57 protein-coding genes and 2 pseudogenes (1 of these 59 cut by a window edge) are annotated in these 57,208 nt (G+C 63.5%); 26 read left to right on the top strand and 33 right to left on the bottom strand.

Annotated features, from left to right (window positions below):
• Together K414_RS28760 and K414_RS0100310 are read left to right on the top strand one after the other, a co-directional pair.
• Positions 1–673: the 3' end of a Swt1 family HEPN domain-containing protein gene (locus K414_RS28760; RefSeq protein WP_152530321.1), read on the top strand. It extends 713 nt beyond the left edge of the window; only the last 673 of its 1,386 coding nucleotides appear in the window; its start codon lies beyond the left edge, outside the window; it ends in the stop codon at positions 671–673.
• 1,102 nt (positions 674–1,775) lie between these two features.
• Positions 1,776–4,061 carry a putative dsRNA-binding protein gene (locus tag K414_RS0100310; protein ID WP_161631767.1) on the top strand — a complete coding sequence of 762 codons (2,286 nt, stop codon included), beginning with the start codon at positions 1,776–1,778 and terminating at the stop codon, positions 4,059–4,061.
• 121 nt (positions 4,062–4,182) lie between these two features.
• Here K414_RS0100310 and K414_RS0100305 read toward each other — a convergent pair whose 3' ends face one another.
• Positions 4,183–4,386 (bottom strand): hypothetical protein, encoded by a 204-nt coding sequence (locus K414_RS0100305; RefSeq protein ID WP_027494156.1) that lies wholly within the window; start codon positions 4,384–4,386, stop codon positions 4,183–4,185.
• Positions 4,387–4,502: 116 nt separating this feature from the next.
• Positions 4,503–5,237: a hypothetical protein gene (locus K414_RS28755; RefSeq protein WP_152530319.1), complete on the bottom strand. Its 735-nt coding sequence runs from the start codon at positions 5,235–5,237 to the stop codon at positions 4,503–4,505.
• 323 nt (positions 5,238–5,560) lie between these two features.
• On the opposite strand from K414_RS28755, the gene K414_RS0100290 reads away from it, so the two are divergent.
• The 9 genes from K414_RS0100290 to K414_RS0100250 all read left to right on the top strand — a co-directional run bounded on the left by K414_RS0100290 (position 5,561) and on the right by K414_RS0100250 (position 13,418).
• A complete protein-coding gene (locus K414_RS0100290; protein WP_027494153.1) occupies positions 5,561–5,854 on the top strand; it encodes a hypothetical protein in 294 nt (97 codons plus the stop codon).
• Between the two features lie 1,006 nt (positions 5,855–6,860).
• Positions 6,861–8,927 (top strand): MMPL family transporter, encoded by a 2,067-nt coding sequence (locus K414_RS0100285; protein ID WP_027494152.1) that lies wholly within the window; start codon positions 6,861–6,863, stop codon positions 8,925–8,927.
• A 28-nt stretch (positions 8,928–8,955) separates the two neighbouring features.
• Entirely contained in the window at positions 8,956–9,207 is a 252-nt protein-coding gene (locus tag K414_RS0100280; protein WP_027494151.1) for a YgaP-like transmembrane domain, read from the top strand.
• A gap of 42 nt (positions 9,208–9,249) precedes the next feature.
• Entirely contained in the window at positions 9,250–9,669 is a 420-nt protein-coding gene (locus K414_RS0100275; protein WP_027494150.1) for a DUF302 domain-containing protein, read from the top strand.
• Entirely contained in the window at positions 9,669–10,442 is a 774-nt protein-coding gene (locus K414_RS0100270) for a sulfite exporter TauE/SafE family protein (protein ID WP_027494149.1), read from the top strand. Before K414_RS0100275 ends, K414_RS0100270 begins: the two co-directional genes overlap by 1 nt.
• A 79-nt stretch (positions 10,443–10,521) precedes the next feature.
• Positions 10,522–10,791 (top strand): metal-sensitive transcriptional regulator, encoded by a 270-nt coding sequence (locus K414_RS0100265; RefSeq protein WP_027494148.1) that lies wholly within the window; start codon positions 10,522–10,524, stop codon positions 10,789–10,791.
• Positions 10,792–10,848: 57 nt separating this feature from the next.
• Positions 10,849–12,210 carry an MBL fold metallo-hydrolase gene (locus K414_RS0100260; RefSeq protein WP_027494147.1) on the top strand — a complete coding sequence of 454 codons (1,362 nt, stop codon included), beginning with the start codon at positions 10,849–10,851 and terminating at the stop codon, positions 12,208–12,210.
• A gap of 73 nt (positions 12,211–12,283) precedes the next feature.
• Positions 12,284–12,706, top strand: coding sequence for a DUF6153 family protein (locus K414_RS0100255; protein WP_027494146.1), 423 nt, complete (start codon positions 12,284–12,286; stop codon positions 12,704–12,706).
• Between the two features lie 85 nt (positions 12,707–12,791).
• Complete coding sequence (locus K414_RS0100250) at positions 12,792–13,418, top strand: DUF305 domain-containing protein (protein WP_027494145.1); 627 nt, start codon at positions 12,792–12,794, stop codon at positions 13,416–13,418.
• A gap of 104 nt (positions 13,419–13,522) precedes the next feature.
• Here K414_RS0100250 and K414_RS0100245 read toward each other — a convergent pair whose 3' ends face one another.
• The 5 genes from K414_RS0100245 to K414_RS0100225 form a co-directional block, all read right to left on the bottom strand.
• Positions 13,523–15,706, bottom strand: coding sequence for a heavy metal translocating P-type ATPase (locus K414_RS0100245; RefSeq protein WP_027494144.1), 2,184 nt, complete (start codon positions 15,704–15,706; stop codon positions 13,523–13,525).
• A 34-nt stretch (positions 15,707–15,740) separates the two neighbouring features.
• On the bottom strand, positions 15,741–15,971 hold the full coding sequence (locus K414_RS0100240) for a heavy-metal-associated domain-containing protein (protein ID WP_027494143.1): 231 nt from the start codon (positions 15,969–15,971) through the stop codon (positions 15,741–15,743).
• 156 nt (positions 15,972–16,127) lie between these two features.
• The gene (locus tag K414_RS25540) at positions 16,128–16,988 is read right to left on the bottom strand and encodes a site-specific integrase (protein ID WP_152530318.1); all 861 of its coding nucleotides are present in this window, start codon (positions 16,986–16,988) and stop codon (positions 16,128–16,130) included.
• A 71-nt stretch (positions 16,989–17,059) separates the two neighbouring features.
• Positions 17,060–17,392 carry a helix-turn-helix transcriptional regulator gene (locus tag K414_RS0100230; RefSeq protein ID WP_027494142.1) on the bottom strand — a complete coding sequence of 111 codons (333 nt, stop codon included), beginning with the start codon at positions 17,390–17,392 and terminating at the stop codon, positions 17,060–17,062.
• A gap of 3 nt (positions 17,393–17,395) precedes the next feature.
• Positions 17,396–18,553 carry a site-specific integrase gene (locus K414_RS0100225; protein WP_202595033.1) on the bottom strand — a complete coding sequence of 386 codons (1,158 nt, stop codon included), beginning with the start codon at positions 18,551–18,553 and terminating at the stop codon, positions 17,396–17,398.
• Between the two features lie 100 nt (positions 18,554–18,653).
• Here K414_RS0100225 and ligD point away from each other — a divergent pair, with 100 nt between their 5' ends.
• The 3 genes from ligD to K414_RS25535 all read left to right on the top strand — a co-directional run bounded on the left by ligD (position 18,654) and on the right by K414_RS25535 (position 20,452).
• A complete protein-coding gene (gene ligD / locus K414_RS0100220) occupies positions 18,654–19,580 on the top strand; it encodes a non-homologous end-joining DNA ligase (protein WP_155290487.1) in 927 nt (308 codons plus the stop codon).
• A gap of 90 nt (positions 19,581–19,670) precedes the next feature.
• Positions 19,671–20,039: an Lsr2 family protein gene (locus K414_RS0100215; protein WP_027494139.1), complete on the top strand. Its 369-nt coding sequence runs from the start codon at positions 19,671–19,673 to the stop codon at positions 20,037–20,039.
• A gap of 41 nt (positions 20,040–20,080) precedes the next feature.
• Positions 20,081–20,452 (top strand): hypothetical protein, encoded by a 372-nt coding sequence (locus tag K414_RS25535; RefSeq protein WP_032407509.1) that lies wholly within the window; start codon positions 20,081–20,083, stop codon positions 20,450–20,452.
• Between the two features lie 78 nt (positions 20,453–20,530).
• Here K414_RS25535 and K414_RS28015 read toward each other — a convergent pair whose 3' ends face one another.
• The 19 genes from K414_RS28015 to K414_RS0100115 form a co-directional block, all read right to left on the bottom strand.
• Positions 20,531–21,007 (bottom strand): hypothetical protein, encoded by a 477-nt coding sequence (locus tag K414_RS28015; RefSeq protein ID WP_139278503.1) that lies wholly within the window; start codon positions 21,005–21,007, stop codon positions 20,531–20,533.
• A 49-nt stretch (positions 21,008–21,056) separates the two neighbouring features.
• A complete protein-coding gene (locus tag K414_RS0100200) occupies positions 21,057–21,605 on the bottom strand; it encodes a hypothetical protein (RefSeq protein ID WP_027494138.1) in 549 nt (182 codons plus the stop codon).
• Positions 21,602–21,742: a hypothetical protein gene (locus K414_RS29020; protein ID WP_155290488.1), complete on the bottom strand. Its 141-nt coding sequence runs from the start codon at positions 21,740–21,742 to the stop codon at positions 21,602–21,604. Before K414_RS29020 ends, K414_RS0100200 begins: the two co-directional genes overlap by 4 nt.
• Positions 21,743–21,817: 75 nt before the next feature.
• Positions 21,818–21,946 carry a hypothetical protein gene (locus tag K414_RS29725; RefSeq protein ID WP_255283980.1) on the bottom strand — a complete coding sequence of 43 codons (129 nt, stop codon included), beginning with the start codon at positions 21,944–21,946 and terminating at the stop codon, positions 21,818–21,820.
• Positions 21,936–22,217 carry a hypothetical protein gene (locus K414_RS0100185; RefSeq protein WP_027494137.1) on the bottom strand — a complete coding sequence of 94 codons (282 nt, stop codon included), beginning with the start codon at positions 22,215–22,217 and terminating at the stop codon, positions 21,936–21,938. Before K414_RS0100185 ends, K414_RS29725 begins: the two co-directional genes overlap by 11 nt.
• A gap of 38 nt (positions 22,218–22,255) precedes the next feature.
• A complete protein-coding gene (locus K414_RS0100180; protein ID WP_027494136.1) occupies positions 22,256–23,887 on the bottom strand; it encodes a M23 family metallopeptidase in 1,632 nt (543 codons plus the stop codon).
• Positions 23,884–24,249, bottom strand: a complete 366-nt coding sequence (locus K414_RS0100175) for a hypothetical protein (protein ID WP_027494135.1) — start codon at positions 24,247–24,249, stop codon at positions 23,884–23,886. The genes K414_RS0100180 and K414_RS0100175 overlap by 4 nt, the downstream gene beginning before the upstream one ends.
• Positions 24,249–26,093 (bottom strand): ATP/GTP-binding protein, encoded by a 1,845-nt coding sequence (locus K414_RS25525; protein WP_051364810.1) that lies wholly within the window; start codon positions 26,091–26,093, stop codon positions 24,249–24,251. Before K414_RS25525 ends, K414_RS0100175 begins: the two co-directional genes overlap by 1 nt.
• 54 nt (positions 26,094–26,147) lie before the next feature.
• Positions 26,148–27,653, bottom strand: a complete 1,506-nt coding sequence (locus K414_RS0100165) for an SCO6880 family protein (RefSeq protein WP_027494134.1) — start codon at positions 27,651–27,653, stop codon at positions 26,148–26,150.
• The gene (locus K414_RS0100160; protein WP_152530317.1) at positions 27,650–29,212 is read right to left on the bottom strand and encodes a hypothetical protein; all 1,563 of its coding nucleotides are present in this window, start codon (positions 29,210–29,212) and stop codon (positions 27,650–27,652) included. The genes K414_RS0100165 and K414_RS0100160 overlap by 4 nt, the downstream gene beginning before the upstream one ends.
• The gene (locus tag K414_RS0100155) at positions 29,209–30,045 is read right to left on the bottom strand and encodes a hypothetical protein (protein WP_027494132.1); all 837 of its coding nucleotides are present in this window, start codon (positions 30,043–30,045) and stop codon (positions 29,209–29,211) included. Before K414_RS0100155 ends, K414_RS0100160 begins: the two co-directional genes overlap by 4 nt.
• Positions 30,042–30,680 carry a hypothetical protein gene (locus tag K414_RS0100150; RefSeq protein WP_027494131.1) on the bottom strand — a complete coding sequence of 213 codons (639 nt, stop codon included), beginning with the start codon at positions 30,678–30,680 and terminating at the stop codon, positions 30,042–30,044. The genes K414_RS0100155 and K414_RS0100150 overlap by 4 nt, the downstream gene beginning before the upstream one ends.
• A gap of 54 nt (positions 30,681–30,734) precedes the next feature.
• Positions 30,735–31,004, bottom strand: coding sequence for a hypothetical protein (locus tag K414_RS0100145; protein ID WP_027494130.1), 270 nt, complete (start codon positions 31,002–31,004; stop codon positions 30,735–30,737).
• Positions 31,001–31,207 carry a hypothetical protein gene (locus K414_RS0100140; RefSeq protein WP_027494129.1) on the bottom strand — a complete coding sequence of 69 codons (207 nt, stop codon included), beginning with the start codon at positions 31,205–31,207 and terminating at the stop codon, positions 31,001–31,003. The genes K414_RS0100145 and K414_RS0100140 overlap by 4 nt, the downstream gene beginning before the upstream one ends.
• Positions 31,204–31,503, bottom strand: a complete 300-nt coding sequence (locus tag K414_RS0100135; protein ID WP_051364808.1) for a hypothetical protein — start codon at positions 31,501–31,503, stop codon at positions 31,204–31,206. Before K414_RS0100135 ends, K414_RS0100140 begins: the two co-directional genes overlap by 4 nt.
• A gap of 36 nt (positions 31,504–31,539) precedes the next feature.
• Positions 31,540–32,178 carry a DUF6668 family protein gene (locus K414_RS0100130; RefSeq protein WP_027494127.1) on the bottom strand — a complete coding sequence of 213 codons (639 nt, stop codon included), beginning with the start codon at positions 32,176–32,178 and terminating at the stop codon, positions 31,540–31,542.
• A gap of 32 nt (positions 32,179–32,210) precedes the next feature.
• A complete protein-coding gene (locus tag K414_RS0100125; RefSeq protein ID WP_237606105.1) occupies positions 32,211–33,899 on the bottom strand; it encodes a cutinase family protein in 1,689 nt (562 codons plus the stop codon).
• Positions 33,900–33,950: 51 nt separating this feature from the next.
• A complete protein-coding gene (locus tag K414_RS28750) occupies positions 33,951–34,799 on the bottom strand; it encodes a hypothetical protein (RefSeq protein ID WP_051364806.1) in 849 nt (282 codons plus the stop codon).
• Between the two features lie 89 nt (positions 34,800–34,888).
• A complete protein-coding gene (locus K414_RS0100115; protein ID WP_068050844.1) occupies positions 34,889–36,097 on the bottom strand; it encodes a hypothetical protein in 1,209 nt (402 codons plus the stop codon).
• A gap of 1,156 nt (positions 36,098–37,253) precedes the next feature.
• On the opposite strand from K414_RS0100115, the gene K414_RS25515 reads away from it, so the two are divergent.
• From K414_RS25515 to K414_RS0100085, 5 genes are all read left to right on the top strand, one after another.
• Positions 37,254–37,730, top strand: coding sequence for a helix-turn-helix transcriptional regulator (locus K414_RS25515; RefSeq protein WP_027494123.1), 477 nt, complete (start codon positions 37,254–37,256; stop codon positions 37,728–37,730).
• 259 nt (positions 37,731–37,989) lie between these two features.
• Complete coding sequence (locus K414_RS25510; RefSeq protein WP_032407514.1) at positions 37,990–38,667, top strand: helix-turn-helix domain-containing protein; 678 nt, start codon at positions 37,990–37,992, stop codon at positions 38,665–38,667.
• Between the two features lie 101 nt (positions 38,668–38,768).
• On the top strand, positions 38,769–39,218 hold the full coding sequence (locus K414_RS0100095; RefSeq protein WP_027494122.1) for a hypothetical protein: 450 nt from the start codon (positions 38,769–38,771) through the stop codon (positions 39,216–39,218).
• Positions 39,218–39,829: a hypothetical protein gene (locus K414_RS0100090; RefSeq protein ID WP_027494121.1), complete on the top strand. Its 612-nt coding sequence runs from the start codon at positions 39,218–39,220 to the stop codon at positions 39,827–39,829. The genes K414_RS0100095 and K414_RS0100090 overlap by 1 nt, the downstream gene beginning before the upstream one ends.
• A gap of 92 nt (positions 39,830–39,921) precedes the next feature.
• Complete coding sequence (locus K414_RS0100085; RefSeq protein ID WP_139278505.1) at positions 39,922–40,770, top strand: hypothetical protein; 849 nt, start codon at positions 39,922–39,924, stop codon at positions 40,768–40,770.
• Here K414_RS0100085 and K414_RS29495 read toward each other — a convergent pair.
• Entirely contained in the window at positions 40,760–41,104 is a 345-nt protein-coding gene (locus K414_RS29495; protein WP_231893830.1) for an isoprenylcysteine carboxylmethyltransferase family protein, read from the bottom strand. The two genes, K414_RS0100085 and K414_RS29495, sit on opposite strands and share 11 nt — an antisense overlap.
• 327 nt (positions 41,105–41,431) lie before the next feature.
• Here K414_RS29495 and K414_RS25505 point away from each other — a divergent pair, with 327 nt between their 5' ends.
• The 3 genes from K414_RS25505 (at position 41,432) to K414_RS25495 (ending at position 45,916) form a co-directional block, all read left to right on the top strand.
• Positions 41,432–42,487, top strand: a complete 1,056-nt coding sequence (locus tag K414_RS25505) for a DUF3068 domain-containing protein (RefSeq protein WP_051364804.1) — start codon at positions 41,432–41,434, stop codon at positions 42,485–42,487.
• Positions 42,484–43,563 (top strand): acyl-CoA dehydrogenase family protein, encoded by a 1,080-nt coding sequence (locus tag K414_RS25500; protein WP_051364802.1) that lies wholly within the window; start codon positions 42,484–42,486, stop codon positions 43,561–43,563. Before K414_RS25505 ends, K414_RS25500 begins: the two co-directional genes overlap by 4 nt.
• A gap of 523 nt (positions 43,564–44,086) precedes the next feature.
• A complete protein-coding gene (locus K414_RS25495; protein ID WP_139278506.1) occupies positions 44,087–45,916 on the top strand; it encodes a hypothetical protein in 1,830 nt (609 codons plus the stop codon).
• A 206-nt stretch (positions 45,917–46,122) separates the two neighbouring features.
• Here K414_RS25495 and K414_RS0100055 read toward each other — a convergent pair whose 3' ends face one another.
• The 6 genes from K414_RS0100055 to K414_RS0100025 all read right to left on the bottom strand — a co-directional run bounded on the left by K414_RS0100055 (position 46,123) and on the right by K414_RS0100025 (position 52,024).
• Complete coding sequence (locus K414_RS0100055; protein WP_027494118.1) at positions 46,123–47,295, bottom strand: ATP-binding protein; 1,173 nt, start codon at positions 47,293–47,295, stop codon at positions 46,123–46,125.
• Positions 47,296–47,678: 383 nt separating this feature from the next.
• Positions 47,679–48,680: a hypothetical protein gene (locus tag K414_RS25490; RefSeq protein ID WP_237606104.1), complete on the bottom strand. Its 1,002-nt coding sequence runs from the start codon at positions 48,678–48,680 to the stop codon at positions 47,679–47,681.
• A 204-nt stretch (positions 48,681–48,884) separates the two neighbouring features.
• Complete coding sequence (locus K414_RS0100040) at positions 48,885–49,091, bottom strand: hypothetical protein (RefSeq protein WP_027494117.1); 207 nt, start codon at positions 49,089–49,091, stop codon at positions 48,885–48,887.
• Positions 49,092–49,234: 143 nt separating this feature from the next.
• Positions 49,235–49,813, bottom strand: a complete 579-nt coding sequence (locus K414_RS0100035) for a hypothetical protein (RefSeq protein ID WP_027494116.1) — start codon at positions 49,811–49,813, stop codon at positions 49,235–49,237.
• A gap of 148 nt (positions 49,814–49,961) precedes the next feature.
• Positions 49,962–50,579, bottom strand: coding sequence for an SMI1/KNR4 family protein (locus tag K414_RS0100030; protein ID WP_027494115.1), 618 nt, complete (start codon positions 50,577–50,579; stop codon positions 49,962–49,964).
• A gap of 536 nt (positions 50,580–51,115) precedes the next feature.
• The gene (locus tag K414_RS0100025; protein WP_027494114.1) at positions 51,116–52,024 is read right to left on the bottom strand and encodes a LysR family transcriptional regulator; all 909 of its coding nucleotides are present in this window, start codon (positions 52,022–52,024) and stop codon (positions 51,116–51,118) included.
• A 205-nt stretch (positions 52,025–52,229) separates the two neighbouring features.
• Here K414_RS0100025 and K414_RS0100020 point away from each other — a divergent pair, with 205 nt between their 5' ends.
• The 4 genes and pseudogenes from K414_RS0100020 to K414_RS0100005 all read left to right on the top strand — a co-directional run.
• A complete protein-coding gene (locus K414_RS0100020) occupies positions 52,230–53,330 on the top strand; it encodes a tartrate dehydrogenase (protein WP_027494113.1) in 1,101 nt (366 codons plus the stop codon).
• A gap of 135 nt (positions 53,331–53,465) precedes the next feature.
• Positions 53,466–53,978, top strand: a pseudogene (locus K414_RS0100015) (cation:dicarboxylase symporter family transporter); the annotation flags it as partial.
• Positions 53,979–55,092: 1,114 nt separating this feature from the next.
• Positions 55,093–55,896: a ParA family protein gene (locus K414_RS0100010; protein ID WP_032407517.1), complete on the top strand. Its 804-nt coding sequence runs from the start codon at positions 55,093–55,095 to the stop codon at positions 55,894–55,896.
• Between the two features lie 722 nt (positions 55,897–56,618).
• Positions 56,619–57,208, top strand: a pseudogene (locus K414_RS0100005) (transposase); the annotation flags it as partial.

The raw sequence follows: 57,208 nt of genomic DNA, 5'->3' as shown, positions 1-57,208 counted from the left end.
CGGGGACGAATATGGCAGTGAGGAAATTAAGTTCCGCGCGGATGTGCTTCTCGGTCTGTTGCCCTTCATTCGCAGTAGTGTCGGTACGCAGGAGCCATTGTCCGGCATCGATATTCGTGGCGTTGACCTGAGTGGAGCAGATTTGGCTGGTGTTACCTTTCCTTCCAATAGTAAACTGGACTACATTAGATTTTGTGGTGCTAATCTTAAATCTTGCGTGATAAAGCCAAATTCGCTTCTGCTCGACGTGGATTTCTCCAATGCAGATCTTACTGGAGCAGTAATAGATACATCCATGTCTAGATGTATTTTTAGGAATGCTGTGCTGTATCGGTCGGCTATAAGCGGCTATCTCTCGGATCTTGATTTTTCTCGCGCAAATCTGCGCTATGCGCGGCTTACGTACGAAATTCAAGACTGCACTTTCGAGGGTGCCGACCTTGAATGTGCTGAGATTGTGGCAGGGGACGGCATAATGAGGTGCAACTTTAGTCGCGCGAGGTGCTTATCCACGGCAATGAAATTTTTTGAGATTAAAGACTGCAATTTTGAGATGGCTGACATGCGCGATGCAGATCTTGGTTATGCGTTCGGTAATGTTCACCAATTCTCGAATCTGCAGAGAATGCAGGCGAAGTTTGATGACTTCAACAGGCCTGTATCAGACGAGTAGGGCCTACCCTCTGATATGCAGCGGATTCTCGGAGACGTCAGGAATCGAACGAGCTGTACTGCGTCGGAGCCGACGATTCTATCGTTGCTCGTATCGACTGCTCAATGTGTGTTTCTGGAACCGGACTGGCCTCGAGGCGCGTCAAACGCCTGCTCAGCAACTCGACTATAACTGGCTCGGTCCGCCGGGTACACCGTCATGGCACCTCCCGCTGCCCCCTCATCTGTTACCGAAAATCATTACCGATAACAGATATTATGTCAGGTAGACCTCCGTATGTGATGTGCCGCAACGGTTTTCACTACGTTTTGGTAAGCGCCGACCAATCTCGAATCGGTGTCACGAGGTATCAAGTCTTCGCGCGGGTAATGGGCGAGACGGCCAAAATGTTTGTCTCGTTTTGAGCTCTGTGCAGGGCCTCGTCAAGCCACTGTCGACCACCATAGGCATCATCATCGTCGCCCTCCGATCGATGAGTGGGTACGTGCGGTGAGGAAACTGACTCGATGGGGGACGAGCCAGATTTGGTTGTCGCAATCTTCAAAAGCGGCGTCCCAGCACGTCGAGCCCCTGAGTGGTGTCTTTGTCGCGTTTGTCGGAGACACGGGTTAGCCTGACGCGCACTATGACTGCGTACAGTTTCGGTAATCGTTGGGTCGGAATCATCGCGCTGGGTACCCCGCCTCCCCCTGAACCGTTGCACAAGATGGCGCTGCGCCTGCGCGCAAAGCTTCTTTCCCGCACGGTGTCTCTCGATAGAACCGTTGTGGTCCCCGTTGACACCCTGATGCAGTCGCTGGCCCGACTGCGAATGCAGCTGACCGTATCGGGTCAGGATGCGCGGTCACAGGAATGCCTCGAAATGGAACGCAAGTTCCGCGCCGGGCGCACCCCCGTACTACGGCCTTGGATAAACAAGGCACTACTCGAAGTGCACACGCCGCTCCCCTCACGACTACCGAAGGACAACGCCGCGTCGGCTACAACAACGACGGCACGGACGGAAAGCACTGTGCTCACCGGGTGGGCGCAGTATCCGCAGGCACCGCGGTCTCCGTGGGTACCACCGCCGCCGCCGCGGCTGTTGCAGGATCTACGGAAGATGGACTTGGTCCTGGATGAGGATGCATTGTTGTGGGTGCGGTGGGCGTGCCTACACAGAAGCTACCTTTACGAATCGGTACCCGACAGCCCGGTCAGCCCGGCGGTGCTGGATCTGCTCGATGCCCTCGGACGGGGCTGGATGCGTCTGGCAATGCTCGATCGAGTCCGCACGCAGCGCGACGATTTCGCTACAAATAATGAGGTCAGCGGCGTCCTCGCCTCGGACCATCACGCCCGGGCCCTTCTCGGCGCCTGGGTCGGCGACGTCCAGGCAGCGTTCTATGGCAAGGGCGAAGCTGCCCTGATCGCAAACGGTCGGAAAAGCTCCGCGCCAGTGGGCGTCGCGATGCAGATCCTCGGGGCCTTGTCGCTGGTCACTGCGTCTCAGGCACCGGCAGATGCACTTCTCGAGCGGATTTCGTTCACTCCTCAACGCCCGGAACCGGACTGGGCAACGGTCCTTGGTTCAGCGTTGAAACGCAAACCGGAGTTCGTACGCTCTTCATCCGGCCCGGATCACGACAAGACTTTCAGTGTGACGGTGACTGCTAACGGGCTTTCGGCGTCTGCCTCCGCGAAAAGCTTCAAGACGGCGCGTAAGGCCGCTTCACGCTCGTACGTCCTGCAGCATCTGCCTCGCGCAGTGCAAGACGACTCACCCGGTCGTGCGCAACCAACAGTAGCGCCCCGCCTTTACAGAGGCGACTTCCCGCAACACATGCGTGCGACTCGGTGGGCGCAGCAAGCCTTCGAGGTGGCTGACGCCGCGTGGATGAGCCAGGCGCTGACACACCGATCCTGGGTTCACGAGAATGCAGCGATGGTGGCCGAAGCCGCCCAGCGTGATTACGGGACCCTGGCCGCTGAAGGCTCTGAGGTTCTTACCACCTTGGTGCGTCATCATTATGTGCTGCAGACCCTGAGTTCCTCGTCCCGGCTGGCAACGACGGTGGCTGTACACCCGGCAGTGTCGGCCGAGGTCGTGCTGCCCTTGTTCGACGCGATGCCCGTAGGAGCCGGGGTGCTTCGGGGCAGGGGCATGCCCGTGCTGAGTCGGGAGGTCAAGGAAGATGTCGCGCAGGCCATCGCGGCTGTGGCATGGCGCGCCAACGGAGACCTCCTCATGGAGCGTCAACCCCAGACGGTAGCGAACTGGATCCGTTCCTTCGAGCCGCCCGTTGATTCATCGACCCAGCTGCAGGAATATTGCGCGCGCCTGAGGGTCGACTACGACTTCGACTACGAACGTCGTGGCCCCGACCATCAATCGGAGCAGCGCGCAACCATCACATTCGCCGTCGACGGCCGTCCGCGCTGTCGCGGGCCATGGCGCTCTGGAAAGACCCCGGCGAAACAGGCGGCGGCAGCGATTGCACTGGGCTGGGTTTTCGGCCGCGACGAGACCGGTCCGTCGCCAACCGGGGACCGTCTGGCGCTGCTGCGGGAAGCGTTCCTTGCCGAGCTGCGCCTGGCCGACCCAGACCGGTGGATCCATTTCGATAGGGACGTCATCTCCGGCACGCTGGGTGTCGATCTGCTTGCTGCCAGGGACTATGACGGTTATTTGCACTGGAGTCGAGCACGAGCGCATTTGGTCCCCGGTTCGGCGATTGCGACCGTTGCCCGACTGACCGCGTTCTACAATGCAGTTCTGACCCAGCACTGCCGGGCGGCGGTCCGCCGGTGGAGTGTTCAGAACACTCCCTTTCACGGCGCGGAGGTGCTGCCGACGGAGCTCGCCGACCACATCGCTGCTTGGCGAGCCGGGTCGGGTCCCGGTCGACTGACGCTGCTCGAAGACCTATTGACCATGCTCCGCGGCGCTGACCGGGTAGCAGCCACCCTAGATTACGTGCAGCGGCAGGCGCATACAGTCGCAGATTCCGCTGGCGTTCGTCTCGAAACCGAAAGCAGCAGCGATGCCACCGGTCGGTCTGTCGTCCTTCATCTTCCAGGGGCGCGATGGTCGGAGGCGTTCGAGCCGGTCATAGATATCGTCGACACCATTGTCGGCGGAGCGATCTGGGTCCAGGAGGCCGAAGTAATCTCGGTCACGATCCCCCTCGAACCGATAGCCGACGACCCGATGACGCGGGCCGGGCTATACGCCATTGAGGGGGTGTGGAGTGATCCATGGCTGAATCGAGTACGCGACGCTCTGACAGATCTCTTGCTGCTGGTCGAATACCTCCCCGCATCCGAGGCTGGACCGTCACCAGCACAGGTGGACGAGTTGGCCCGCGCCGAACATGCCCTCATGCTGTGCCTACGGACCAAAAGGTAAGGCAGATGGTGATCGGGACATTGCCTCTGGCGCAGAAAGATTCCTCAGAACTCGAGGAATTGGCGTGCGCTCAGACCGTCACGAACCACCAGCGCATGCAACTATGCGGACTCGGCCAGGATTACCTTCTGAGCTTCGAGGTGTCGTCGGAGGATAGAACGACACCGCCGTCGGAGTCGACCTCGTCTAGTGGACGGAGGTTGACTTCGTACGCCGCCGCAAGCCGCGGCGTGTGTGCGAACACCACATCGAACAGGGGCACAAGGTTGCCCAGTGAGATCAGCACCTCGTTCCCTTCCTCCATGAACGCTTTGACCGCGTCCAAGTTGAACTATGAGCTCATCGAGGATGGTCGCGTCGAGGGCTGCCTGGTGCCTCGCATCCAGCCATCGGCGGCCGAACCGGTAACCCCAAACTCCGCGAAGGAGCGCGGGTCAAATTCTAATGTGAGAACCCAAACTTGACCCTGTTGGCTTCGTCGTTCTCAGTCTGCGAAGGTGAGGATGCAGGGTCTGGCACCGAACTTCGTGCGAAGGCTGCAGCACGTTCCTCCTCGGGCATGAACAGGATGTCGGACAAGCGGCGAACGGCATTTGGAATCGCCGTTCGGATGATTGCCGAGTCGTCGTCAGATTCGAGTACACCGGCGGCTTGGAGCGCATTGATCGTTTCCAACATCTTCCCGGGTAATGGCTCTGCGTTTCCGACTGGAACGCCGGTGTATGTAGGTGACGGACGATTGATCCGAAATGGCGCGTGGTAGGTAGTTCGCCGGAGACGCTCGAAGCCGTCGTGTACGAGGTGAACCGCTACGGAGTTCTCTTCTTCTCTGTCTCTACCCCGGCCGTGGCGTGGGCTAGTCACGATAAGGATCATCGACCACAGCCGTTTAACAAGAACATCGGCAGCAAACCGAACGTCAGGGTCGGGATGGACGTTGACCAGGGTGAGCAGCCTGGGGTGGATGATCTGACGCCAGTCTTGCTCGATCGCCTCGGCGACATCTTTCGAGTCGGTATTCCCGTCTTCGGTGTACCCGCCAAGAGCAGCGATACGGAAGCAACCGGGCTGCCACCAACTTTCAACGGCCAGGACGGTGTTGATCGTGTCCGTGTGCAGCGAGCGCACGAACGCGCGATACTCAATGTCGAGTTGGGAATCGGAAGCGTCTGACATGGCACAGATGCTACGTCCGTCGATGGCCGTTGCCCGGGTATTGAGTCAATCGCCGGCGGTCGCTGAACGTTTACAGCTGCCGGCCGGTCTGCCCGCGTCGCGGGGTCGCGATCGTGTTTGAAGCGATCGGTGCTGTTCGTGGTCAACGAGATGGAGGCGACAGCCCATCCGGTCGATCGCCTGTACTGCATCGGGTCCGGCCGAAATTGGTGGCCCGTGCGGGCCCATCCCGGCCCCCGTCACGCGCGCCGGTCGCCGCCATGGCGGGACTATCGCCCATGTGTTCATCTACCGGCCTGATCGCCCGAGTCTAAGCTATCGGCATGAACAACCTCGGTCCCTATCAGCTCTTCACCATCGCCGCCAAAGAGGCTGGAGGAGTTGGGAATTATATGAAGGACATCGAGCGTGGGGCTGTTTCAGAAGCCACGCCCGGCCTCCTCATCAAGGGCGTTGGCATGGGTGTCGTACTTACGACCGGAGTGATTGCGTGCAAAAAATTCATGGACCAACGAAAGGCGGACCGTGAAGCAGCCGAGGAAGCAAAAAGGCTTTTGGCCACCGAAATCGAAGGTGATGGCTCGCAATCAGTAGATGCCGACCCCGCCGGTTTCTGACACGACCGCAGCATTCCTTCAGCGATCCCAGCTCCTCGGCTCCCTGCTAGCTTGCACAACAATATCAATAACGACAATCATTGCCGGTATTATAGATTATGTCAGGTTGCAGTCGAAAGCCATTGTCATGCAACGTATGTCAATCCTACCTGCTGGCGCGACCGCCTGCCGGACATGATCTAGAAGTACCGCGGATCCGCCGTTGTGAAGCAGTTCCGTTTCGTGTTGCAAGCCGCGGTGCTGTTGCTCGAGATGGTTCGGATGCCAGCGGCGCGGGCATTCGTCGCCGATGCCCCCGAATCCGTTGTCTCCGATGCTTGCCACTCCTGGGCCGCTCCCGTCCGGACCGGCCTGGGTGTGGGAATGGAAGTGGGATGCAACTGCGCGGGTTCACAGAAACTCGCGGACGATAGCGGCGCAACTCGCGCGTGGGTGGAGCATCAACCCCTGAGGGACAACCGCATTCGCAGACTGGCGACCATCAAACGCCTCGTGCGGCCGCCAGCACAGCCTCGCGTTGGATCCGGCAAAACCACTGCCGTCTACCGATCGGCTCCGGCCCACCCCTTCCCTCATACCCCCACGGGTACTTGCATACCCCCCTAGGTATGTGTCACAGTAGTGATGTACCCGCCAGAAAGGACCGCCATGTGCTACCCCGTCCCGTGCCCGGCATGCGGTAAGACCACCTGGGCTGGCTGCGGTCGACATGTCGACAGCGTCATGAAGAACGTTCCGCGGTCGCAGCAGTGCTCCTGCTCCATGGAGACACCCGCCCCAGCTACACGCGACAACTTCTTTCGTTCCCTGTTTCGTCGCTGACCCCCACCCCAACAGCACTCCACTGCATTTCGCAGGAATCTCTGGGCGTCTTCAACACTTCTGAATACCCCCACCCGTATTAGGAGAAGCAATTGTGACCAAGCCCGCTACCGCGGCGGCCACCGGCCGCCACGACCGCCATCGGCCACCGGCACCCGGCGCACTAGGCCGCCTGGGAAGCACGATGGTCGCCCGCCGCCGGTGGGTGTTCGGCATCTGGCTGATCGCCCTCGTTGCACTGGGATCGGCTGCACCATCGGTGTTCTCATCCTTGGCCGGGGCCGGCTGGCAGGCCAACGGTTCCGAATCCGTCCAGGTCCGCGAGCTCGCCCAGCAGCATTTCGGCGGCAATTCCTCTGCAGCAGTGCAGGTGGTCGTTCACTCCGACACCGCCACGATCGAAGACGCAGCGATGCAGCAGACACTCACCGACGTCGCGGCCGTATTCGACGGTGACACTCGCTTCGGTGAGGTCATCGCCCCCCAGCCGGGCATGACGATCAGTCCCGACGGTCACACCGGCATCTTGATCGCCGGCGCAAACGCGAGTACCGACGACATGGTCAAGGCCGTCGACGAGGTGAAGGGCGAGCTGACCGAACTCTCCGGCGACGGCATCGAGGTCTACCCGACCGGATCCTCCGCACTGTGGTCGGACTTCAACAAGGCCAACCACGACGCCATGATTCAGGCCGAATTGTTCTCCTGGCCGGTCACTTTGGCGATCATGGTGCTCGCGTTCGGCTCCCTCGTCGCCGCGGGATTGCCGCTGCTACTCACCGTTGCCGGCCTGGTCGCATCCGCAGGCGGACTCGTTCTGCTCAACGGCGTCACGCCGATCTCGGTGTGGGCGATGAACTTCGCGATGATGTTCGCCCTCGCCCTCGGAATCGACTACGCCCTGTTCATCGTCGCCAGGTTCCGCGACGCACTGCGCAACGCCGATCCACGTGCCGCGGTCGCCGAAACCATGGACACCGCAGGCAAAGCCGTGGTCCTGTCCGGTCTGACGGTCTTGGTGAGCCTCTCGGCCGTCCTGCTCGTTCCCGCACCGGCGGTGCGCACCATGGCCGTCGGCATCATGCTCGCCGTGACCTTCGTGCTGATCGCCACCATGACCCTGCTCCCCGCAACCCTGGGTGCACTCGGTTCCAAGGTCAACGCCGCCTCCCTGCCCTACGCCAAGCGCCAGCAGCACCGCTCCCCGAAATTCGCAGCCTGGGGTGAACTGCTCCACAAGCACCCCTGGCCGTTCGCTCTGGTCTCCGTCGGCATCCTCATTGCGCTGGCCCTTCCGGTCCTCGGACTGAAAGTGGCGATGCCCTCGATCGCCGTCGTCCCCGAAGACGCACCGGTTCGCCAGGGTTACGAGCTCGTCCAGGCCCAGTTCGGTGCCGGCGCACCCGGCGCACTGCAGATCGTCGTCCCGTCCGCGGATGCCGCCGCGACCGCCACGGCAGCCAGTACCGTCGACGGGATCTCGATGGTCACTCCGCCCCAGCCTGCCGCGGACGGCTCAAACTACTCACTGCTACAAGCACTTCCCACCGTTGACCCCTCGGACGAGAGAATGGGCACCATCCTCGGTGACCTGCGCGCCGAACTCCCGGAGTCGGCGTTGGTCGGCGGTGCCCCAGCGGAGAACCTCGATCTGCAGCAAGCACTGAACGACTACCTACCGCTGGTGATCGGTATCATTCTGGCGCTCGGTTTCATCCTGCTGCTCGTCGCCCTCCAAGCACCGCTGATCGCGATCCTCGGCACCGCAGTCAGTCTGCTCTCGACCGCCGCAGCGTTCGGGGTCGCGAAGCTGATCTTCCAGGACGGGCACGGCGCATCACTGCTCGGATTCACCCCGCAAGGCTTCCTCGACGGCTGGGGTCCGGTGTTCTTCTTCGCGATGATCTTCGCCATCGCCATGGACTACACAGTGTTCCTGCTCGCCACCGCGAAAGAGCACTACGAGAAGACCGGGGACCCGAAAGCCGCTCAGGTCGACGGCCTCGCCCACTCCGGCCGGGTCATCTTCGCCGCCGCCGCGGTCATGGTCGCAGTGTTCTTCACCTTCGCACTCTCCGATCCGCTCCCACCGAAGGAGATGGGCATCATCCTCGGCGTCGCGGTACTGCTCGACGCCTTCTTGATCAGGCTGATCCTGCTGCCGGTCCTGCTGCGTTTGAGCGGACACGCCGCATGGTGGTCACCGGCCTGGCTGCGCAAGGTGTTGCCCTCGATCAGCTTCTCGCACTGACCACCCTTACAACCCGAACGGAGCAATCATGATCGATCCGAACACCACTCGCTCGTCCGCGTTCGCGGGCTGGCCGATCGAACGTATCGTCCCCGCCCTCGCCGCCGGCGTCACCGCCACCGGCCTGGCCCTCGGCGAACTCCACGCACCGCAGTGGCGACTGCTCAGCGCGTTCGCTGCCGCGAACCTCGCCCTTTACGCAGCGGTCGGCTGGTGCCCGGCCAGCGCGCTTCTCACCAGGGTGGGCGTGCCGAGTATTCGCCAGCCCCGAATCGGGTAGGCCCAGATCACCGCAGTTCGACGACCGAAAGGAACTTCCCTTATGAACATCGCACTCTCGACCACTCTGACCGACACCGACTTCGACACCGCAGTCGACGCCGTCAAAGCCTCCCTCGCAGATCAGGGCTTCGGTGTTCTCACCGAAATCGACATGCAGGCCACGTTGAAGGCCAAGCTCGGCGAGGACATGGAGCAGTATCTGATCCTCGGTGCCTGCAATCCGTCCCTCGCGCACCGCGCCGTCGGGGTCATGCGCCAGATCGGCTTGCTGTTGCCGTGCAATGTCGTCGTCCGCGCCGACACCTCCGCTTCCGGATCGGTCATTGTCGAAGCGATGAACCCCGACATCATGGTCCAAGCGACCGGCGAGCCAGCACTGTCCGACGTCGCGGCCGAGGCCACCACCAAGCTCCAGGCCGCCATCGACGCACTCGGTGGCCAGGACGCAGCCCACAGCTGATGACCCTGACGCTGGCACTGGTCCTCGGCGTCGCCGTCGGCATCCTGCTCGGTCTCCTCGGAGGCGGCGGGTCGATCCTCGCCGTCCCGGTTCTCGTCTACGCCCTGGGAATGGACCTGTCGGAGGCGATACCGACATCGTTGCTGGTGATCGGTGTCGCCTCGGCGACCGGGGCCATCCCCAAGGTGCGGGCGAAGCTCGTCGAATGGCGACTGGCGGCGATCTTCGCGGCCACCGGTATCGTCGGCACGCTGGTCGGCAGCGTCCTGGGCAGGCATCTGCCCGAGGCCGCAGTGATGATCGGCTTCGCGATCGTCATGATCATCGCCGGGGCGCGGATGCTGCGCAGCACCGACGATGTCGGAACCGCTTGCAAGACAGGAAGTTCCGGGATCGATTGGCGGCGATGCGCACCACGGTCCATACCGACCGGGTTCGGGGTCGGTGTCCTCACCGGACTGTTCGGCGTCGGCGGAGGATTTCTGATCATCCCCGCTCTGGTGCTGTTGCTGGGAATCGAGATGAGTGTCGCTGTCGGAACGTCGCTGGTGGTCATCGTCGCCAACTCCGCCGCCGGACTGATCGCTCAGGCCGACGGGCTCGGCGGGAACTGGCCACTGACAGCCGCGTTCGCCGGTGCGGCGATCGCAGGCTCGCTGGTCGCCGGAAAACTGAGCACACGCATCGACACCGACAAGCTGCGCACGTGGTTCGCCTACCTGGTGTTCGCCGTCGCGGGCTATGTACTTGTCGACACCCTCGTTCTTTCATGACCGACTGCACACACCGAACCGATGCCCCCGGGGGTAATCTGGAAGGACTACCACCATCACACACCCTCAGGAGACCGCAATGATCGGCGACGAAGACAGCATCGCATTGGTACTCAACCGTCTGCGCCGCGCACACGGCCAACTCGCCGGTGTGATCGGCATGATCGAGAACGGACGCGACTGCAAAGACGTCGTCACTCAACTCGCCGCCGTCTCCCGCGCCCTCGACAAAGCCGGATTCAAGATCGTGGCCACCGGCCTTCGTGAATGCATGACCGGCGACACCGCAGACAACAAAGAGCCCATGACCGAAGCAGAACTGGAAAAGCTCTTCCTCGCACTGGCCTGAACGAGGACGTTTCACGTCAGAAACGAGGCCGACCCGATTACACCGTAGGAGTACCCCGTGAGCACCACCGATCCAGACATCGCCATCATCGAAACGTCGAGCCTCGGCGACCGCAGCTACCTGATCAGCCACGACGGCATCGCCGTCGTGATCGATCCCCAACGTGACATCGACCGCGTCCTGGCACTGGCTACGGAGAAGAACGCCGCGATCACCCACGTACTCGAAACCCACATCCACAACGACTACGTCACCGGCGGACTCGAACTCGCACGCGCCACCGGAGCCGAATACGTTGTGCCCGAGGGTGACCCGGTCGAATTCGAGCGACGGGCAGTGGGGGACGGCGATGTCGTCGACGCGGGATCGGCGACGTTTCAGGTCATGCACACCCCGGGCCATACACATCATCACGTCAGCTACGTACTGCAACTCGGAGACGAACCGATCGCGATCTTCACCGGCGGCTCGATGCTCTACGGATCCACCGGCCGCACCGACCTACTCGGCTCCGAACACACCGACGAGCTCACCCATGCCCAGTTCCACTCGGTCCGTCGAATCGCCGCCGAACTCCCCGCCGACGTCGAGGTCTACCCCACCCACGGATTCGGTAGCTTCTGCTCCGCGACCCCCACCAGCGGCGACTCGTCGACCATCGGTGAACAGCAACAGTCCAATCCCGCGCTGACCCAGGACGAACAAACCTACGTCGACGAGTTGATCGCAGGACTGTCGGCCTACCCCGCGTACTACGCCCACATGGGCGTCATCAACACCGAAGGCCCCGCACCGATCGACCTGTCCACCCCAGAACCCGTCGACCCCGACGAACTACGCCGCCGCATCGACGACGGACAATGGGTCGTCGACCTCCGCGCACGCACCGCCTTCGCTGCCGGACATCTCGACGGTTCCCTCGGCTTCGAGCTGTCGACGACATTCGTCACCTACCTCGGCTGGCTCTACCAGTGGGGTGCGCCGCTGACCTTGATCGGCGACACATCCGATCAAATCGACGAGGCCACAAGGGAGTTGGCACGTATCGGCATCGACCACCCCTCCGGCTCCGCTGTCGGAGAGATTCATTCGCTCGCCACCGACGGGCGCGTACGGTCCTACGAAGTGTCCGACTTCGCCGGACTCGCCGCAGAGGACTCGGACATTGCAGTGCTCGACACCCGTCAACAGTCCGAATACGCGGACGGCCACATCCCCGGTGCGATCAACATTCCCCTCCACGAACTGCCACACCGACTCGCAGAAGTTCCCGACGGCAAAGTGTGGGTGCACTGCGCCTCCGGCTATCGCGCCTCGATCGCGGCCTCACTACTCGACCGGGAACATCGCAGCGTGGTGCTCATCGACGACGACTACAACCGCGCAACAGATCTCGGACTCGACACCTCGAAGACATGACGAAATGCTTCGACGACCGAACGCGACGAGACAGGCGTACCCCCAGGGGGTATATGTTGGTATCATCGGCCGCATGCACTCAGTGAATCGGCACGGTCGACGGGGCACAGCTCCGACGGCAGCTTTACTGATTGCACTGACGGTGTTCGGTGTCCTGTTGATGCATTCGGTGACACCGATGTCGATGCCCGTGACCGGCTCGATGTCCACATCGATGAGCGGCGGCCATGCCTCGTTCGCAGCACCGTCCCACACGGACGCCACGGTTCCGGTGATGACCGGGGAACATGACTGCCCGTCGGGGCACCAGATGATGCATCCCTGCGTCGGCACGACGGTGTCGTGGCCCGCGCTGACGGTCCCGGCGATGAGCGCAGCCCTCGACCTGGCGCCGACATCGGTGAACCGGATCATTGGACGGGCCGACTCCACGCTTGAGCGTGCGCCGCCGTGGACGTTGTGGGAGTTGGACAGATCGGTGACCTTGCGAGTGTGACAGGGAGCCCGGCAGACGCGTGTCTGTCGGCGGATCGAACGACATCCAATTCTCTGCACTACCCACTCTTGCAAGGAGTTTCCTCATGCGTACCAAAGTCATTGCCTCGATCGCTGCTGCCGCCGCGAGCGCGTTCCTCGTCGTCGGCTGTAGCGACAACGCGGCCGATTCGTCGATGGACGGCCATGCGATGGGATCGATGTCCTCGGCACCGATGTCCTCGGCCCAAGCAAGCGCGTCCGCAGAGTTCAACGATGCCGACGTGATGTTCGCGCAGATGATGTATCCGCATCACGCCCAAGCAGTCGAGATGGCCGACATGGCGAACGGCCGCACCGACAACCCGGAGGTGCTGTCGCTGGCATCGGCGATCGCCGGCGCACAGCAGCCCGAGATGGACCAGATGACGGCATGGCTGACCGAGTGGGGCCAGCCCATGCCCGACATGGACATGAGTGACATGGGCGGGATGGACCACAGCTCTGGCAGCGGCATGATGACCGCTCAGGACATGGACGCGTTGATGGCAGCGTCGGGACCGGAATTCGACCGCCAGTGGTTGACGATGATGATCGCCCACCACACCGGTGCCATCGAGATGGCCAACACCGAAATCGCGGACGGTTCCAATCCTGACGCCCTGGAGATGGCACGCGCCATCGTCGCCACTCAGCAGCAGGAAATCGAGACCATGCAGCGGCTGCTCGGCTGACCCGGCCCGCCACACAACGATGGCCGCATCCTCTCCGGCGGAGAGGGTGCGGCCATCAGCGTTTCGCAGTCGTCAGGGCTGCGTTCCCGGTACGAGATCAGCTCTCACAGTGACGGTGTGCGCTGCGACGGAGGGTTGGAACTCCCCTCGTTCACCGCTCCGGTGATGGTGTCGGGTGTGAGGTCGAGTCGACGCAGTAATTGTGCGTTCGCAGCGACGATGATCGTCGACAGCGACATCAGGATCGCGCCGATCGACATCGGCAGCACGAACCCGACCGGCGCGAGCACTCCTGCCGCGAGCGGAACCGAGATGAGGTTGTATCCCGCTGCCCACCAGAGGTTTTGCTTCATCTTTCGGTACGAGGCGCGCGAGAGTTCGATCACCGACAACACCGACCTCGGGTCGTCGCTGGCGAGGATCACTCCGGCCGATGCGATTGCGACGTCGGTGCCGGCCCCGATCGCGATACCGACATCGGCCTGCGCCAGAGCCGGGGCGTCGTTGACTCCGTCGCCGACCATCGCCACCGTACGGCCTTCGCTCTGGAGTTCAGCGACGTTGTGCGACTTGTCTTCCGGTTTCACCCCGGCGAAGTAGCGGTCCACACCGAGCTCGGTGGCGACGGACTTCGCGACGGCGTCGGCATCACCGGTGATCATCACGACCGCGATTCCTCGCGCGTGCAGCGCGTCTACCGCAGTGCGTGACTCGGACCGGATCTCATCGGCGAGCGCGAGGGCACCGATCACGGCCCCGTCGGCGAGGACGTGCAGGATGATCGCCCCGTCCCCGCGCCACCGGTCGGCGACAGCGAGTTCGGATCCGTGTTCCTGCTCGAGCAGTGCCGGCCCGCCGACCTGGATCCGGACGCCGTCGACGTCGGCTGCGACCCCGACGGCGGGGGACGACTGAAAGCCGGCTGCAGCCGGGACCGTCAGGTTCCGCGCGCGTGCGGCCTCGACGATGGCACGGGCGAGTGGATGTTCGGAATCTGCTTCTGCGGCAGCGGCCAGCGCGAGAACGTTGTCGGCGGTGCGCCCGCCGGTCACCTCGACTGCGGTGACGGTGGGTTCACCCTTGGTGAGGGTCCCGGTCTTGTCGAACAGCACGGTGTCCACCGTGCGCATGGTTTCGAGTGCGAGCCGGTCCTTGACCAGAACACCGCCGCGGGCGGCGCGTTCGGTGGCGATGGAGACCACCAGCGGAATCGCCAGTCCGAGTGCGTGCGGGCAGGCGATGACCAGCACGGTGATGGTGCGGATGACGGCGTCGTCGGGCATCCCGACCAGAGTCCACACCGCAGCGGTGATGATCGCGGCACCGAGAGCGAACCAGAACAGCCAGCCAGCGGCGGTGTCGGCGATGCGCTGAGCGCGCGAGGTCGAGTTCTGGGCGTCGGCGACCAGGCGGCCGATGCCGGCGAGGGCGGTGTCCTCCCCTACTGCGGTGACCTGGATGCGGAGACCGGAGTCGGTGGCGACAGTGCCGGCGACGACTTGGTCGCCGTCGCTGCGGCGGACGGTGCGTGATTCGCCGGTGATCATCGATTCGTCCATGCTCGCCGATCCGGAGACGATGGTGCCGTCCGCGGGTACGCGTCCGCCGGGGCGGACGACGACGAGATCACCGAGCTGCAGCTCGGCCGGGGGCACCGGCACCACGTCGTCGCCGTCGACGCGTTCGGCGGTGTCCGGGAGCAGTGCTGCCAACGAGTCCAGGGCGGAGGTGGTCTGAGCGAGGGATCGCATTTCGATCCAGTGCCCGAGCAGCATGATCACGATCAGCAGGGCCAGTTCCCACCAGAAGTCGAGCTGATGATCGAGCAGGCCGAGGCTTGCTCCCATCGACGCGACGAATGCGACGGTGATCGCGAGGGCGATGAGCAGCATCATTCCCGGTGCACGTGAACGGATTTCGCTGACTGCTCCGGAGAGGAACGGGGAACCGCCCCAGGCATACATCACCGTTCCGAGCACCGGGGAGATCCAGGCGATCCACGATGAGTCGGGCAGTGAGTATCCGAGGAGCATCGCGAACATGTTCGAGGCAACGATCACCGGAAGGGCGAGGACCAGCATGATCCAGAACAGACGACGGAACATGCCGACGTGGTCCCCATGACCGGCGTGGCCACCGTGACCGGTATGGCCTTCGTGACCGGTATGGCCTTCGTGTTCCTTCTCGCCATGGCCGGAGTGGGCTGCGCTGTGTTCGGATGCATCGTGGCCCGGCAGCGTGCCCGCTGTCTCGGCTCCGCCAGCGTCGGCATGTGTGTGGTTGTTCATCGCGGGAAATCCTTCTCTCCACCAGGTTCAGCGGTTACGCGGTGCGCGAATCTTTGGGTTGCGGTTCGACTGTGTATCCAGCCTCGCGGACAGCTGCGATGACACCGGCGTGGTCGGGCACGTCAGCACTTGTCACCGTCAGAGTTCCCGCAGCTGCAGATGCCTCGACCGTGTCGACTCCTGCAACGGTGCTTACTTCCTCCCGGACTGCCGCTTCGCAGTGACCGCAGGTCATGCCCGTGACTTTGTAAACCGTGGTGATCATGTCGCGCTCCTCTGGCTGCTTAGATACCCCCTGGGGGTATCTCGATGACATGTCGACCATACCCCCTCCCCGTATGTTTCGGAAGGCCGTTGGCTGCGTCGAGTGGCTTACGAACCTGCGGCGAAGACCAGTCCGTTGGCCGAACTTCGGATCGAGTCATGGTGCGGTGGGGTCTACGTCGAATCGGCCTGGGTGCGCGGTCCTGACATAGCGGACCGCTGTGGTGGTGCCGATACCGAACACGGTCATCAGGGCAACTGGGTCGCCACTGTGGGCGGCCTCGTCGAGGATGCGATCGACACGCAGTTCGCGGGCGGTGATGCCGAGGTCACGGAATGGGCGGGTGATGTAGTGGCGACTGCCCGGCAGTGCGGTAGGCGCAGTTATCCGGGTGATCAGCAAGTACGGATTCGTGCTGGTCGGCCACCGCAGCTGACGGTAGATCAGCCAGTCGCGGAGCACCTCGGCGGTGAACTCGTCCAACCAGAACGTGTGGCGGGTGTGTGGCCGGGTGACGGTTGCTCGTCCTGCCGAACGGTCGAGATGGTCGAGTCGGAAGCCGATGACCTCTTCGATCGTCAGCGCGTGGACCGCGACGAGCGCCAGAATCACCCGGTCATCGGGCCTGGTCAGCTGATCGAAGAGCCCATGTACGCGATCGGATCGTAACGGTCTGAGGATCCTGCGGGTGTACCGACCAGCGACCTCTCGGGCAGGGTCGGCGAAGATGCGACGTTCGCGTTTGAGTCCGCGGAAGAGCGACCTCAGGGCCGTGTGCACGTTGTGTCTCGACTGCCCTGAGTGACGGCTGAGAGCGCGCTCGATGTCGACAGTTTCGACAGATCGCAGGCTTTGGTGTGTCTCAGCCCATTCGTGCAAGACCGGTTGCGCGAAATTGAGATAGAGGGCAATGGTCACTTCCGTCAGCGGTCTGGATTTACGTCGACCGCGGCCGCCCAGCGCAGTGACCCACGCCTGCACGTCGTCGCGGAACTGCGCGGGTGTTTGCTCGATCATCCGTATGGTGCGCTCGGTGTGCCGGGCGGCATTGCGTGCCGCCACCCCATCGGCAGGGTTTCGTTCCGACATCAGTTGGGAGGTGGGACGCGGCGGGCTCCGCGCTTCCTGGTCCCGGTAGCGGGTGCGGCCGGGCCCGACCGATCGCCGATTGCGCGTGCTGGAGCTGCGTCGAGATCCGCGTCGTGAACAGCTTCCGCCAGCATCAGATCACCGACAGTGCAGTTCAACGCCGCACAGATCTTGTCCAGGTCATCGAGTCGGATCGTGATCGGCGCCGAAGACCACAGGGCCGCAGTCTTGCTCAGTGACGGGTGGAAGTCGACCTGCTCGAATGCTTTGAGTAGCTGCGTCGGACGCCAGATGTCGCGTTGCGCCGCGACCATGCGCAGGTTCCATTTCATCTTCTAATTCTCCGTACTCAAGCGCCGCACGGCGCGTTGTGTCGACTCGATGACGGACCGTTCCGGGTCGGCTCCGGCCGACGCCAGATAGCCCACAGTGGTGCTTGCCCATTCGTGGCCGAGCATCTTCTGCACATCCCACAAGGGCATGCCTTGTTGGTAGTTGTGGGTGGCGCAGGCGTGACGCAGCAGATGGGGGTAGAGCTCGCGCACCGGGCCGTTCAGATGAAGGTGCGACGCAGCTTTGAGATTGCGGCGGAAAGTCGAGGGCTGAATCGCGGGTGCAACGGCGAGGTTGAGCGCCGCGACGGCGGTCGGCAAGCGTTCCGATGGCCACAACGGTGCGCCCGCGTCGGTCGGGTCGTCGCTGAACTCGCCCCGGATCTGTTCGAGATACCACCACAGCAGCTCTCTCCCCTCTTCGAAGAGAAACGCTTGCCGTTCGCGTGGACCTGATCCGCGAGCGCCCTTACCCACGACGACGAAGCGGCCCCACTGTCCCGCTTCCCAATGGATGTCGCCGATCTTCACCGCACACAGCTCCGACGCCCGCACACCGGACAAGTACGCAATCTTCGCCATGGTGTAGTCGCGTGCGCTCACGTGGTACTTGCGAGAGCGTGGCAGGGCGTCTCTCCAGTCGGCGAAGAACGCTGTCATCGCTCGTCGAGTGGGAGGAATCCGCAGCGCGAAATCACCCCTGTGTCTCGGCCGGTTGAACGGGTCGACCGGTGACTCGACACCGACGCCGAACGCTCGGAGCAGCTCGCCAGCGTAGCGGTGCTCGAGGAATCGGTAGTAGTTGTCGATCTGAACTGTCTTTTTCCGGATGGTCGCGTGACTGCGTTTGCCGGGACCGGCGAAGTACTGATCGAACTGCTGCTGGGTCAATCGCCATGGCACGCAATCGAAGTAATCGCATATCTCGATCACGGGATACATGATTCTCTGCAGCGTCGCGGGGCTCAGACCCGCCACATCTCTGGCCCATCCGTATTCGACCAGCGTGTTACGGAAGAAGTCGTGTTCGTCGTCCCCTGACGCCGACGCCAGCCGCTGCAGCGATTCGACGTCCGCAAGTTCCCCGCTGCCGACCCGCGCGGCACTCGATGCGCCGTCGGCAGCGATGCGCTGCTGCCGACGAGTAGCGAAATCTGACACGAACAGTGAACTTATGCGAGGAACTCGCAGAATCTACGAGTAACTGATGAAATTTGAGCGACCACGGAATGAAGAAGAATCGTTGCTCTGACCAGGGAACCTGGGCTTACACCGGTTCCTGGCAGCCGATCGAACCCGTGCGGACTCCAGTGGCCAACGTGGGGTCAGCGTTGTCGACGGCGCATCGCGGGTGAAGCTGTTCTCGCGCAACGGAAACGACATATCCGCCTCGTTCCCGGATGTGGCGTCGGCGTTGTCGGATACGACGGCGGGGCGATCGATGATCCTTGACGGTGAGTTGGTGGCCCTGGATTCGGGCGGTCGGCCCGATTTCGGGTTGCTGCAACGCCGAATGCATGTCGCGCGGCCGTCGGCGGCGTTGCTGCGGTCGACCCCGGTGACGTATTTCGTCTTCGATGTCCTCGACGTCGACGGCGAATCGGTCCGGACGCTTCCCTACACGCAGCGCCGTGCGCTGCTCGAGGGTCTCGGCGTGGCAGACGGGCGGCGAGTGCAGGTGCCGCCGACTATGACGGGAATCGACGGCGAGACGTTGATGGGCATTGCCGCCGACAACGGTATCGAGGGGGTCGTGGCGAAGAAGGCTGAGTCGGTGTACCGATCGGGGATCCGGTCGCCGTCGTGGATCAAGGTACCGATCCGGAACACACGCGAAGGCGTGATTTGCGGATGGGTTCCGACGGGCGGCCGCGCTGGCGGGACACTGGCGGCGCTGCTCCTCGGAGCGTACGACGAGGCGGGCGAGTTGGTCTACATCGGTCGTGTGGGAACGGGTTTCACTGATCGGATGCGCCGGGAGCTGCGGAGCGCGCTTGCTGATCGCACTCGTTCGGACAGTGCGCTGCACGGTCCGGTTCCGCGCGCCGACACGGTCGGGGTGTCGTGGGTGGCACCGGAATTGGTGGTGACCGTGGAATATCGCGAACAATCGGCAACGGGGCGTTTACGGCATCCCGCATTCAAAGGAATCCGATCCGATATCGCTCCCCGCGATGTCGTGACTTGAAAGGGTGCAGCTCATCGCCACATTCGTTGGTTACGCTGGCCGGGTATCCGAGTCCGTAGGCATTGTGTGTGATCGAAAGGTTTTTCGGCTGTGGCCAAACGAGTGACAACCCAATTGGTGGACGATATCGACGGGTCGGTCATCGACGACGAATCCGGCGAAACGATCGAATTCGCGGTCAACGGTGTCGAGTATGTGATCGACCTGAAAGCGAAGAACGCCAACGAGTTTCACAGGAAGCTCGACTACTACATCGAGCATTCGACGCGGGTCGGTGGCCGCAAGCGTAAGCCCTCCCCCGCCGGCGCGGCGACGCCCGCGAAGACCGGGACACCGGCCATGCGTGATCCGGCGCAGACACGCGCGATCCGGCAGTGGGCGGCCGACGAGGGTTACGAGATCAGCGATCGCGGTCGGATCCCCGCTGCGATCGAAGAGGCGTACAACTCAGCCCACTGAGTACCGCGACCCTGTCGGTGGTCGGCCCTACAGTGTCGCGTGTGAGCGAGTGCGAGTCCGTCGACGCGGCTGCGGTGCCCAATAACGTGCTCGACGAGCTCGCCGAGGTTCTGATCGACAGGCTCGATCAACTACTCGATCGGTTGACCGACCGGGCGTTGGCCGCGCCGACACCAGGGTCGGCTGCGTGGGAGTCGGAGTGGAGCATCCGCAATACGGAGACCGGCCGCGCCCGTGAACGCGAACGCTCTCGGATTCGCGCCGAATTGGTACGACGAGCAGGTGCCGGCCTCGGCACAGTCGGCTCCGCTCCCCCGGTTGCTTCGCCGCCCCTCGCCGATTCGGTGCCCCGATCACGCAGAGTGCGTGCAGCTCGTCGTCGCGTCGACGAGGCACAGCTCGCGTTCTTCTGAGATCAGCTGTTCAATTGCTTTCTTGCTGCTCTCGCGGACTGGTGTGGCGAGTTCGTGCGCACCTTCTGTGTCATCGCGCTAATTCGAGGCGGTCGCTGTCACCGTAGGTGGAAGCGCATCGACCATGGCGGCTACTTCGGCGTCCGATAGATCTTGGTCTGCGTCGGGCGGGGCGGGAATCATCTTTCGCAGGCGGTCAGGCTGAAAGGTGCTTTCGAGGAGCTCTACGGCACGGTAGATGACGGTTTCTTCGATGTGTTGGACGTGGTCGATGAGCCAGCCTTGAATTTCGTCTGGTCCCTCGACGTGGGGGCCGAAAAGGCGTCTTAACGCCTCAGGCTTGTACCCCCAGTCGATCAGCTCGGTAGCTGTGAACCAGCGGCCGGTGGGTCCGGGGGCCCAGTCTTCGTGGCCGTAGTGCGGGTCCGCCTCGTTGGTTGGACCTGGTTGTTCATCACGGGCAGGGTCTTTGGCGTCGTCGGGGATCCTGGTATCCGACATTGTGGTCTCTCCTTGTTCGATCTTCTCTGGTGTGGCGTTTCTGTCGTGGCCCATGGGTACCCTCGTCTTCTGCGCTCGCGGTTGATGGTGTCTGCCGGCACCTCTACCGGCTGGCGTTGTCCAGGCGGTAGTTCGCGACTTTCCAACCGTGGTTCGTGCGTTCGAGGTCGACGGTGGCCGTGTATGCGGTGTACGGGGTGATCTCGCCGCTGGTGTGCTGCACGGTCTGCGAGATCACAACTGGGACAGTGGCTTTGCCGGTGCCTATGGAGGGCTCGCCGTCGAGTGTGGTGATTGCGGTGACGATGTCGCTGCTGCGGGACCACGCGGACCACTCCGACATCGGTTGCGGCGCTGGAATCGGGCGTGCTGCGGCCGCGGTGGCCATCGGCCCTGTGAGGTTGTCTCGCTGCTCGTGCAGGGCTTCCCACGGTGAATCCTGTACTGCTGGTTGCCATGTGTACACACCGGACATGACGGACGTTGCTACTCCGGCCGGGTCCGTGGCCGAGGGGTCGATGGCAATTCCGGCGTCGGTGCCCGCACGCGGGGGTGTGTCCGAACCACGTGAGAAGAACACGATTGCGGCGGCTATGGTCACCGCGCCGACGATGCCGAAGCACGCGAGAACGATTGTCGCTGTGCGGTTCATCTCGAGCGTTCCTGGGAATCGAGTGCATCGGCTGGATCGGTGTCGGAAATTTGTCCCAGTGCAGCGGCTTTGGCGATGACTTCGAGCCAGCCGGTGACGGGTCCGTGGGTGTCGGTGCGGTCGAGGATGTGTGCCATGTCTGTGCTCCTTCGATTCGATGATGGTCAGTGTCGCAACGGGTACCGACACATCTGCGCGGGTCGGCGGTTGCTCTATCCGAGGATGTTGACTCCCGCAGCGGCGAACACGCTGACAGTCCAGATCGCCCACATCGCCAGGAGAGTCGATGCCACAGCGATTGCTTTCTTCAGGGCGGTGACCGTCCAGTTCCTACCCCGCATGTAGTCGATTCCGACCGCCAACACACTCCCGATAGCCAGGGATGGTGACCACGATGATCGCCCACCATCCCTGGCCGAGGGCGTCCTCTGTTGCTTCGAGGCGGCCGGCGTTCTCTTCGATGGTGTCTGCGGACGGTAGGACCCAATTCGCTACGGGAACGGACCAGGCCAGCCAGATGACGACTGCGGTCACGCCGAGCGCGACGAGCGCTCGGTGCACGTCGTGGGGTCCCAATTCGTATGCCGTGCGGTGGGGTGTGCTGGTGGCCATGGCCGTTGTCTCCTTCGGTCGTGCGTGGTCGGTGAGGGCTATCGAGCCAGGTCGTAATCGGATGCGGTGGCGGTGATGGTGGTGACGTAGTTCTGGGTCTCCGAGTAGGGCGGGATGCCGCCGAACTGTTGGACCGCTCCGGGGCCGGCGTTGTATCCGGCGAGCATCAGTTCGACGGGATCGCCGGTGATGGCACCGGATTCGATACCCGGTCGTAGGGTGTCTGCGACCGAGCAGTTGTAGCGGCCCTGCGCCATGACGGCGTCGCCGATGTCGTTGGGATCCCCCTCCCCCGCTGCCCCGGTGACGACGCCCTGATCGTCGACGGGGAAACCGAACGACGCCCACGTTCCGGGGAGGAATTGCGCATACCCTTCGGCCCCGGCCGGGCTGGTCAGGCCCGGTGTGAAGCCGGATTCCTGTTTGAGCTGAGCGGCGAGGATCGCGGGTGAGAGCTCGCGGCACTGAGCGGCCGAGAGGGCGAGCCACGGCTCGAACTCGGGAGGGATCTGGCCGGCGGCGAGGTTCGCGTGATCACCGAGACCGGCACCGGGTGCGGTGGTGCAGTTGCCTGTGGCTTTCGGTGCGGATCCGCCGCCGCCGGGGACGGGCCCGTAGGTCTGGCCGGGTGCCGGTGCGCCGTGGCCGACGGTGGTGACGTGGACGTGGTCGAAGTGGTTCTGGGTGGGAGATCCCCTGTCCTCCATGGTGTTCGGTTCACCTTGGGAGGGGATGTATTCCTGTCGCCAGATCATGTATTCGATCTGGAGGTAGTCGCGGTTCGCCCACAGGTAGTCCTTGACCTGGTCGCCGAGTGCTTTTCCTTCCTCGGAGGACCAGTTGTCGATCATGATGTCGGCTGCGCGGCCGGAGGGGTGGTCGTCGAATCCGCCGCCGTCGGCTCGCCACCCGCCGATGGTGGTGATCTGCGGGAACTTGGCGTGGATGGCGCGGGCGACGCGGACGGTGTCGACCTGGAAGTGCTCTTCGGAGCCGACATTGGCGGGCAGCGCTGCCATTTCCGCGGTGCCGCCGTTCGGGGCGGGCGAGGTCGGTGCGGTCGTCGACGGCGTCGGCAGTGGACTCTGACCGGTCTGTCCGCTGCCGGGTTCGGCGGCGGCTTCGTAGAACGGCTGCGGGTCGATCGCGTTGTCGGGTGACCAGGGGCCGGTGTGGTACTCGAAGTGCAGGTGCGCGCCGGTGGTGTCGCCGTTGTTGCCTTCGTCGGCGATGTGCTGACCGGCGGTGACGTGCTCGCCAGGCTTGACCAGGACACCGTCGGGGAACATGTGCCCGTAGACGGTGGAGACGATCTGGCCGTTGATGTTGTGTTCGAGGACGATCCACATCCCGAACCCGTCGGCGGGTCCGGCTTGCGTGACGGTGCCGTCGGCGTAGGCGTAGATCGGTGTGCCGACGGGACCGGCGAGGTCGATGCCCTTGTGCATCGTTCCCCACCGTGACCCGAACGGGCTCGTCAGCTGTGCTTCGGAGGTCTTCATCGGCTTGGAGAAGGACCCGGCCGGAACACCACCAGCAGCCGCGGAGATACCTTTCCCGGGAATGCAGTTGGTGGGTACTTCTTCTCGGACGCCGGTGGTGACGAACAGGACCACGAACAGCGACAGTGCGAGCACCACGCTCAGCGCGATCGCGCCGCCCTTCTTCACAGCGCAGCCGCCCCGAACGAGTGCGAGCCGTAGGATTGGGTGGTGATCGAGCGCGGCGAGCAGGCGGCGAGTCGTTCGGTGAGAGTGCGGTTCTCGCTGCGGAGCCGCCCGATCTCGGCTTCGGCCGCCCGTAGCTTCGCGGCGACGTCATCGGACGCCGGGGACCGGGAGGATCCGAACTTGTCCTTGACCCACCGTGTCACGGTGTTCTCGTGCGCTCCGATCGCTCGAGCAAGGACTGCAACACATTCGGCGCGCGAGGCGTAGTTCTGGCGAGACTTCTCGTACTCGGTCAATACCCATTGCCGGGTCTCGGCGGGGAACTCGGCTCGCCGATGATCGCGGGGATCGTCGGCGCGCATCACCGCGCACCGACCAGTTCGGAGTCGTTGCCGTAGGCATCTGCACCGTCGAGTTCGTGGTGCTGGCCGGCGAAGTACTCCGCGAAGCGGGCGTTGGTGTCGTGGACTCCGGTGTCGTATTCGACGTCGGTGAGGATGGTCTGGATGGGGATGCCGGGGGTGTTGTCCTTGGCGACCTTGATCAGGAACTTCCCGCGGCCGATCGGGTTGCGGACGGTGCGGCGTTCGGATCCGCGTAGCGCTGCCCCTCGTGACCAGGAGGTGACCATGCCCGCTTCGGCGTCGGTGAACTTCAGCTCCCCCGAGAGGCGCTCGACCTCACCGATCGGCAGGCCGCCGCACACGACCATGCCGGCGCGGTCGATGAAGCCCTTCGCGGTTTTGATATCGGCTTCGGTGGGCAGGGTTTCGAGGTCGCGGCCGGTGTGGGTGATCATCAGCAGCCCGGTCGCGTCGGTGCGGTTGAGGCGGGTGATCTCGTTGACGCGGGCGACCATGCCCGGTCCGGCACCGATGACCTGCCACAGCTCGTCGAGGGCCATCAGGAACAGGCGTTGACGGTCCAGGCCTGCGTCGGCGAGCAGGTGCGCCGCTTCCACGGTGCCGTAGGCGTCGGCCCAGCAGGAGAGCATCACGGCCGCTTTGAGGGTGGTGTCGCCGCGGTCGAGGGAGGAGACGTCGATGCAGATCATCGGTGCGTCGAGGTCGATCGGTTCGGTGGTGTGGTCGGCGAAGATGTCCCCGAGTGGCCCTGAGGTCAGTGCGCCGAGGGCCTGCATCAGTTCGGTGATGGCCTCGCGGTAGCCGTCACGATCGGTCTTGTACGCCGCTTGGAGCATGGCCGGTGATCCGGCGTCGATGCGGGCGTAGAGGTCTTTGAGCAGCGGCGGGTGGGTGTAGGAGAATCCGCCGTCGGCGTACAGCTCGCGCAGCGCGATCCCGATCAAGGAATTCTCGAAGGCCTTCACCGAGTGGGTGTCGTAGCGGATCAGCTCGACCAAGGCGCAGACGGCGTTGATCTGACGGGTGGAGATGGTGATGGTGGCGACGTCGATCAGCTCGTCGAGCTCGGCGATCCGGGCTGGGTCGGTGGCTTCGTCGCGGGCGGCGATCGCGCGGACGACGGCCTGCCCGAGGGCCCCGGCGGCGAGCGGGTTGAGGTGCCCGCCGCCGTGCCCGAGGGTGATCACCTGCCCGCCGAGCAGGCGGGTGAGCTTGACGTATTCGCCTTTGATGTCGCCGGCGACGATGGGGGTCTGTCCCCATCCGCACGCCCCGAGGAGGATCTTGCGGATCAGCGTCGACTTCCCCAGGCCTGGCAGGGACAGGACGAACATCGAGGGGTTTCCGATGAGCTTGTCGCGGAAGTACGCGAACGGATCGCACGAGACGGCGTTGCCGGTGATGGCGTGCTGACCGACGATGGTCCCCGACGAGGGCGCGGCCGCGCCGATCGCCCACGGGTTGAGCCCGCACATCTGCACCGAGGTCGCTTCGTACTCGATCGGGGCCGGGACGGTGGCCATTCGGCCACCACCGGCACCCTTGAGCCCGCGTGTGGTCGAGGACAACGACTCCCGCCACAACTGGTCCGAGGCGGCCTCTTGAATGAAGGCTTGGTTGCTGACCGGGTTCTCGTTGCGCCACCGAGTCAGGCCGATGCCGCGTCGCGAGAGCTTGTAGGGCTCTTCGGCGTCACCGGTCGCGACGGCTGCGGCGAGCGCGGCGTAGTCGGTGTCGCCGATGATCCAGCGGACGAACGCCGACGGCTGCGCAGTGTCGGTCTCGAAGTGCAGGTCGCCATCGCTGTATCCCGAGTCGGGTCGGTCGGCGGTCATGGTCATCGTCGGGAGTCTCTTTCTCACGCAGGGGTATGGGCCGGTGTGGGCGAACAGCGTCTAGCTGCGGCGCACCAGGATCGAGGTCGAGATCTGATCGGGCAGCAGCACACCCACACCGAGACCGGCGACGAACGCGGCATCCTGGAAGGCGAACGCGCGGCGCAGCCGCAGCCGGGAGCGGGCAGCGAGTGATTCGGTGACGGCGGCGGCGTTGGCGATCTCGTCGACCGAGCCGACGGTGATCGTCAGCAGCGCCGAATAGCGTTCGTATCCGGCTCCGGAGACCATTTCCCGGCGTGCCTGCTCGGCGATCTCGTGGCGCTTCTCCGACCCGGCGGAGGTGATCTTGTTGCCGCGAGAATTGATCGCGTGCAGCGCGTCTCGGTGCTGCTTGTCGACCTTCTTCGCGGCGTCCCCGGCGGTGTAGGGGCGGTAGACGAGAGTGAGGCGCTTGCGCGGGAGGTCGTCGTGCGGCTGCAGCAACGGTTTGAGGACGGTGTCTGTGAACACCGATTCCGGAGGCGCGGCCATCTCCCAGACGACCGAGACGCCACCGTCGTGGCGGTAGTGACCCCACTCGGTCTTCGCACGTCCCGGTCCGGCGTCGTCCCAGTCGACACCGTGCTCTTCGCCGGAGATCTCGAGTTCCTCGAAGTCGTTCTCGGTCGACGGGTTGTAGGAGCGGTGCACGGCCGCGGTGATCTCGGCGGCGGTCATCGGCTGGGCATCGATCCCGGCACCGGAGAGTGACTCGTACAGATCCGGCAGACGACGGGCCAGCTCGGTGGCCATCTCCTCGGGGTCCTTCTGCCGCTCTTTGGTGGTGGCGCGGAAGGTGATCGACAACCGCGCGAGGGTGCGGTGGCGACCGGACGGCATCCGGACGGCGGACTGCTGGACGAACGTCGCCGCCAACGGCGGTGCGGCGTCGACGAGTTCGTGTTCTGCTCGCCGCGCCAGCCGCAGCCCGGTGGCGGGAATGTTCTCCACCACCACCACCGCGCCGACGATGTCGCCGGGCAGGCCGAGATCGGCGAGGTAGACACCCCAGTCGGCGGTGTAGAGATCCTTGTCGCGCTGAACGATTGCTTCGTCACCGCCGGGGAGGGCGTCGAAGACGACGGTGTAGCGGTGATCGTCGGGGTTGTGGATCATCCCGAACTCGTTGCCGTGTCGATCGATTCCCATGTAGACCTTGGTGCGGGCGAGCAGGCCGGGGAGTTTGTAGCGGCCACCGGGGATCCTCGAGTGCGGTCCGGCGTGGTACTCCGTGGACTTGTCGATGTGCTTACGCCGCAGCCATTGCATTCTCAGTTGTCCTGTCTCGTAGAGGGTTCGGCCGTTCGGGGCGATGACCAGAGGGGTGAGGACGAGCGCACCGACACCCATCAGAGCCAGTCCGACGACGACGTGGACGAAGATCAGAACCGCGAACGAGGCCGCGAAAAACCCTGCACCGTAGGCAATGACCTTCGTCGGCAGCCCGAACGCGAACGTGCTCTGCGGCCGGTTGCCTGCCGAATAGATCGGCGGCTCGTACGGGGCCTCGAGCTGCGCGCTCATCGTTGAATCCGTCCGTGGTAGTTGCCGACTGCGCCTTCAGCGGCCGAGCCGAGAGTGGTCGAGACCGAGCCCGCGGTGCGGCCGACTGTGCCCGCGGCTTTGAGTGCCCCTGCCGCTCCGCGCAGGGTTGCCGAGGTACCGGTGCGGCCGGCCGATGCAGCGGCCGTTCCGACTCTGCGGGCTGCGCCCATCGGCCCAGACGATGCGCCCGCGTGCGAGGGACTCGATCCACCGTTGTAGCGGCCCTGGAAACCGGGGGACGAACGTGCGCCGGTACCGGCCGCACCCGAAGACCCGCCCTTGCCGCCACCCGAAGATCCGCCGACGGAGTTCGCGACCGAGCCGAGGGCACGTGATGCAGCCGTGCCGCCGGCACCCATCACCGCCCCACCTGCTGCGCCGAGCTGACCGACTTCGCGGCCACCGGCGGAGATGGTGTCCGCTGCGGGAGCGACGATCTTGATCAGGGTCGGAAGAGAGAACCCGATGATCGCCAGGAGGACGGACCCGATGATGACCGTCGCGATTTGGTCCGAGCTCGACGCCGACGACGCCCAGAACGCGAACAGGTACAGCAGCGTCGCGACCGGCTTGAACAGCAACGCGCCGAGAGTGAAGGCGATCATCGACTTGTAGGAGCTACGCCCGGTTCCGGTGGCCGACGCTGCAGCAGCGAGCGGGATGACGGCGACGACGACACACAGCACCGCCTCACGGATCAACAGTGCGATCAATTGGGCGACCGACCCGAGGAACGCGAACCCAGCGCACGCGAGCGCCAGGATCGGGCCGAGACCGGTCTTGTCGTCGAATGCCGTGATGGCGGTGATCTTCTCGTTCAGATCGCCGCCGACGAACTTTTCCAGCGCGTATGCCGAGGCGATGTCTCCGCCTTGGTGGAACATCAACACCAGGATCGGCAGCAGTGACACAGTGACGACGGTGCGGACCAGCATGGTCGCGGTCTCGGTGGCTCCTTCCATCACCGCTTGTTTGCGGGCGATCGCGAGCTTGATCATCGCAATGATGATGGAGGCGAACAAGGCGACGACGGTGAACCCGGAGATGAGGTTCCGCAGACCCGACATGGCGTTTTCTGCGGCCAATCCGGGTATGCCAGAGGACATCCAGAACGTCATCACCGACCGGAATGCTTGGGTGTTGCCTTCCATCACCGATTTGGCGAAGTCCCCGACCGGGTCACCCCAGAATGTCGAGACTGCGGAGTCGACAGCGGTAGAGAACGCGTCACCGGGGTGATCACTGAACGCGTTGTCCAGGCACAGTGCCTCGTCCATGAAGCCACCGACCGCGGTTCCCTCGAGCGCATCGTTGAGCCAACCGTCACCGAGGACCGGCGAGCCTTCGGCGACGCACTCGCGGCGTTGTTGCTGGAAGTCGTTGCCGTCGGCGTCGGGGTTGATCTGCTCGGTCAGATTCGGTGCGGGTGCCGGTGTCGGATCTTGGGCGTGTGCGAGTCCGCTGGCCCCGACGACCGCGATCAGTGAGAGCAGTGCAATGACGACAGCGCGGGCGGCCAAGGCCGCTGTGCGGGTCACAGTGCCCACCGGGTGAAACCATCGAGCGAGCTGTACGGGCCGCCAGTAGTGGCACCGTCGAGTTTGCTGACCTTCCAGGTGCCACCATCCCACGCCATATTCAGGCGCAGTCCTGTGTAGGTCGGGTTCTGCATCCGTCTACCGGCGTCATCGACATCGCGGATCTGGGCGAGCTCGACGACGGCGAAACTGTCCGTGCAGGAGAGAATCTTGAACGCCATGGGTGCCCGCAATGCCACAGTCTCGGTGTTGACCGGTTTCGCGAGTTCTGCTTCTTTCTTCTCCTGGGTACCGATCTTCTCGTCGGGTATCAGGGTGAGCTTCTCCGTGGATTCGACAGCCACAGGTCCGCCCGCGAGTCCGCGGGGTAGGAAGTTTGCGGCGGCCAGTGCCGCGCCTTGCGGGGTGCGGGTGTATCCGGCGAGGACCAGGCCGTCGATGTACGACGGCCCATCCGTCTCGGAGTACAGGGTCGAGACACCGAAGTTGCGTTGGATCATCATCGACTCCGGGGACGTCACCGGTCGGCCGTCGTTGGTGCATTCGACTCGCGGCCCGGTCGGTTCTCGCTGTGGCAGTGGTTGACCCGCAGGGTTATTCGGGACCATCACAGTGCGTCCGGACAGGTCCGCGTCGGGAACACCGAAGCCTTCCGCGCCGGTGTCGAGGTCGGTGTCACCGGTTGCAGGTGCTGCTGTCGTCGGCGGTGGGCCAGCGGTGGTCAGCGGGGTGTCGTCGTTCATGTTGGGGATGATGAACACGATCGCGCCGACGATGGCGATGACGACGATCGCAGCAACGGTTATCAGGACGGTACGTAGCCGACGGTTCATGGGGTGCGCTCCAATGTGGTGTAGCCGTCGAGGTTGTCGATCTCGACGGCGTCGATGTTTTCCTCGGAAGTGGGTAGCACGATCCGCCAATCGCCGCTGATCCATTGCAGCGCGACAGGATAGGAAAACAACTCGGTTCCGGTCCCGATGGTTTGTGCCACCGACACCCCCGCCGAGAGCGGATCATTGGAGTAGTCGGTGACCTCGAACCCGACGAACTTCGGTGCAGCGTCGGCGGGTACGGATCCGGAGACGGTGACGGCGGCGCGTGCGGCCGCGAACTCGTCGCGACCGGGCCCGGGTGCGGTCACGGTGTTGACTACTTCCGGCCACGCGCGGTCGTCGGCGACGGCGAGTGCGGTCTGCCCGTTGATCGCGGCCAGGACAGCACCTTGTGGGGTCTGTGCATATCCGCTGCGGTTCACCGATGTTCCAGCGAGGGGCCCGTCGACCCGTGAGGTGGGCACCGATACCCCTGCGACCTCGCGCCAGGTCAGCTCGGCCGGAGCGGAACGCAGATCCGGTGCCGGATCCGGGGCAGCGGCGGGTGTGTCGTCGTTGCCGGATCCGCACGCAGCGAGTGCGAGGACGGTCGCCGCTGTCGCGGCGATCCGGAGTGTGCGGGAGACGGTCATCAGAGGAGGGCCTTTCAGGTCGATGCAGTTCGGGCGCAGGGAATTTCGGTGTTCTCAGGCGAGTACGGCTTGGGCGATCCCGGATGCGGATCCGATGATGGCGGCACAGATGAGGATTCGGGCCAGGGTGGCGTCCTCGACCATCTGTGTTCCGGTGGATTTGCGTTGGTTGACGAACACCGCCCCGCACACGAACAGTGCTGCGATGCAGGTGACGATGGCGAACCAGAGCAGCCACGACAGGCCCGTCATGACCGGCTGCCACACCTCGTCGGGCCACTCGACCGGTGAGGTCGGTGGTTGCGCGAGCACGTCGATGTTCATGTCATCGCCGCCGTGACCACTGTATTCGCCACTCCAGCAACGAATCCGAGCAATATCGACGCATACAGCAGTCCGGTGGCCCGCTGGTTGGCCTGACACCAGCGGCCCCTGAATTGGTCGTACGCAAGCTCACCGCCGCCGACCATGACTCCGACAATCGAGGCGATGATCAGACCCCACAGAGTCCAGTTCACGATGGTCATAGGACGAGCATGTTGACCAGGCCTGCGGCACCACCGATGACGATGGACCCGAACAGTCCGCCGACGAGTTTGCCGGTCGCGTTGCCGCCTTGGCCGCCACCGGAGATTTTCTCGTACGCGAGCATCGCGCCGCAGATCATGATTCCGGCGACGGCAGCGATGATGCATCCCCACATCAGCCAGGACAGCAGGGTCAAGATCTTGTCCCCGGTGGGGCCGTCCGGTGCTTGGGGGCTGACGTCGCCGATGTTCTGCGCGAGGAATGTGGTCGTCGATGCGGTGAGGCTGGCAATCATGGTGTTCTCCTTGGGTGTTGGTTGAGAGGGTGCGGTTCAGTGGCCTGACGCATTGCGGGCGGCGGTGAAGATCTCCCGCCCGATCGCGGCGAGTTCGTGGTGTGGGCTGGTCGTAGAGGGGGCGGGGGCTCGCATCCGCCCTGGTGGGGGTGGGTCAGGTTCGGTGGGGGTCCAGATCGCGAGTTCGTTCTGTCTGTGGGTGCGCAGATCCTCGACGTACGGGACTCGCCACACAGCTGGTGCTGCGGAGGCGACGACGTCCGCCCATCGGCGCAGGGTCTTGGGGAGTGGGCCGGGGGCGTCGGGAACAAGGACCAGTCCGAGGAGAGTGCAGTCGCCGACGAGGCCGGCCTGAGCTTGCAGGAGAAGGTCGTGGGCAGCGTCAAGGCCGGCCCGGTCCGTACGGCACACGACCACGACGTTGCGGTGCCGGTCGGCTGCGGGCCAGCCCCGGCGAGCATCGCCCGCCGGGGCCCAGATCTGAGCGAGTGTGCCTGCGCCGGAGCGCCCGTGAGCGGCGAGGAGCCACATCACGGGCGGGCGACCGTGGACTGCAACCGGGTCGTCGTGAATCGGTGCTCGGCGTTCGGGCGGCGGTATCCGCAGCCCGGCCGGGGTGACCGACACGTCGTCGTCTCGGTAATAGTCATGGTGCTCAGCTGGTTGTGCGGCCATCTCGGGCGCACCTCCTTCTCCGGCGTTCTCGGTCACCGAGTGGTGGTTGGTGAGACGGTGGTCGGCACAGCGGCAGAAACAGAGGGGGTCGTCGTGGTGGCCGCTGAGGTCGTCGTTGCGGTTCCGGTGGTTCCGACGGTGGCGTGGGCGGCGAGGATGCTGCCGGCACTGCGGACGGTGTCGGTGGTGGCGAACAAGGCCGCGCCTTGTTTGATCACTGCCCCGACCTTGTCTGCGAGGCTCTGATCGCCGGTCAGGTCGGCGGCGAGTGCGACGATCCACCGCACGGTCAGCTCGACGGGGGTCTCACCTTTGGATCCGACCGGAACGCTGTCGTAGGAGCCGTGTTTGGTGGCGGTGTTCCAGTACGAGGTGTCGGTGACGAGCTGCGCGAGACCGGCGTTCTCGTCGATGGTGTTCGACACTTCCTTGAACGCGACGTCGACGGCCGAGTCGATGGTCGCCGGGGGTACGAGCTTGACCGCTGAGGACAGCACTTTGGTGGCGAGTATGCCGAGGGCTGCGGGTGGGTTGGTCAGGCCGACGGTGGCGAGCTGGCCGATCGTTTCGGGGGTGATGACGTCCTTGGCGACGGTGATCGCCGCCCCGATGGCCATACCGGCGATCTTGGTGACCGCACCGACCGCTTCGTCGATCATCTCGTCGGTCGAGGTTGCGGACGGGTCGGAGTACTTCGCCATCTTCGACAGCACTGTTTCCGAGGACGAGTTGACCTCGAATCGGCCTGCCTTGGAGTCGAAGTCGATGTTGTCGTTGATCACCGACGCGCCGGTCATCAGGGCGGTGCGTCCGACGGCGGTGGAGACGTCGGTGAGGATCCGGACGGGGTCGCGGGTGTCCATCGAGGACTGTCCGGCGATGGATGCCACCAGCTTGGCGGCGGGGGCGTCGATGGGGGTGTCGCACGCGAGATCGCCTGCGGTGCAGTACGAGGCGACCCGGTCGGAGACTGCGCCGAATCCGGCGATTTTCGGTGTCGGTGCGATACCGCCGCCTGCGGGGGCGGCTGCGGCGACGGCCGGGGCGAGTTGGACGGTGTCCACTGCTGCACCGCTCGTTCCCGGTGCCGGGGCGGGGGTGGAGCCGCCGCCGGCGATGACGTCTTCACCTTCGGCGCGGGTGGGGTCGGAGAACAATGCTGCGCCGGCGAAGTGGTCGGCGTCGACGGGGCCGGTTCCTGCCCCGATGTCACGGGTGACCTGGGAGGCGACCTCGCCGCCCTGGGAGTAGCCGGAGAGGAAGACTTTGGTGCCGGGGCAGCGTGCGGCGATGTCGGAGATCATCTTGGTGGTGTTCTCGACGCCGATGTCGACGGACTGGGCGTAGGGAACGGCGGAGCGATCGCCGGGCTTGCCGCCGAAACTCGCCGGGTACGGGACGTAGCTGCGTTCGAGAGCGGGTCCGTCGCCGGAGTTCGCATCACGCATCGCCGGGACGGTCAGGCGGGAGAAGAAGCCCGAATCGGTGTCGGGTGAGGAGTTCTCGTCGATCTCGGTGGTGCCGGGGACGACGACGAGATGCAGTACCGGGCAGTTGCCGTCGGTGCTGGATTGGCTGGTGGTCGTCGATCCTGACGGGGTGGGAGTGGCGGAGGGCTGCGCGGCCGCGACGCCGCTGGCGGAGACCGCGACCGTCATCGCTGCGGTGGCGGCGAGCAGGCGCGGAGTGAGGCGGCGAACCTGGTCGATGGATGTGTGCACGGTTTCTCTCTTCTTCGGTGGGGTCCAGCGGATGTGCCTGGTCATAAGGGGTCAGCGCGGGACGATGGCGGAGATGAGCGTTGTGCCGTCCTGCTGCTCGGTGGTGGTGATCCGTTGGCGGCTCATGCGGCCGTCGATGCCGGGTCCGCGTTCGACGACGGTGACGTCGTAGATCCCGGCGTCGATCGGGTCGGCCAGGACACAGAACTCGATGTCGGGTTCGAGCTGGTCGATCCCCTGCTGGAGTCTCTGCGCGGACGCCATCACCGCGTCCGGTGCACCTGCTGCGCGGGCTGCGGCACCGTCGCGGTCGAAGTAAAAGGCCTTCTCGAACCGCCAGATCGCCACCGCGCCAGGGTCGTCACTGTCTTCGGTGACCGGGTCACCGTCGGCTTGGCCCTTGCACCAGGTGACATCGGCGGCGGCGGCACCGGCGGCAGCGGGGGCCGCCGATGTGGGAAGGGTTGTGGTGGTGACGATGTCGGCGGGAAGCAGAGCGGCAGGGGCCTGCGGTTCGTCACCGACACCGGTGAGGACCAGAGCTGCTCCCAAGCCTCCTCCGACCAGGACCGTGAGGGCAATCGTGACGGCGACAGCGGCGCGGTGGCGTCGCCACCACGACCGTGGGGGCGGCGTTTGCGCGGTGTAGGGGCCTCCAGCGCGAAGTAGAGAGGTCCGTTCGTCGAAGGAGCTGTATCCATCCGCTGGCCGGGCGGAGCCCATGTCCTCCGCAGAGTCGCCAGCGAACCAGTCGTCGTCGGGATCGACGTCGGTGTGGTGCTGGTCGGTCAGGACGGTCAGTCTGCGCTCGGACGCTGCAGCGGCAGTCTCTGTGTCGGCGACGACAGGGTCGGCGAACCAATCATCGGAGCTGTCGTCGGGGGTCTCTCGAGGTGCCACAACAGGGCCTTTCCGAGTGTCGAAGTGCAGGAACGGGATCGAACCTTCGGATACAGCCCGCCCACCGGTGGTCGGGCTGCACCCGGAGATCAGATCGCGAGGTTCAGGCCTGCCAGGGCAGCGTTCGCCTGGTCGAGAACCGGTGCGACGGCAGTGCTCACCGCGGCGACGGTGTCAGCCACAGCGGGCTGCTCGAGCACTGTCGAGGTGAACTGCGTGGCCTGCTCGAAGGCCGGTTCGGTCCACACCGGGGCGTCGACGGCGCTCTGAACGCTGGGGGCATCCAGTGCCAGCGGCGCGGCGGTGACCGGCGGGGCCGGGGGTGCCGGGACGGCCTCGCGTGCCGGGAGCGGGGCGGGCTCTTCGATGATCTGCTGCTCACCGCCGAGGACGGTGGCACCGAGGACGCCACCGATCGCAGCGCCTGCACCGGTCAGACCGACAACGATCGGTGCCGACAGGGCTGCGCCGACGCCTGCTCCGGCGAGTGCTGCTGCGCCGGGGATGAAGACCCAGCCGACCGGTCCGCCCCAGACGATGGCTCCGGTGCCGGTGGTGGCAGCGACGCCGAGTCCGCCGCCGATCGCAGCGGCGGTACCGGTGATGACTGCGGCCGGGACGGCGGATGCGGCGAGGCCGGCCGCGCCACCGGCGACGACGCCGGTGATGGTGCCCGCAGCGATACGGTCCGCGCGGGACGCGTCGGCGAATCCGTTGTCCACGAGCCAGTTTCCACCGTCGGCCTGAATAGCGGCTCCGGTGTTGTTGAACTGCTCTACCAAGTTCGGATCGAGCAGGTTCGGGTCGTACGGCACGAGTTCGCCGCCGACGAGGACATAGCCCTCGGGTGCGTCGATCGGCGCAATGACCTTGCGCTGCACGGTCGGAACCGGCGGCGGGGTCGGCGGGGCCGCTTGCAGGGCGGGCGGTGCGTCGGTCGGTGCGGCCTGCGGCGCGGGGGCGGGCGCAGGCTCATAGTAGGTGTTCTGGTACGACGACTGCTGGTTGCCGGACCGGTAGTCGTTGTAGCTACGCCATTCGGTCTGCTGCACCTGGGGTGAGGCCTGGTAGCCGGGCAGGAACTGGCGTTCCTGGGTCGGCGCGGGCGGCGGCGCGACGGGGGTGGTGTCGGTGGTTCCGGACTGTGCGGTGTCGGGTGCGGTCACGAAGTCCTGTGGTGCTGCGTGTGCGGTCGCGGTGCCCCACGCGAGGGCGACGGCCACGGGAACGGCAGTGAGAACGAGAGCCCGGTCCCTGCGGCGGCGGTGACGCCCACCGATTCCTTGCTGAGGAGACATGAGTGGTGTGCCTTTCGTAAGCCGCTGTGATGCAGCGGTATTGGGTGATGTGTGACAGGAGTGGTTGATGGTGGAACCACCACTGTCCGCGCTGGGGAACGACCGAAAACGAGGGTCAGCCTTCGGGTGATCCCTCAGCGCGGACGGCGGGTGATGCCTTGGGAGTGGATGCCAGCGGGCGTCCGTTGCACGCTGGCATCCACGAGCTGTCAGCCCAGCAGGCCGAGCTAGAAGCGAAGTTTGCGAGACAAGCCGAGGAAGCTGCGTATTCCTTTCTGGTAGCGAGTGATTGGGTCAACAACCGGCAGGTTCGTGCGGTTCGGCACATGATGAGTGAAGCGTTACCGTACGACCCTCGTGCCGGGTCACCAGATGAGAGTGAGGGGCAGCCTCAACAGGAAACATGCCGGGCTCCATCTCAGGATTTTTCTTCGTGGCAAGGAGCTTGAGCTGGCGTAGATGTGCAGATCGAGCTCCCAGTCACTCGTGGTGAAACGTGGCGGCCTGGCCCCGGGCGGTGGGGCCAGGCCACCACGTCCTGAAACCGGCACTTGTTGGGCAGGTGCCGATTTCAAGCATTAGGCTCGTCAGGCGACGTGCTGGAGGTCAGAAAAGTTCGGCTGTTTGAATTGGCTCGATCGAGATGGCCACTGTGTCAGGATCTGGCCCGTGGATTCGTCGATCTCTTGGTGAGGCCGATCGCGGTCGTGCCCACCGTCGAGTGAGCACGCGACGAGGCCGATGCCGGCGACCGTGGTGAGGGAGGCGCACGGAGTCGACTCTGTGTAGCCGTGAGGGGGCATGGGGGCGGGTCGAAATCGTAACGGTTGAGGTTTCAGCAGCGATGTCATAGGTGCTCCAGTCGTGTGGACTGCGCTGTGCACCTAGGCTGGTAGGCCTGCGGGTGCCGTGTGTTCAGGCGCAGTTGTCATTCGCAGATACGGGACCCCGGGGCGTTCGGACGCCAATCACTTGCGCACCCGGGGTTTCTCTTACTTTGCTTCTGCCCCTCTTTCGATCAGGGGCATCGCCACCTCCACGTTTGCGACGGTGGAGGGTAACTGCCTGTCCTCCAGGTCAATAAAACGGTTCGACCTATCACGACATTTGCATCGTTTAAGGTCATGCACAGATTAGACCTTAGTGGAGGTGCGGCATGGTGTCTAGCAATGAACGGAATGCGACAGTGAGTCGACGCGTCTTGCGGGGGTTCGACCCGGCACGGCTGACGTCGCTGCGTGAAAGTAGAGGCATGAGCCGGGCGGATCTCGCACGAAAGTCCGGGCTCGGAGGTGCCACCGTCCAGCAATGGGAATCCGGCACCCGGAGTCCTCAGGTCGACACCCTGGCCCTTGTTGCGAAGACCCTCGGCCTGCCCATCAGTGAGCTTGTCGACGTACCCAGGGATCAGCGCTTCCCTGGAGATTGGCGCGTCCTTCTCGGGCTTACGCAGCCGCAGCTGGGCCAGCAGGTGGGTATCAGTACGTCGATGATTGCCCGTATCGAGCGCGGCGAGGTGAAGTTGACCGATGAGAATGCTCGCCGCCTTGCTGCGGCGCTCGAGATCGGGATCGATGAGCTCGTTCGCAGTTACGAGCGTGCGCGAGACCGGCCGGCTGGCGTTCAAGCGTGACGAGGCTCGCCAGTTCCTGAATCGGCAACGTCGTTGAGTCGACGTCGTGAACCGCAGCGACGGTAAGGGTGGCGCGGCGGGCGTCGGCATGAGTGCAGTATGTACCGGCGATCGAAAACAGAGCAACTTAGAAGCAAAATTTTTGCAAATTAGACGGGTTCGTAGCGACAACCTCGTAGTCCTGAGCTGCTTCTATGTCCATCCGGTACATTTACTTGGGAATTGCGATTTTTTTGCTTACCGGACATAGGATGCAGTAATGCAGGAAACAGACGACCTGGCCCGTTTTGGCAAGGTGGTGGCGGCGCGGCGGGCAAGGCTTGCGTTGACTAGGTTCGAGGTCCGTGATGCTGGTGGACCGTCGGACACCACACTTGGCAACATCGAAAACGACACTCTCGGTCGGGCGCCCAGTCCGGCCGTGATCAGGAAGCTCGACCAAGGCCTGCGGTGGAGCAAAGGGAGCGCAGCTGCTGTTCTCGCCGGTGGCGATCCTGTCCCCCTGGAGAGCCTGTCGAACAGAAACTCCAGATCGAGCAGTGCCGCCGCCGAGCCGGATGCAATTGTGCTTCCCCTGGACGAAATCAACAATCTGTTCGGGCTGCACCGGCAGCTCAATGCCGCGCACGAGAGCTGTCGTGGCGCGGATCCCCCACTAGAATACTTCGACCAGGTCGTCGGGGGATTCAACGCCTTTGTTTCCCGCGTAGCCGGACGGTATGCCACCGCGGTCTTGGAAAGAAGTGGGGGCCCTGGGAGAACCCTCCCTCCGATGGCGGAGATGGCATTCGGCCCCCTCCTCGATAAACCCGCCGCCGACTACGACCCGGTCGAGCGCGAAGAACAGCTCTACCGTCGCTGGCTGGCTGGGCGGCACGACGACATCGACGACGAGCTGGACGCCAGGTTCCAGGAGCGATGGGCGGAGCGCGAGTGAAGCAGTTGAAGTTGCGCAAGAAATGGGCAAGGGTGCTTGCTCGGGACCAAGCCTCTCGTAGTACTCCGCGGGGAGAGAACGTTCGGAAGGAACAGACCACAATGGACAGCCAGCTACCGCTACACGATCGAATCAGCAGGCTATTCGGGGGCTTCCGACATCTGGGGACACTCGATGATCTGGACCCGCAGGTCGCGGCGCATGTGAGCAAAAGCGTCGGTCGCCACGTCACTGCGGAAGAAGTGAAAGTGCTCCGCAGCCAGGCGGTCGACGACGCCGAACGAGACGTCCTCGAGGCAGTAGCGACCTTCTTCGAGTCGCCGGTTACCTACCTGGTCGGCACCACTGCCGAGCAGATGGACTATAACGCGCAGCTCGATTACTTCGACAATGTTCGGAACTCCCAGGCCACGGTATTTGCTCTACGAACTCGGGTACCGCAGCTGACTCCGGCGATCGCTGAGCGTCTGAGCGAGCTGGTCCGGGACACGCACGGACGTTTCGAGAAGCAGAATCGGCACGAACCGGCCGAAGCTGGCGAATCGACATAATGAGCTCGGTCCGAGACGCTGCCGCTGCAGCGAGAACTATCGACGACCCCGAGCTACGTGCCAGATCCTTCCTCGACACACTGCAACTGCAGTTCACGAGACCCTGGTCGATCGACCGATTCGTTGCCGAGGTTGGGTTCAAGATCGGCCGCGTCATTGTGATCCTCGATCTACCTGACGATCTGAGCGAAAGCGGCGAGGTCTCGGGCTTTTGGGTACGAACTGCCCCGGTCGATGTCATCTACGTCCGTGCGGACGTAGATCCGCTCTTCCGTGAACAATGCATCCTCCACGAAGTCGCACACATACTTCTCGGTCATGATGCCGATGTTGTTGTCACCGAGGACATTCTGGTCGAATCGTTCATGAGGATGGCTCCTGCCATTCCGAGGACAATGATCAGCGCACTTGCCGAGGAACAACGGGCGAAGGTGTGCTTCACACGAGTCCCGGATTTCCTTCAGCCCATCGAAGCAGAGGCCGAATGGCTCGGCACACTCATGCTTGCCCGCGCCGATTCCCTACGCAAGCCGTTCTACCCGGAGAACATCGACTCGAAAGACAAGGAGACCCTGCGCCGGGTGGCCACAATTTTTGGGTGGCAGATGTGAGCACGTTCTTCGAGGCGATACTGCCAATAGTGTTGCTGGTGTTCGGTCTTCAACGCCTACCGTTGTACAGGCGGAGGCCGCAAACTCGCCCCATGACGGTGCTACTGCTCACTCTCAGCGTTGCGCAGATGTTCAGAATTCATGCGCTGGCAGACGACAAGCTTGACCCTGTCATACACGACGTAACGGGCCTGTGGAACATATCTGTTCTGATAGCTCAGGCCATGGCGATTTGCGCCGCAACCCAATGGGTCGGGATGGTGGCTCACTCGACCCAACGTAGTTTCTCGCGTCGCTCTCGCTACGCGGTCACCGCGGCGTTGGTTGTCGGTCTGGTCGTCTCTTTTCTCCTTTCCCCCGCGCCGTCGAGACCTACATATTACCTAAGTCAGACCTTTCCAGCCGAAGGCTGGATGCTGGTCTACTGGGTCATCTTCCTCGGAAGCCTGTCGCTGTGCGTGGTAGTGCCGTTCTACCTGTTGGTTCGCATGGCTCTGATCGTGAAGACCGGAGAACTAGCGCGCGTTCTCACCGCTGCTGCGGTGGCGTGCGGGATGATCCTGCTCTACGCAGTTCACAAAATCGTCTACCTAGTTGCGTTCACCCGCGGCACAGAGAACTGGTACACCGACCACACCGTTCAGATATCGCTCTTCCTCATCATGTCGCCCCTGCTCGTCGCCGGATACGTTGCGTGGGTGTACATCTGGACGACACTGCTTCCTCGCGTCCAGCGGTACCGACGCATCGTTGCGTACATGGATGAGTGGCAGGCCTTGGCGACTCGAAGCAACGCCATCCTTGCGGACACTCTGATCCCGAGCTCCAAGCGGGCTGCCTGGCGTGCCAGCAGAAACTCCGTCGCGTCTACCCGACTCATGGTCGAGATGGTCGACGGTGAAGACGGTAAGGCAACTTCCGCGGGGGCGACTAGAAGATGAACGGGATCAAGCGCTTAGAGCGCGTCATGTATTCGGCGTACCCCTCTCCTATGCCCTCGAGCATCGCGGACTCTTCCGACGGGATCCGGTGGACATATCCCCCCGCCAGAAACGACACCATGACGGGGGCAAGCCAGTTCCCGTACGCGATGGAGAATCCCAGCGCGCAGATCAATGCCCCCGTGTACGAGGGGTGCCGAATCAACCGGTACGGGCCCGTCTGCACCACCAGTTGCTCTGGATGCGTGTGGACCTTGAACGTGAAGGACTCCCCGAGCTTCCGCGCCGAAGCCAGCCGGAGGGCCTGCCCGAGTGCAGCGGTGGTCAAGCCCACGACGAAAATCGTTCTCCGGTGCCGATTAATGACGGTTGCCGGCGAGGCCACGCTCAGCACGAGGCCTCCGCCGTACGCCAGTGCAAGGCCACGGCCAACTGCTCTACCGGACCCGTTGTCCCGATTCACAGAGCCCGCTCGCGGCCTCCGCTTGCCCATCCTGTACTCCGACAACGCAAATCCCGCGAAAGCGGTAGCCAAAACCACAGCGGCCGGTCGACTGGTCACGAACAAGGGCAGCCTCTTGACGATCATGCGACACAGCTTCTCAGACTCAGTAGCCGCTCCGAGACGAGCAGGGTACCGACCAACTTTAAGGACCAACGCATGACGACGGCGACACTACCGATCAAAGGCCTGGCACTGGTCGGGGTCGGTGCGTTCCTCGCCGCATCCTCCGCAACAATGTCCCTGTACATGGCTCCACAGCTGGTGAAAACGCCTCTCGACGTCGACTCCGCAACGGTCGCAACGGGCACCGCGACCTTGCTCGACACCGAAGCGCTCGTTCAGGGCGTCTCGAAAGTCGATCGCGACGTTCCCATTCGTGTCTTACAGCAGGTTACTGTCGAAGAACCGTCCGACAGCAACAAGATCACCATGCAATCCGCTGTTTTGTTGCAACGAGACGACAGACCTGGTGAACGAGGAACGGTCAACGCAACCGTCGACAGATTCACCGCCGACCGCAGAACTGCGATGCCGATGGACGATCCGATCGGGTCGATCCAGAAGTACGACGATCAACCCGCCGACGAAGTCACGCACGACGGGCTCTCGCTCAAGTTTCCGTTCGACGTCGAAAAGAGGTCCTATCCGTACTTCGATACGACCACGCGCCGCAGCCAGGACGTCCAGTTCGACGGCGAGACCAACATCAACGGCCTGGACGTCTACCGTTTCGTTCAGGACATCGCGCCCTTCGACACCGGCGGCAAGCTCAGCCTCCCTGCGTCGTACTGGGGTATCGACGGGGACGAAGAGATTCTGATGCACCGGTTCTACAAGGCACGCCGTGAGCTGCTCGTTGAGCCCACGACGGGTGCAATCGTCTTCGGGAAACAAGCGGTTCACCAGTACTACGGACGTACCGCTAACGACCCGTCGGCGGTCACCATCGTGGAAATGTCGCCAGAGCTCGACGCTGCCACGGTCGACGAGCAGGTGCAGCGGGCAGTCGAGTCCAAGCGTCTCATCGACTGGGCTGAGACATACGGTCCCGTTCTTCTCGGGCTCGCCGGTCTCTCTGCATTCGCACTCGGCGTTGGGGTGTGTTGCCGTCCGAGGCCCCCAGGGCCGAGTTCGCTGAATTCTGACGGACCGGCTCCTGGCGACAGAGGGGATGACATGCAGCAGCAAGCGACCGAGAGGACACTGTCGTGATCGATTGGATAGCCAAGGCACAGGAGCTTCGCAAAGAGGTCTTGGAACCTGCTGCGGCAGTGGTCGACGAGACCGCTGAGATTCCTGAGTCGCACTTCGACTTACTGGTCAGCCAAGGGCTCTACGGCGTAGCTTTAGGAAGCGACAATCCGCTCCAGACCATGTCCGCCGTAGGGGAGATCCTGGTAAGCGGTTGTTTAGCAACAGCGTTCGTATGGGCCCAGCATCACGGCACTCTCCTCAGACTCGCTACGTCGGGGAACGAGTCACTCAAAGCAGAACATCTCTCAGGCTTACGGATGGGCACGATTCGCGCTGGCGTGTCAGGCAGTGGCTACGCCTCACCGCAGCGACCCCTCGTCCGGGCCCACCGGACTGCGGATGGCTATCGGATCGAAGGCTGTGCGCCATTCGTGACTGGGTGGGGCATGATCGACGTCGTTGGAGTAACGGCGTACGACCAGTTAAACGACTCGACGGTCACGTTCCTCGTTTCGGCAGCAGGCGGTAGGGGCCTGTCCCATGAGCCGCTTCACTTGGCTGCAGCCAACGCATCTCGCACTGTCTCGCTTAAATTCGACGGCCTTGCCGTAGCCGACAGCAATGTCATGCACGTGCAACGAAAGAGCCTGAGCAAGCAAGGGCCAATGTCGACGATTGATCGTGCAATCGTTCGTATCAACGGCTCGCTGGCACTCGGGTTGTCGAGTCGATGCCTGACTGCCTTGGATGAGCTTGGTCAGAACAACCAAGCACTCACAGACGGGTTTATCAACCTCCGAAAGTCGTTGAATGAGGCCGTAACCGACACGAGGATCGATATTCACGAGGTACGAGCGCAGGTCTGCCGCTTCGCCGTCGACGTATCGGCATACTTCACAGCTGTAGCGGGCAGCAAGGCTGTGAGGCGCGGGGGGCTGGCTGAACGCACCGCACGCGAGGCGAATTTCGCGCTGGTTTGCACTGCCACTGCCGAGATACGCGCTCATCTACTGGCCAGCATTGAGCAGCAGCAGTCGATTGCCCAAACAAGCTCAGAAGGGTTCCAATCGAACGGGTTACTCACATCAATGTAATTTCCTTCGACGCTCTCGGCGTGTCTGAGCCCGTCGAACATGATTCTGCATCAGGATAGGCACTGGTTGGGACCGATGATGCAGATGAAGGAGGCCACGCTATGCCGATGCCCAGTAAGGGTGACCGGAAGCCGTTGACTGTCCGAATCCCGCTAGAGCTCATAAAAACGCTCGAAGAACAACAGAGTTCAGCAGGTGTGACATCTCTGGGTCAGTACCTGGCCGATCTCATCGCGATCGTGAATGACCGCGAGGACCTCGCGCTTGAACTCAACCGACCGCGAAACCAAGGAGTGTTGCCGCTGACTGCATGATCGTTCTGTCCCGAACTGACATTCGGCACATACGACCAACTGAATTAGCGCAGCACAGATAACGAAAAACCCCCGGCGGGCGGGCCGAGGGTTCTCGAAGTCAGAGAAGCGAGTGACTAGCTCGCAACTCGTTCTGTGGTGCTTTCCCCGAAGGGACTGTCTTGGAGGACATGTCTCAGGGTACATCGTGCCCTGAAGTAGGTACAAGATTGAATGCTCGTGTCGTCCATCCGGATGCGACTGCGGACCGGCTGTGGCGTCGTTTCGCACCGGCCATTGCTGCGCGTCGATCGATGCGTCTCTACGACCCGACGACCCGTAAATACGTGTCCGCGGGACCGTTGACCGTCAAACGGCCGGTACTGCCAGCGGCTGTGCCGCTGTTCTCACGCGCGCGCGCCGGCATCGTTGCCCTCGACTTCGACACCAAACACCACGGTCACGCCTGCGTTGTCGCCGACGTGAGGCGTCTGCTGGCCTGGTTGACCGAATGCGGTGGCCGCGCAGTCGTCGACCAATCGGCCAGCGGCGGCCGACACGTGCTGATACCGCTGGCACCGGGAAAAACAGTCACCGCCGACGAAGTACGGCCACTGCTACGTCTTCTTGCAGCGCGACTTCCGACGTTGGACATCACACCGATGACCAACCACAAATCCGGGTGCATCACCGTGCCGGGCTCGCAGTGCAAAGAAGGTGGCTACCGCACCCTCGTCGACCTCGACCCGGCTACAGCGGCCGACATCCTGACCGTCGGGTCCGATGCCGGCACACTCCAACGCCTCGAAGCCCTGCTCGGAGGAACGGGCCGCACGGTCACCAGCCCGATCGACACCCACATCCGCGCCGAGACGTCCACTGAACGCGTCCTCGGCAGCAGCGATGACGCCCGGTTGCACCCACGTTTCTGCCGTTCCGCCCCGCCGCCTCGCTGCGTCCTCGACTTCGCCAGCACCGGCCGCATCGACACCCGCCGCTGGCCCTCACGCTCGGAAGCACGCCAATCCGTCATCACCCACGCAGTCCTCGCCGGAGCCAGCGCCACCGAAATCCTCACCCGCGTCTCTGAGCCGGCATGGGCGGGTGTGCGTGCCGCATACGCCCGCTACGCCGAGCCCGAACGCGCCATCCGCCGCGACACTGCCCGCGCCCTCGACTGGGCCGCATCGACACTCCCCGAGCCAGTCCGGGATACCGGGCACAAGCAAAAGCACACAGGGGGTACCTACGATCCGGTACTTCGTTTATGGCTTACCCACGCCCAAACCTGGGTCGCCTCCGAGTTTCTTCATCGCCGGGATCGCTGGACCACCCATGCAGTCGTTCAGGCACTGGCGTGGGCTGCCGCAATGTCAGGGCAGTTAGTGGAAGGCGTCCCCACTGTCGGTGTCGGTGGGCGGTCACTGTCCATCGCCGCCGGCATGCTCCCCGAATCGACGGTGTGGTCCGTTCTGGAGCGGCTGCGGGACATGGAAGGCTCACCGCTGTTGCTGATCGAACGCGGAGTCGGCCAGAACCCCGATCGGTACGCACTAGTGCCCACACATGCGGGACGTGCGGCGGTAGTCGACACCGTGGCAGGGCCAGCCGAAGTGGAGTCGGTACACCCGGCGTGGAGTGTCATCGGGTGGCGTCACCGCGTCCTCTACGACGCAGTAGTTGCCGCAGCCGAGCCTCTGACGGCGGATGAGTTGTTCACTGCCATCGGGATGGGACGCACCAGCGGGTACGAGGCTCTGCTGGATCTACGCGTCGCCGGGCTCCTCACAATCGAGAACACCCACATCGGTATCGGGCCCGTCGAACTCGACGACATCGGCCATCGTCACGGCCTCACCTCGGCCGTTCGTGCCCGCATCGTGCGCCACCGCGCCGAACGCATCGTCTGGCGAGAATGGCTCGCAGCCCGGGAGGAAGCACGCACCCCGCCGGAGCCCGATCGGTCGGTGTTCGCGGTCGCCGACGATCACCCGGCCGATTCACCCGACCACGACTACATCCTGGCCGTGATGAACACCGGCCCACCGGACCCGTTCTAACGCACCGTGTATCGGCCACGAGTTCAGGGTGACACCGAGCACCGGCCTTGTTCGCTTTACTCGCTCTGGCCCTCCTCCAGCGCGGCTGGAGGCTGCAACGCCGGACCGAACTGGACTCTTGGTGCACTGGCGCTGTGTGGATGCAGGGCGGCGTGAGCGATCGACGTGCTCGATGTCAGCCCAGTCGACGTCCTTGGGTGTCGAGGTCAGATAATCGGTGCGTTGGGTTGGCGGCGGATGAAGTCCGCCATCCCGGGGACGGTGAACGCAACCAGGCCGCGGGCCGGCGACCAGATGAGTCCTTTGCGTATACAGGAGTCACGGTGCGGTGCCATCGATTGCGGATTCGACCCGAGGGCCTCGGCGAGGGCTGCCGTCCGCGGAGTATCGGTTCCGCTGCGTGCGATCGCCACCAGATAGCGTTTCTCGGCGTCGGTGGCCCGTAGCCACCGTGAGCTGTAGAAGCCGGAATCGAGCGAGGCGTGGCCGGTGTCCACGGCGTCCTCGGCATCGGCGAGGGTGAACGGGGACTGCTGGGCTGCCTGCCAGAGCTCGTGACCGAACACCTGAAGGAAGTACGGGTATCCATCGCTCGCCGCGACGACGTAATCTGCTGCCTCGGCGTCGATGTCCTGGTTCAGCCGGGCGATGGGTGTGACGATCGCATCGCGGGCCTGATCGTCGGCGAGCGGACCGATGGTCCTGTAGTCGAACTGGCGCTCGGCGTAGGACCGTGCGTCGGCCAAGGCTTGCGCAAGGTTCGGCAGGCCGGCACCGCACACGAAGAACGGCCACTCACGCTGAGCCGCACGGTGCTGGGTAGCCAGGATCACCTGCAAGAGCGCCGGCTCGAGTTCCTGCATCTCGTCGATGAACAGCCCCAGCGCGGTGCCGTCCTTGCGGAGTTCCTCGGTAAGATCTTCGACGAGGTCCTCGAATTCGACCCCCAGGCTTGGTTTCTCGGCACCGGCGGAGCGAGCGAGCTCGACTCCGACACCGAACGCGGTGGCGGACATCGAGAACTCTTCGGTCAACTGCCGGATCTTGTCCGCCACCGGGCCGGCGAACTGACGACGGCGTACAGCGCGAGAAATATCTTTGGCGATACGCCTCCGCAGGGCCTCGGCACCTTCCACACTGGTCTGAGCTTCGACCTCGACCACCACCCAATCGTGGCGGCGAGCTTGATCCGCCATGGTCGCCAGGAGCGTGGTCTTCCCTACCCCCCGGAGGCCCTGCAGCATCAACCCACGGTCGTAGCGCCGCTGTTTCGCGCGGGCGACCAACAAGTCGAACCGTTCGAGCTCGGTGGTGCGTCCGACGAGCTCGGGGGGTCGGGTGCCAGACCCGGGTGTGAAGGGGTTCAGTCCGTACTCCATGCACATAGACTATCGGATTGTATGTAGTTGTATCAGTCCTATTCATATACAGTCAGATACATACCGATAGATCGGTAACTCGGTGCAGATCCGGGCGCGCCACGTCGACAAGCAGGGCCGGGCGCAAAGGCAAGTGCTGCGACGTCTCTACTGTGTCGATGTCGGCTGATGGCATGAAGAGCGGCTACACACCGTCAAGGTATGTTGACGATTGGCCCGGAAGGTCTCGAACCCGCGCCTGAGCCTTCAAACGTCATCTGTCGCGGCTCACTGAACCTAGGTGCTGCGCCCAGGTTGCGGCAACGTGGCGGTGTCCGATCTCTGTGCTCGACGAGTTGGACGACGACCAAGGTGTCGGTGTGCCGGGTCGTGAGTGCGCCGCATCAGGTGCTGTCGCCGTTGGTGGATGGGTCGAGGAGCTGCAGGGTGCGTTGCAGGAGTTGCTCGATGCGGTCCTCGACGTCGTCGACCATGTCCGGTACGTCGGCCAACGCCGTGTGGGCGCGTCGACGTGCCTCGACACCCGAGCGGTAGTACCCGGAGTCGAGCTCCAGGGGCACTGGCTCCGGAACGATGGGGTCACGCCGATCGGTACCACCGTCGGTGGGTCTGGCGAGGAGGCGGCGCGGGGTGTGCAGTGGAGAAGCCCCGGTGCGGTGCCTGGCGATCACCGCTCCGACCTCGGCGGCGGTCATCGCCGTCACCGGCAAGGGTAGGTGGCCCCACCGGTCGATCGGCACCGCGACCGGACCACTGCGAAGCGGCAGCCCCGTCATGTCGGGAAAAGTGTTGCGCTGCAAATGTTCTGCCAGCAGCGTGGTCGACGGGTAGCGCTCGGAGAACTGCAGGACCGGGTGCCACCGATCCCATATCGTGACCGGTTCGAAACCGGTGGAGTCGTTGGGGGCGATACGGATGCGGTGGCGGCTGCCGATCCACACAGCGTCGCCGTCGGTGGTGATCTCGGTGCGGTCTACTTTCGCAATAGCTTTGTGGGACAGGCCTGCTCCGGCGAGCATGAGAAGAACGGCGTCACGGCGACCGAACAGTGCCGCTGTCGATCCGGAGGTCGGCAGTCCGGCCGCGATCATCATCTGGTCCTGCTCAGCACGCCGGATCGTTCGCTCACTACGTGCCGAGTCCAGTGCGATCCGAATCGAGGTGACTCCGCCGGGGGCGGGTTGGCCGGCATCGAGGTGAGCGCGGTTGATCGCAGAAACCCGGCGCAACTGAACCGCGTCGCCGGCAGGGTTCTCATCGAGGAACTGCGCCAGCGTGATCGGCGACGCAGGTAGAGCCTCGACGTCGGCCGCAGCGCACCAATCGACGAACAGTGACCACTGATAGCGGTAACCGCTCACCGTGCTGACCTGTCTCGGTGTCACAGTGCGACGGTACCGGGCTGAAGGCCGACCGATCAGGGACGTCGCCGAGGGTCGCCCGCCGCGAACGTGGCACGCATGCGCGTCGACGGCATCGCTGTCGACGGTCGATGGTGCAGGTACGCCACAGGCATCGATGTCGGCTTGCGATGAAGCCACAGGACGTAGCCAGTCTTGTGGCTTCATCGTGTGTGCCGTACTCGAGTCTTACTCGGCGAGCTTGGCGATCGACTGCGCCCAGAGGAAGTACTTGTTGCGTCCGAGATCGCCGATGGTCGTGATGTTGAATGCGGCCTTGAGATGCTCGGCATCGCCAGGGCTAACGCCCTGCAGTGCTTCGACGGGTGCGTCGACGAGCTCGGTGAGTGGCTTGTCTTCGTATGCTTTGTCGAGCTTGTCAGCGATTCCAGCCATGGAGGTGCCTCCTTGCGTCTCGGGTAGCGGTGCCTGTTCGACACCGCCACCCGAGGGTACGGAACGCCCACTAGAAACCGTTGCGCTGCAGGCACTGCGCCGTATCGGCGACCGCCTCGAACGCGTCCTTTGGACCGTGGCCTTCAAAATCCGTAAAACGGTGGGTACGTGGTGGGATTGTCCGGCGTCGTATCGATTCGTGCGGTCCGAAGAAGATCTGCGATAGCGGACTCGCCGGCACCGATGGTGGCGAAGTGGGGGTCGACGTCGTTGGCGATGCACCACGCATGATCGGCTGGCCACACAAACGCAGGTATCGGCAGCTCACCAGTGCCGTCTCGGGCGTCCTTCCACGTCGACACGTCCTCCGCAGTACCTCGAAAGAGGTAGCAGGGCCGCTCCGGGATCGAGACTGTCGCGGCCTGCATGTGGTCGAGGTTTTCGTAGCCCTCCCAGATCAGGAAATAGCAGTCGTCCGGAGTTGTGGTGAACCGGGCGAGGGTGGAGACAGCGATTCCGAGCTGGGCGATCTCGGGCGGTCCGTCGTTGGCGAAGTCGGTGTCCATTTCGCGCTGACCGTCGTAAGTCGGATCCGGGATGAATCTCAACCGTGCGTAACGCTCGTACCCCGACGGGCCGCGGGTGACCAGATCCCACCAGTCGCGTCTTTGATCGATCAACCATCGAGCGGGTGAGCCGTCACGACACGGAGTGATGGTCATCTGGACGCCGCCGTCTGCCGACTACGCGCCTGACCGCACGACACCGGTGGGTGTGGACTGCAACACCAGGTGTTTCGGAGGGTGGCCGCTCCAAGGCCGGCCGCTGGTACCCGTACCGCCATCTCGGCGCTCTCGCCCTGCCACAACGTCATTCGACAATGTCCCAGTCCAGTACCCCGTTGTCGACCGCTGCTGTGTACCAGCCGATCGATATCTGATCGGTCACGGCCGACCTGACGTCGCAAACAAATGCTTCCAAAGACGGCCAGGTTGGCACACCCAGGTGCCCGCCGTCGTCTGATCGGTACGACACACTCCCCCGCATCTCTCCCGAACGGGTGTCGCAATACATCAGATTCGAATCCCAAGCCGCGATAGGGACGTACCCCGGTAGGAACAGGTGATCTTCTGCCTCGACGCCCGCCTCGACCAGGTTGTCGACGATCTCGGCGTAGGTCCCGTCGTAGATATCTGGTTCTGTTGCAACGATATCCGCCATGACTTCGACCATGTCGGAATGCCGCTGAGGTATCTCCGCGACCTGCAGCAGACGTCCAGCCGGAACGACGAGTCCCGCGCCGCCGACCTCGTTCTGACCGTCATGAAGGCCGAAGAATTCGCGAAGCCCGTCCGGCCACGGAACCGTCGCTGCCTCGGCCCGTTTCACCGCGCTCGTCGACGCACATGGCCTGAGCGTTCGCGCCGTCACCGGTGCCACGTCCCGCAGCGCAGTCACGAGGAGGTTCCACTCCTGAGTCAACGACATTGCCCGACCATACTGCGCAGAGGGATCTTTCGATTATCGCAACGCAGATCGCTTCGAGACAGTTACCGCACCGTCAACAGGCGTTGACGATCGACGGCTCAGCTGACTGCCGGTGGTTGTCGGATAGCCGGTCTGTAGTGCCGCCTGGACTACTCTTCGGCCACTCCAACACCTACGCCGAAATTGCCGGCTATGGCCTCTTGTGCCTGGTAAGACGACCTTGATGTCGATGGCCTCGGTCGGGTGAAGAAACCCCCGGCGACCCACGCAGATCGAGACCCTTAACTTCCACGCTGCGGTCGATGTCGAAGCGGGCCCCCGTGATTCCCCTGGAATCGCCGTCACGCATCCGGGGATGGGTGAGCGACCAGCTGTTCGGTCTCGTCGCCGCCGACCTGGGAGGGGGCAAGCTGGTGAAGCAGGAGGACACGGGCATCCTGCTTTACGAGGACGAGGTGAAGCTCCCGTGGCGTGTCACCTCCAGGCCGACGCAGCAGTGCTCATTGTTTTCGGCAAAACCTCTTGAGCCTTGTGCGTCAATCTATTTCCCACGATGTTGGGTGGCCCGCTGCGTACAGTCGTGCCACGTCCATCAGTTTGTGTGCGGGCGGCGTGAGATGGGTCGTCCGGCACACGGCAGCGACGTGCAGATAGGACCCGGGAACGATGCGGTGCACTCTGGCTCCTGATTGGCGCGCGGTCGGAGCCCACGACGATGGCATCACTGCCTGACCGAATCCACTGAGCACCATAGGAAGGATGGAGGTGCGGTGCGCTACCTCGGCGGCGATGGTGGCATCGACGCCGCTCGCAAGAACATCGTCGACGAGCGTTCTCATCAAGGAACCGTGCTGCGAGACGATCAGCCGTAACCCGGACAGCTCGGAGCGTTCGATGACCGGTGAGTCCGGTGTAACCGCGTCTACGCTCGAGATGAGAATCAACGGCTGACTCTCCAGCGCAACGACCTCGAGCTCAGGAGCGCGGACCTCGCTGGGCGAGCCCAGAATGCCCACTTCACATGCCCCGGTTCGTACCGCATGCAGTACCTCTTCCGGCGTGAACGCAGCCTCGGCGTTCACCGTCACAGCGGGATACAACGCGCTGAACCGGGTCAGAATCGTTGTCAGCGGTTCGATCCCGGGCGAGGGCATCGTAATCAGATCCACGCGTCCACGTCGCAGACCCTTCAGAGCATCGATCGATGCGGTGGCGTCGTCGAGATCACGCAGCACCACTCGCGCTGGGCCGATCAAGGTCTCACCCGCCTCGCTCAGTACCAGCCTGCGTCCGATGCGATGAAAAAGCGGAACACCCAGCTCCCGTTCCAGCGTCGCGATCGATTGGGATAGCGATGGTTGCGCAATGAGCAACGCCTCTGCCGCGCGGTTGATGCCGCCCTCGTCGACTACGGCCAGGAAGTACTTCAGGTGCCGCGCATCCATACAGGATCGTTCCTTCCGGTTGCGCCGGGTGTGCAGGTGTGTAGGGCTGACAGAAATTCATCTGCTGGCCAGTCTAGCTGCGGGAATCTCTCACAGTTAGGAAAAACCGATAAGACGCATCGGCTTTTGGTCATGGACGCACGCCCGCCTGTGACCGCTTAATGGTTCAAGACAGAATGTGATGTGCACTACTACGGAGGAACTCATGGCTACCGAACTCACCACCTACAAGATCGCATCGATCCCGGCTGACGGTGTCGGTCGCGAGGTCGTCGAGGCGGGCCAGCGCGTACTGGACGTCCTGGCCGAACAGTCCGCCGGCAAGTTCGCCTTCCAGTGGGACGAATTCCCCTGGGGCTGCGGGTACCACGCCGAGACCGGCAAGATGATGGCCGACGACGGACTCGAAACCCTCAAGAGCTACGACGCGATCTACTTCGGCGCCGTCGGCTGGGAGAACGTCCCCGACCACATCAGCCTGTGGGGCCTGCGCCTGAACATCACCCAGAACTTCGACCAGTGGGCCAACGTCCGACCGGTGAAGTTCCTGCCCGGCGTCCAGTCCCCGCTCCGCAAAGCCGACCATACCGAACTCGACTGGGTCGTCGTTCGCGAGAACAGCGAAGGCGAGTACGCCGGACTCGGCGGACGCAACCTCAGCGGCCGCGGCCCCGGCAACGAGGTTGCACTACAAACCGCCCTGTTCACAGAGAAAGGCTGCGAGCGGATCATGCGCTTCGCGTTCGATCTCGCGCGTACCCGCACCGTCAAAAAGGTGTCCAGTGTCACCAAGTCCAACGCACAGCAGTACGGAATGGTGCTGTGGGACGACGTCTTCAAGCGCGTCGCCCTCGACTACCCGGACGTCACCACCGAAAGCGTGCTCGTCGACGCCATGAGCGCCAAGTTCATCCTGCACCCCGAGGACCTCTCGGTCGTCGTGGCCTCGAACCTCAACGCCGACATCCTCTCCGATCTCGGATCCGCCCTCGCAGGCTCCCTCGGTATCGCCGCGAGCGCCAACCTCAACCCCGAGCGCCGCTTCCCGAGCATGTTCGAACCCGTCCACGGCTCGGCCCCCGACATCGCAGGCAAGGGCATCAGCAACCCGATCGGCGCGATCGCCAGCGCAGCACTCATGCTCGACCACTTCGGCCTGCACGACGAGGCGCGCCGCGTCGAAGCTGCCATCGAAACCGCCACCGGCAACGGAGCATTGACCCGCGACATCGGCGGCACCTCGGACACCCACGAGGTCACCGAAGCCATCGTGCACGCACTGCAGAACGCTCTGACCCCAGCCTGATCCTGATTGGACCTGCACCACGCCAGACCCGGCCGGCTCGACAGGTGATCCCGTCGAGCCGGCCGACACCACAGTCGGTCGGTAACTCTCGACCACAACCTTGACTATCGCGAACTCTCACCAGAGGTGAATCTCATGGGAACCACAAGCAGCACAGCGAGTTACCAACCGACCACGGTCAAAAAACCCTGGTATAAACAGCTCTATTTCTGGGTCATCGTCGCCATCATCGCCGGTATCGGCGTCGGATGGCTCTGGCCCAGCACCGGCGAAGCGATGGAGCCGATCGGCACCACCTTCATCACGGCAATGAAGATGCTTATCGGACCGATCGTGTTCCTGACCATCGTCGGCGGCATCGCCTCGGTCGCCGACCTGAAGAAGGTCGGCCTCACCGGCATCAAGGCGCTGACCTACTTCCAGGTCGGCACGATCATCGCGATGATGACCGGCCTGGTAGCGATCAACATCTTCCGGCTCGGTGACGGTGTCAACGCCGACGCAGCATCGCTGGAAACCACCGACTCCGCCAGCAGCTTCATCAAGGCAGGCGAAGAAAAGGAGTGGTGGGAGTTCATCACTCACCTCGTCCCGGACAGTGTCGTCGGCCCCTTCGTCGAAGGCGACATCCTGCAGGTCATTTTCCTTGTTCCTGCGACTTAGACAGGGAACAGCCTCGCGGTGCGGCGCTGTGTTTTGGGTGTCGGTAAGACGCACGTTGCCCACCTTGAGAATGGTGGCGGCGGCGCTTGTGGACGCAGCCAACCGTCAAGTCCCCATCCTCGACACTGAACTCGCCGCAGGCTGAGTCGGTTGCAGCCGACGAGTCGCGCGACACCCCATAGGTCACCATCTTGTGAGACGACCGTCCAACCTGTTGTGATGGATGCCAACGCTAGTGATGATAGCTATCTATGCTAGCAACGCTAGAGGTTCTGACGCCGGGCATGATTTCGCCTGGGTTGAACAAAGCGCCCAGTCCGTACGTGATCACAGCTCGCGATTGTTCGGTTTGCGATGTTGCTGCCTGGCGCAGTCCGTCGCAGTTTTATCGCCTCTCAGTTCAATCCGCCGAACCGTGGGTCCGGCGGATTGAACTGACGCATTGTGGAGCAAGGTGTTGCAAGGCTCTGCAACGCCAGCCCTGTACAGACACTCTTGGGCTTCGGCATACGCGAGTGCTAGGCCATCTAGCATTGCTATTTATCCTGCTGAGGGCCGTTGCACGCGAGATTCGCCTGCGCGCAGACGGGCAGTTAACCGGGTTCGCTCCGTTCGCGTTCTGTTGAGCAGTAATTGAAGAGGTATGGGTGCAATGATAGCTAGCGTAGCTAGCAAAGAATGCAAAGCGAGCGGAGCGTCGGAACGTAGGCTAACGTAGCTGGCATAGCTAGCAAAACAACGCTAGATAGGCGTGATGCACTAGATGCGATTGCTACACACGCGGTGCTAGCGAGGCAAGTGAGAGTTGCTTGTCTAGCACGGTAATCTTGCGTAACTAAATGCGCTTGGCTAGATACGCAAGGCGCTGCAGCGCGGCGTGCAAGCAGTGCGAGACGGGCGAAGCGAGCTACGCAAGCGAGCAAAGCACTCGTCGCAAGGTTCGCTCCGCGTGTTAACGCAGCACACGAAGCAATTGGCTATAGCGTAGCGAGCCAGAAGGCTTGCAGGGCATACGTCCAGGGTGCGAGCCAACGCAGTTTTCCTCGGAGAAAAGTTCGTTGGCCTTGATCCTCAAACAGAGAAAGGAACGCGAATCCCAATGTCGACGTCGTCGAAGCAACCCAGGAAGTTCGCGATATGCAACCAGAAGGGTGGGGTTGGGAAGACAGCGACAACACTCGGATTGGCGAGTGCATTGGCAGACAAGGGCAAACACGTCCTCGTCATCGATATGGATCCTCAGGCCAACGCGACGACCGGTCTGGGAGTCGACGTTGATGACGACATGCGAACTACCTTCGACCTGATGTCGGTCACTGGCGAGGGTGCAGCAGCGGATGCGGTAGTAGCAACCGAATGGGATCGGGTCGACCTGATCGCGGCGACTCAGAGCCTCGCCAATCTTGAGGCTGACGGTGCAAACGACTTGATCTTTCGGTTGGATATCGCGCTTGAGGGTGTCGATCTGTCGCCTTACAGTGCAGTTTTCATCGACTGCCCGCCGTCGCTTGGAAAGTTACTTTTCGCGGTCCTCTGCGCCTGCGACTCAGTCATCGCGGTCACCGAACCCACCATCGACAGCGTGCGAGCGATTACCAAGGTTGAGGAAACCATCACCAACGTCAAGCGGCGTGCGAACCCTCGTCTCGAGCTCGAGAAGATCGTCTTGTCTAAGAAACGAAGGACCTCGGAGCATCAGTATCGCGAGGACGAGTTGCGTGCTGCATACGGCGAATTGGTTGCAAGAGCGGGGATCCCGGAGCTGGCGGCGCGCCAAGACGCTCATAGCAGCCACACTCCCATCCATTCTTACAAGGGAGGCCGGGCGATAGACCTGCAAGTCGCCTACGACGCCCTGCTGAAAGAACTGTCTATCGACCTCCTAGGAGAGCCTGCCGCATGAACGCACAACGCGAACCCGCCATCCGCCGCCATCCGGCTGCAGACCTCCCTTCGCGACCGACCGCTTCACCCCGGCGCGTTGGGCTCGAAGCACAGCAAGAATCAACCGGGTCGCCGAGCGTCGACGTTCCGACCAGTGCTGGCGGTATCAGGCCGACAAACGAGCCCACTCTTCCGGCAACGAACGAACCGTTGGCTCAGCACAATGCGCGGCCGGCGGCAGGACCAGGCGGAGAAAAATTTACTGAGCAGCACAATGTGCGGATACGGAGTTCTACCAAGCTTCGTTTGAACAGAGCCGTCGACAGGCTGCGGTACGAGACAGGGGACCGATCAATCAGTATTGCTTCCTTGACCGACGCAGCGCTCTGTGAGTACCTCGACAAGCGGGGCATCTAGACCGTTGAATGAGGATCCCCGCTTGCTGTGCTAGCTAGCGTTGCTAGCACAGCCCTTTTTGTGACCCATAAGTATTCAGTCACGTACATGTGCGCGATGGCAGACCTAAGGCGGGACCGAGATTTCAGGCACCCCCACCGAGGCTCGGCGTCCTTTTTGACGATCGTCTATCGAGACACCCCGCGGCCGAATCGTGTCAGTTTCAGAAGACGGCGGCACTTTTTGCTGGCGATTTGTGGGTGAGTGCAGTGGTCTTCTGACATTCTGATGTCAGAAGTGCGCTGCACGATCGCGTTCGGCTCTCGGTGACAGGGGAGGCTTGTGGTGGACCCGGGCAAGCTCGACGTCGTGGAGACCGGTGTGCTGACGGCGTCGGGGGAGCGGTGGGCGCAGGCAGAGACCCGATTCGCTGTCTTGGCTCCCTTGCTGGAGATGCATCCGGTGCGTTTGGCAGCGGTCGATGATGCGGCCGAACGACTGGGGTTGTCGCGGCGTCGGGTCTATGCGTTGCTTGGCAAACTCAGGGACGGGACAGGTACGGTCACCGATCTTCTGACGAAGGTCTCGCCGGGTGGGCGTGGCCGCAGCCGAGTAGCGGCTGAGGTCGAAGAGGTGATCGGCGATCATCTCACCCGATATTTTCTTCACCGCCAGAAGCTGAGTGTCGCTGCGCTGCATCGACGTATCGCGTTGGCGTGTCACCGCGCGGGTCTGCCAGTGCCGGCCAGAAACACCGTCACCGCACGAATCGCCGCGCTCCATCCGGCATCGGTGGCCAGGTCACGCGGAGGACCCGATGCCGCCCGCCCACGTCAGTCCGCCGGCGACAGTCCACCGACAGTTGCGGGGATTCTCGATCAGGTCCAGATCGACCACACCGTCGTCGATCTGATGGTCGTCGACGAGTACGAGCG

Origin of the sequence: Rhodococcus sp. JG-3 (assembly GCF_000482405.1) — a bacterium.
Classification (GTDB): domain Bacteria; phylum Actinomycetota; class Actinomycetes; order Mycobacteriales; family Mycobacteriaceae; genus Rhodococcoides; species Rhodococcoides fascians.
The sequence above is the reverse complement of the archived record's forward strand: the minus strand, read 5'-3'. Positions and strand labels throughout refer to the sequence as shown.

Bases quoted from the DNA above. Each gene is read 5' to 3' on its own strand.
- K414_RS25525 (WP_051364810.1), bottom strand. From the start codon at position 26,093: ATGACCATGACCGCCGACCGACCCGACTCGGGATACAGCGATGGCGAC.
- K414_RS0100310 (WP_161631767.1), top strand. From the start codon at position 1,776: ATGGACTTGGTCCTGGATGAGGATGCATTGTTGTGGGTGCGGTGGGCG.
- K414_RS25515 (WP_027494123.1), top strand. From the start codon at position 37,254: ATGGTGTCTAGCAATGAACGGAATGCGACAGTGAGTCGACGCGTCTTG.
- K414_RS0100275 (WP_027494150.1), top strand. From the start codon at position 9,250: ATGAACATCGCACTCTCGACCACTCTGACCGACACCGACTTCGACACC.
- K414_RS0100230 (WP_027494142.1), bottom strand. From the start codon at position 17,392: ATGAAATGGAACCTGCGCATGGTCGCGGCGCAACGCGACATCTGGCGT.
- K414_RS0100280 (WP_027494151.1), top strand. From the start codon at position 8,956: ATGATCGATCCGAACACCACTCGCTCGTCCGCGTTCGCGGGCTGGCCG.
- K414_RS0100155 (WP_027494132.1), bottom strand. From the start codon at position 30,045: ATGAACCGTCGGCTACGTACCGTCCTGATAACCGTTGCTGCGATCGTC.
- K414_RS0100145 (WP_027494130.1), bottom strand. From the start codon at position 31,004: ATGAACATCGACGTGCTCGCGCAACCACCGACCTCACCGGTCGAGTGG.
- K414_RS0100185 (WP_027494137.1), bottom strand. From the start codon at position 22,217: ATGGCCACCAGCACACCCCACCGCACGGCATACGAATTGGGACCCCAC.
- K414_RS0100150 (WP_027494131.1), bottom strand. From the start codon at position 30,680: ATGACCGTCTCCCGCACACTCCGGATCGCCGCGACAGCGGCGACCGTC.
- K414_RS28755 (WP_152530319.1), bottom strand. From the start codon at position 5,237: ATGTCAGACGCTTCCGATTCCCAACTCGACATTGAGTATCGCGCGTTC.
- K414_RS0100025 (WP_027494114.1), bottom strand. From the start codon at position 52,024: ATGGATGCGCGGCACCTGAAGTACTTCCTGGCCGTAGTCGACGAGGGC.
- K414_RS0100055 (WP_027494118.1), bottom strand. From the start codon at position 47,295: ATGGAGTACGGACTGAACCCCTTCACACCCGGGTCTGGCACCCGACCC.
- K414_RS0100290 (WP_027494153.1), top strand. From the start codon at position 5,561: ATGAACAACCTCGGTCCCTATCAGCTCTTCACCATCGCCGCCAAAGAG.
- K414_RS0100270 (WP_027494149.1), top strand. From the start codon at position 9,669: ATGACCCTGACGCTGGCACTGGTCCTCGGCGTCGCCGTCGGCATCCTG.
- K414_RS0100265 (WP_027494148.1), top strand. From the start codon at position 10,522: ATGATCGGCGACGAAGACAGCATCGCATTGGTACTCAACCGTCTGCGC.
- K414_RS0100175 (WP_027494135.1), bottom strand. From the start codon at position 24,249: ATGCGCGCCGACGATCCCCGCGATCATCGGCGAGCCGAGTTCCCCGCC.
- K414_RS28015 (WP_139278503.1), bottom strand. From the start codon at position 21,007: ATGGGCCACGACAGAAACGCCACACCAGAGAAGATCGAACAAGGAGAG.
- K414_RS0100200 (WP_027494138.1), bottom strand. From the start codon at position 21,605: ATGAACCGCACAGCGACAATCGTTCTCGCGTGCTTCGGCATCGTCGGC.
- K414_RS0100040 (WP_027494117.1), bottom strand. From the start codon at position 49,091: ATGGCTGGAATCGCTGACAAGCTCGACAAAGCATACGAAGACAAGCCA.
- K414_RS0100035 (WP_027494116.1), bottom strand. From the start codon at position 49,813: ATGACCATCACTCCGTGTCGTGACGGCTCACCCGCTCGATGGTTGATC.
- K414_RS0100095 (WP_027494122.1), top strand. From the start codon at position 38,769: ATGGACAGCCAGCTACCGCTACACGATCGAATCAGCAGGCTATTCGGG.
- K414_RS29020 (WP_155290488.1), bottom strand. From the start codon at position 21,742: ATGGCACACATCCTCGACCGCACCGACACCCACGGACCCGTCACCGGC.
- K414_RS0100140 (WP_027494129.1), bottom strand. From the start codon at position 31,207: ATGACCATCGTGAACTGGACTCTGTGGGGTCTGATCATCGCCTCGATT.
- K414_RS0100240 (WP_027494143.1), bottom strand. From the start codon at position 15,971: ATGATCACCACGGTTTACAAAGTCACGGGCATGACCTGCGGTCACTGC.
- K414_RS0100135 (WP_051364808.1), bottom strand. From the start codon at position 31,503: ATGATTGCCAGCCTCACCGCATCGACGACCACATTCCTCGCGCAGAAC.
- K414_RS25540 (WP_152530318.1), bottom strand. From the start codon at position 16,988: ATGATCGAGCAAACACCCGCGCAGTTCCGCGACGACGTGCAGGCGTGG.
- K414_RS0100255 (WP_027494146.1), top strand. From the start codon at position 12,284: ATGCACTCAGTGAATCGGCACGGTCGACGGGGCACAGCTCCGACGGCA.
- K414_RS0100115 (WP_068050844.1), bottom strand. From the start codon at position 36,097: ATGTCTCCTCAGCAAGGAATCGGTGGGCGTCACCGCCGCCGCAGGGAC.
- K414_RS25505 (WP_051364804.1), top strand. From the start codon at position 41,432: ATGACGACGGCGACACTACCGATCAAAGGCCTGGCACTGGTCGGGGTC.
- K414_RS0100020 (WP_027494113.1), top strand. From the start codon at position 52,230: ATGGCTACCGAACTCACCACCTACAAGATCGCATCGATCCCGGCTGAC.
- K414_RS0100130 (WP_027494127.1), bottom strand. From the start codon at position 32,178: ATGGCCGCACAACCAGCTGAGCACCATGACTATTACCGAGACGACGAC.
- K414_RS0100010 (WP_032407517.1), top strand. From the start codon at position 55,093: ATGTCGACGTCGTCGAAGCAACCCAGGAAGTTCGCGATATGCAACCAG.
- K414_RS0100165 (WP_027494134.1), bottom strand. From the start codon at position 27,653: ATGAGCGCGCAGCTCGAGGCCCCGTACGAGCCGCCGATCTATTCGGCA.
- K414_RS0100245 (WP_027494144.1), bottom strand. From the start codon at position 15,706: ATGAACAACCACACACATGCCGACGCTGGCGGAGCCGAGACAGCGGGC.
- K414_RS25510 (WP_032407514.1), top strand. From the start codon at position 37,990: ATGCAGGAAACAGACGACCTGGCCCGTTTTGGCAAGGTGGTGGCGGCG.
- K414_RS0100030 (WP_027494115.1), bottom strand. From the start codon at position 50,579: ATGTCGTTGACTCAGGAGTGGAACCTCCTCGTGACTGCGCTGCGGGAC.
- K414_RS0100090 (WP_027494121.1), top strand. From the start codon at position 39,218: ATGAGCTCGGTCCGAGACGCTGCCGCTGCAGCGAGAACTATCGACGAC.
- K414_RS0100285 (WP_027494152.1), top strand. From the start codon at position 6,861: ATGGTCGCCCGCCGCCGGTGGGTGTTCGGCATCTGGCTGATCGCCCTC.
- K414_RS0100250 (WP_027494145.1), top strand. From the start codon at position 12,792: ATGCGTACCAAAGTCATTGCCTCGATCGCTGCTGCCGCCGCGAGCGCG.
- K414_RS0100085 (WP_139278505.1), top strand. From the start codon at position 39,922: ATGACGGTGCTACTGCTCACTCTCAGCGTTGCGCAGATGTTCAGAATT.
- K414_RS29725 (WP_255283980.1), bottom strand. From the start codon at position 21,946: ATGCGGGGTAGGAACTGGACGGTCACCGCCCTGAAGAAAGCAATCGCT.